Annotated in this window: 46 protein-coding genes (2 of these 46 cut by a window edge); 23 read left to right on the plus strand and 23 right to left on the minus strand. The window is 69.9% G+C overall.

The annotated features are described in order from the left end of the window. Positions 1-536: the 5' portion of a DUF305 domain-containing protein gene (locus ACIBH4_RS29225; protein WP_362501967.1), read on the minus strand. It extends 121 nt beyond the left edge of the window; only the first 536 of its 657 coding nucleotides appear in the window; it begins with the start codon at positions 534-536; its stop codon lies off the left edge, out of view. A gap of 122 nt (positions 537-658) precedes the next feature. On the opposite strand from ACIBH4_RS29225, the gene ACIBH4_RS29230 reads away from it, so the two are divergent. Further along, entirely contained in the window at positions 659-1,414 is a 756-nt protein-coding gene (locus tag ACIBH4_RS29230) for a DUF3105 domain-containing protein (protein ID WP_362501968.1), read from the plus strand. A gap of 65 nt (positions 1,415-1,479) precedes the next feature. Here the strand turns inward: ACIBH4_RS29230 and ald are convergent, their stop codons facing one another. Further along, on the minus strand, positions 1,480-2,598 hold the full coding sequence (gene ald / locus ACIBH4_RS29235; protein ID WP_362501970.1) for an alanine dehydrogenase: 1,119 nt from the start codon (positions 2,596-2,598) through the stop codon (positions 1,480-1,482). 468 nt (positions 2,599-3,066) lie between these two features. On the opposite strand from ald, the gene ACIBH4_RS29240 reads away from it, so the two are divergent. Together ACIBH4_RS29240 and ACIBH4_RS29245 are read left to right on the plus strand one after the other, a co-directional pair. Further along, complete coding sequence (locus tag ACIBH4_RS29240; protein ID WP_362765210.1) at positions 3,067-3,414, plus strand: hypothetical protein; 348 nt, start codon at positions 3,067-3,069, stop codon at positions 3,412-3,414. Between the two features lie 230 nt (positions 3,415-3,644). Next, complete coding sequence (locus ACIBH4_RS29245) at positions 3,645-4,706, plus strand: excalibur calcium-binding domain-containing protein (protein ID WP_362765207.1); 1,062 nt, start codon at positions 3,645-3,647, stop codon at positions 4,704-4,706. Positions 4,707-4,756: 50 nt separating this feature from the next. Here ACIBH4_RS29245 and ACIBH4_RS29250 read toward each other — a convergent pair whose 3' ends face one another. The 3 genes from ACIBH4_RS29250 to ACIBH4_RS29260 all read right to left on the minus strand — a co-directional run bounded on the left by ACIBH4_RS29250 (position 4,757) and on the right by ACIBH4_RS29260 (position 11,545). Further along, positions 4,757-6,979 (minus strand): molybdopterin cofactor-binding domain-containing protein, encoded by a 2,223-nt coding sequence (locus ACIBH4_RS29250; RefSeq protein WP_362765204.1) that lies wholly within the window; start codon positions 6,977-6,979, stop codon positions 4,757-4,759. A 204-nt stretch (positions 6,980-7,183) separates the two neighbouring features. After that, positions 7,184-10,096 (minus strand): BTAD domain-containing putative transcriptional regulator, encoded by a 2,913-nt coding sequence (locus ACIBH4_RS29255; RefSeq protein WP_362765201.1) that lies wholly within the window; start codon positions 10,094-10,096, stop codon positions 7,184-7,186. 1,110 nt (positions 10,097-11,206) lie between these two features. Then, on the minus strand, positions 11,207-11,545 hold the full coding sequence (locus ACIBH4_RS29260) for a helix-turn-helix transcriptional regulator (RefSeq protein WP_362765198.1): 339 nt from the start codon (positions 11,543-11,545) through the stop codon (positions 11,207-11,209). A gap of 1,451 nt (positions 11,546-12,996) precedes the next feature. Between ACIBH4_RS29260 and ACIBH4_RS29265 the strand changes: the two genes are divergently transcribed. From ACIBH4_RS29265 to ACIBH4_RS29280, 4 genes are all read left to right on the plus strand, one after another. Beyond that, a complete protein-coding gene (locus ACIBH4_RS29265; protein ID WP_362501980.1) occupies positions 12,997-14,289 on the plus strand; it encodes a helix-turn-helix transcriptional regulator in 1,293 nt (430 codons plus the stop codon). 87 nt (positions 14,290-14,376) lie between these two features. Further along, a complete protein-coding gene (locus tag ACIBH4_RS29270; protein WP_362501982.1) occupies positions 14,377-14,973 on the plus strand; it encodes a copper resistance CopC family protein in 597 nt (198 codons plus the stop codon). After that, positions 14,970-17,012, plus strand: coding sequence for a cytochrome c oxidase assembly protein (locus ACIBH4_RS29275; RefSeq protein ID WP_362501984.1), 2,043 nt, complete (start codon positions 14,970-14,972; stop codon positions 17,010-17,012). The genes ACIBH4_RS29270 and ACIBH4_RS29275 overlap by 4 nt, the downstream gene beginning before the upstream one ends. 178 nt (positions 17,013-17,190) lie before the next feature. Then, positions 17,191-17,604: an ATP-binding protein gene (locus tag ACIBH4_RS29280; RefSeq protein WP_362501986.1), complete on the plus strand. Its 414-nt coding sequence runs from the start codon at positions 17,191-17,193 to the stop codon at positions 17,602-17,604. Between the two features lie 125 nt (positions 17,605-17,729). Here ACIBH4_RS29280 and map read toward each other — a convergent pair whose 3' ends face one another. Beyond that, positions 17,730-18,578 (minus strand): type I methionyl aminopeptidase, encoded by an 849-nt coding sequence (gene map, locus ACIBH4_RS29285; RefSeq protein WP_362501988.1) that lies wholly within the window; start codon positions 18,576-18,578, stop codon positions 17,730-17,732. Positions 18,579-18,622: 44 nt separating this feature from the next. On the opposite strand from map, the gene ACIBH4_RS29290 reads away from it, so the two are divergent. Then, a complete protein-coding gene (locus ACIBH4_RS29290) occupies positions 18,623-18,805 on the plus strand; it encodes a hypothetical protein (RefSeq protein ID WP_362765195.1) in 183 nt (60 codons plus the stop codon). Between the two features lie 62 nt (positions 18,806-18,867). Here the strand turns inward: ACIBH4_RS29290 and ACIBH4_RS29295 are convergent, their stop codons facing one another. Beyond that, positions 18,868-19,446, minus strand: a complete 579-nt coding sequence (locus tag ACIBH4_RS29295; RefSeq protein ID WP_362501992.1) for a hypothetical protein — start codon at positions 19,444-19,446, stop codon at positions 18,868-18,870. A 167-nt stretch (positions 19,447-19,613) separates the two neighbouring features. Between ACIBH4_RS29295 and ACIBH4_RS29300 the strand changes: the two genes are divergently transcribed. From ACIBH4_RS29300 to ACIBH4_RS29315, 4 genes are all read left to right on the plus strand, one after another. Continuing rightward, positions 19,614-20,798 carry a transposase gene (locus ACIBH4_RS29300; protein ID WP_362765192.1) on the plus strand — a complete coding sequence of 395 codons (1,185 nt, stop codon included), beginning with the start codon at positions 19,614-19,616 and terminating at the stop codon, positions 20,796-20,798. Between the two features lie 159 nt (positions 20,799-20,957). Beyond that, positions 20,958-21,635 carry an NADPH-dependent F420 reductase gene (npdG, locus tag ACIBH4_RS29305; protein WP_362501996.1) on the plus strand — a complete coding sequence of 226 codons (678 nt, stop codon included), beginning with the start codon at positions 20,958-20,960 and terminating at the stop codon, positions 21,633-21,635. Between the two features lie 179 nt (positions 21,636-21,814). Next, entirely contained in the window at positions 21,815-22,987 is a 1,173-nt protein-coding gene (locus ACIBH4_RS29310) for an aminotransferase class I/II-fold pyridoxal phosphate-dependent enzyme (protein ID WP_362765188.1), read from the plus strand. 81 nt (positions 22,988-23,068) lie between these two features. Continuing rightward, the gene (locus tag ACIBH4_RS29315; protein WP_362765185.1) at positions 23,069-23,980 is read left to right on the plus strand and encodes a threonine/serine dehydratase; all 912 of its coding nucleotides are present in this window, start codon (positions 23,069-23,071) and stop codon (positions 23,978-23,980) included. Positions 23,981-24,108: 128 nt separating this feature from the next. Here the strand turns inward: ACIBH4_RS29315 and panB are convergent, their stop codons facing one another. Further along, positions 24,109-24,954 carry a 3-methyl-2-oxobutanoate hydroxymethyltransferase gene (gene panB, locus ACIBH4_RS29320; RefSeq protein WP_362765182.1) on the minus strand — a complete coding sequence of 282 codons (846 nt, stop codon included), beginning with the start codon at positions 24,952-24,954 and terminating at the stop codon, positions 24,109-24,111. Positions 24,955-25,283: 329 nt separating this feature from the next. Here panB and ACIBH4_RS29325 point away from each other — a divergent pair, with 329 nt between their 5' ends. The 3 genes from ACIBH4_RS29325 (at position 25,284) to ACIBH4_RS29335 (ending at position 28,793) form a co-directional block, all read left to right on the plus strand. Continuing rightward, the gene (locus tag ACIBH4_RS29325; protein WP_362765179.1) at positions 25,284-26,486 is read left to right on the plus strand and encodes an MFS transporter; all 1,203 of its coding nucleotides are present in this window, start codon (positions 25,284-25,286) and stop codon (positions 26,484-26,486) included. 110 nt (positions 26,487-26,596) lie between these two features. Continuing rightward, positions 26,597-28,159: an MFS transporter gene (locus tag ACIBH4_RS29330; RefSeq protein WP_362502006.1), complete on the plus strand. Its 1,563-nt coding sequence runs from the start codon at positions 26,597-26,599 to the stop codon at positions 28,157-28,159. 7 nt (positions 28,160-28,166) lie between these two features. After that, the gene (locus ACIBH4_RS29335) at positions 28,167-28,793 is read left to right on the plus strand and encodes a TetR/AcrR family transcriptional regulator (protein WP_362502008.1); all 627 of its coding nucleotides are present in this window, start codon (positions 28,167-28,169) and stop codon (positions 28,791-28,793) included. 80 nt (positions 28,794-28,873) lie between these two features. On the opposite strand, the gene ACIBH4_RS29340 is transcribed toward ACIBH4_RS29335, so the two are convergent. The 9 genes from ACIBH4_RS29340 to ACIBH4_RS29380 form a co-directional block, all read right to left on the minus strand. After that, positions 28,874-30,658 (minus strand): NAD+ synthase, encoded by a 1,785-nt coding sequence (locus ACIBH4_RS29340; RefSeq protein WP_362765177.1) that lies wholly within the window; start codon positions 30,656-30,658, stop codon positions 28,874-28,876. Positions 30,659-31,090: 432 nt separating this feature from the next. Continuing rightward, entirely contained in the window at positions 31,091-31,489 is a 399-nt protein-coding gene (locus tag ACIBH4_RS29345) for a hypothetical protein (RefSeq protein WP_362502012.1), read from the minus strand. A 289-nt stretch (positions 31,490-31,778) separates the two neighbouring features. Continuing rightward, a complete protein-coding gene (locus ACIBH4_RS29350) occupies positions 31,779-32,834 on the minus strand; it encodes a hypothetical protein (protein WP_362765174.1) in 1,056 nt (351 codons plus the stop codon). A gap of 60 nt (positions 32,835-32,894) precedes the next feature. Continuing rightward, positions 32,895-35,018 (minus strand): histidine kinase, encoded by a 2,124-nt coding sequence (locus tag ACIBH4_RS29355; protein ID WP_362502016.1) that lies wholly within the window; start codon positions 35,016-35,018, stop codon positions 32,895-32,897. Positions 35,019-35,020: 2 nt separating this feature from the next. After that, positions 35,021-36,487, minus strand: a complete 1,467-nt coding sequence (locus ACIBH4_RS29360; protein ID WP_362502018.1) for a BTAD domain-containing putative transcriptional regulator — start codon at positions 36,485-36,487, stop codon at positions 35,021-35,023. Between the two features lie 85 nt (positions 36,488-36,572). Next, a complete protein-coding gene (locus tag ACIBH4_RS29365; RefSeq protein ID WP_362765171.1) occupies positions 36,573-38,504 on the minus strand; it encodes an ATP-binding protein in 1,932 nt (643 codons plus the stop codon). Positions 38,505-38,770: 266 nt separating this feature from the next. After that, complete coding sequence (locus tag ACIBH4_RS29370; protein ID WP_362502022.1) at positions 38,771-39,718, minus strand: terpene synthase family protein; 948 nt, start codon at positions 39,716-39,718, stop codon at positions 38,771-38,773. 149 nt (positions 39,719-39,867) lie between these two features. After that, positions 39,868-40,413: an EF-hand domain-containing protein gene (locus ACIBH4_RS29375; protein ID WP_362502024.1), complete on the minus strand. Its 546-nt coding sequence runs from the start codon at positions 40,411-40,413 to the stop codon at positions 39,868-39,870. 35 nt (positions 40,414-40,448) lie between these two features. After that, a complete protein-coding gene (locus tag ACIBH4_RS29380) occupies positions 40,449-41,330 on the minus strand; it encodes a terpene synthase family protein (protein ID WP_362765169.1) in 882 nt (293 codons plus the stop codon). Positions 41,331-41,526: 196 nt separating this feature from the next. Between ACIBH4_RS29380 and glnA (ACIBH4_RS29385) the strand changes: the two genes are divergently transcribed. Next, a complete protein-coding gene (gene glnA, locus ACIBH4_RS29385; RefSeq protein WP_362502028.1) occupies positions 41,527-42,888 on the plus strand; it encodes a type I glutamate--ammonia ligase in 1,362 nt (453 codons plus the stop codon). Positions 42,889-43,150: 262 nt separating this feature from the next. Beyond that, positions 43,151-43,885, plus strand: a complete 735-nt coding sequence (locus tag ACIBH4_RS29390) for a hotdog fold domain-containing protein (protein ID WP_362502030.1) — start codon at positions 43,151-43,153, stop codon at positions 43,883-43,885. Positions 43,886-43,889: 4 nt separating this feature from the next. Here ACIBH4_RS29390 and ACIBH4_RS29395 read toward each other — a convergent pair whose 3' ends face one another. After that, entirely contained in the window at positions 43,890-44,753 is an 864-nt protein-coding gene (locus tag ACIBH4_RS29395; RefSeq protein ID WP_362502032.1) for an alpha/beta hydrolase, read from the minus strand. A gap of 214 nt (positions 44,754-44,967) precedes the next feature. Here ACIBH4_RS29395 and ACIBH4_RS29400 point away from each other — a divergent pair, with 214 nt between their 5' ends. From ACIBH4_RS29400 to ACIBH4_RS29410, 3 genes are all read left to right on the plus strand, one after another. After that, entirely contained in the window at positions 44,968-45,678 is a 711-nt protein-coding gene (locus tag ACIBH4_RS29400) for a type 1 glutamine amidotransferase (protein WP_362502034.1), read from the plus strand. Between the two features lie 259 nt (positions 45,679-45,937). Then, positions 45,938-48,919 carry a bifunctional [glutamine synthetase] adenylyltransferase/[glutamine synthetase]-adenylyl-L-tyrosine phosphorylase gene (locus ACIBH4_RS29405; RefSeq protein ID WP_362502255.1) on the plus strand — a complete coding sequence of 994 codons (2,982 nt, stop codon included), beginning with the start codon at positions 45,938-45,940 and terminating at the stop codon, positions 48,917-48,919. Between the two features lie 328 nt (positions 48,920-49,247). Next, a complete protein-coding gene (locus tag ACIBH4_RS29410) occupies positions 49,248-50,453 on the plus strand; it encodes a hypothetical protein (RefSeq protein WP_362502036.1) in 1,206 nt (401 codons plus the stop codon). Between the two features lie 24 nt (positions 50,454-50,477). Here ACIBH4_RS29410 and ACIBH4_RS29415 read toward each other — a convergent pair whose 3' ends face one another. The 3 genes from ACIBH4_RS29415 to ACIBH4_RS29425 form a co-directional block, all read right to left on the minus strand. After that, complete coding sequence (locus ACIBH4_RS29415; protein ID WP_362502038.1) at positions 50,478-51,314, minus strand: LLM class flavin-dependent oxidoreductase; 837 nt, start codon at positions 51,312-51,314, stop codon at positions 50,478-50,480. A 143-nt stretch (positions 51,315-51,457) separates the two neighbouring features. Beyond that, positions 51,458-51,991, minus strand: a complete 534-nt coding sequence (locus ACIBH4_RS29420) for an NlpC/P60 family protein (RefSeq protein ID WP_362765166.1) — start codon at positions 51,989-51,991, stop codon at positions 51,458-51,460. Between the two features lie 335 nt (positions 51,992-52,326). After that, on the minus strand, positions 52,327-52,530 hold the full coding sequence (locus ACIBH4_RS29425) for a hypothetical protein (protein WP_362502042.1): 204 nt from the start codon (positions 52,528-52,530) through the stop codon (positions 52,327-52,329). 428 nt (positions 52,531-52,958) lie between these two features. On the opposite strand from ACIBH4_RS29425, the gene ACIBH4_RS29430 reads away from it, so the two are divergent. Further along, entirely contained in the window at positions 52,959-53,444 is a 486-nt protein-coding gene (locus tag ACIBH4_RS29430) for a hypothetical protein (protein ID WP_362502044.1), read from the plus strand. A 360-nt stretch (positions 53,445-53,804) separates the two neighbouring features. On the opposite strand, the gene glnA (ACIBH4_RS29435) is transcribed toward ACIBH4_RS29430, so the two are convergent. Together glnA (ACIBH4_RS29435) and ACIBH4_RS29440 are read right to left on the minus strand one after the other, a co-directional pair. Continuing rightward, complete coding sequence (gene glnA, locus ACIBH4_RS29435; RefSeq protein WP_350947432.1) at positions 53,805-55,229, minus strand: type I glutamate--ammonia ligase; 1,425 nt, start codon at positions 55,227-55,229, stop codon at positions 53,805-53,807. A gap of 170 nt (positions 55,230-55,399) precedes the next feature. Further along, complete coding sequence (locus tag ACIBH4_RS29440) at positions 55,400-56,416, minus strand: hypothetical protein (protein ID WP_362765164.1); 1,017 nt, start codon at positions 56,414-56,416, stop codon at positions 55,400-55,402. Between the two features lie 128 nt (positions 56,417-56,544). Between ACIBH4_RS29440 and ACIBH4_RS29445 the strand changes: the two genes are divergently transcribed. Next, positions 56,545-57,006 (plus strand): RDD family protein, encoded by a 462-nt coding sequence (locus ACIBH4_RS29445; RefSeq protein WP_350947434.1) that lies wholly within the window; start codon positions 56,545-56,547, stop codon positions 57,004-57,006. A gap of 165 nt (positions 57,007-57,171) precedes the next feature. Continuing rightward, on the plus strand, positions 57,172-57,671 hold the 5' portion of the coding sequence (locus ACIBH4_RS29450; RefSeq protein ID WP_362765161.1) for an RNA polymerase subunit sigma-70. Its footprint extends 547 nt past the window's final position; 500 of the gene's 1,047 nt are visible here — the first part of the coding sequence; its start codon is at positions 57,172-57,174; the stop codon falls past the right edge of the window.

The raw sequence follows: 57,671 nt of genomic DNA on the forward strand, positions 1-57,671 counted from the left end.
GACAGTTTCAGCAGACCCTCGCCCATCTGCACGCCGCCCTCGTGATGACGGATCATGAGTTGGAGGAAGAGGACCTCCTGCTCCTTGCCTGTGGCCTCGCGGAGCTTTTTGAGCTCGTCCTCACTTGCCATACCGGGCATCGCGGCGGGCGCGTCCGGTGTTACAGCGTGGCCGCCACCGTGCCCGGCCATCCACGCCATGGAGGGACGATCACCCGACTGGGTGAGGCCCCACTGCTGCAGCCAGCCCGTGAAGATGCCGCGCTGGGCCGTCTGCGTGACGATGATGTCGTAGGCCAGGCGCCGCAACGCGTCGTCCTGGCTGCCGTCCCTGGCGATGAAGGACATCTCGACGGCCTGGGCGTGGTGAACGGCCATGTCGCGGGCGAAACCCGCCTCCGCCGAGGCGTCCGTCGGAGTGGCCGTCCTGCCCATCGCGAGCAGCAACACGACCGCCGTGACCAGGCAGCCGAGCAGCACGCCGACCACCACGCCACCACGCCTGGACGTCGCGCCCTCTTTACCTGGGGTTTCCATTACCTGCCCAGCGTACCCACTGTCGGGAATCGTCGCTGTATCACGCGTTGTCATCCCCTTATTCTCCACATACGCCGGTAGGGCATAGGGTGACCCGAAGTTGTTTGCCGGCTGGAGGGTTGATGACCAAGGAAAAGGCGCAGGCGAGGCGCGAGCACCTCAACCGCATGCGCGATGAGCAGAGGCGCAAGGAGCGCAGGGCCGCGCTTCTCATGTGGGGTGCCGGAGGTGCCGTCGTCGTCCTGCTGGTCGCGGTCGTCGCCTACTACCTGGTCAACGAGCGGGCCGCGACCTCACTGGACAACGTCGCCACCGCGAAGTACGCCGGTAGCCAGCACACCCAGACCAAGGTGACGTACAAGGAGAACCCGCCGATGGGCGGTGAGCACAACCCGGCCTGGCAGAACTGTGGCATCTACGAGCAGCCGATCAACAACGAGAACGCCGTCCACTCCATGGAGCACGGCGCCGTGTGGATCACCTACCAGCCGGACCTCCCCAAGGCCGAGGTGGACAAGCTGAGGGAACTGGCCTCCAAGGACTACATGCTCCTGAGCCCGTACCCCGGCCTGCCCTCCAAGGTCGTGGCCAGCTCCTGGAACAACCAGCTCAAGCTGGACAGCGCGACCGACGGGCGTCTGCCCAGGTTCATCACCAAGTACAAGAACGGCCCGGACACCCCCGAGCTCGGAGCGTCCTGCAGCGGAGGCGTGGGCACCACCACCGCCGAGGCGCCCATCCCGGAGACCGCGCCCAGCCAGCCGCCGGGCGCCCCCGACGGGTCCGCGGCTCCCAGTGACGCCCCGGCCACGGACGCTCCCGCGACCGATGCCCCCGCCACCGACGCCCCGGTTCCCAGCCCCACCCCGGCGCCCTGATCCGGCCGGTCTCGACGCCGGTGACGCCGTCCTGACGAGGCGCACCGGCCCCACCGGGCCCGCGACTAGGTCCGCAGCACCTGTTCCAGGGGCACCGCCTCCAGCCCGTGAGCCTCGGCCACGGGCCGGTTGGTCAGGTGCCCCTCGTGCGTGTTCAGGCCCGCGGCCAGCGCCGGATCTCTCCGAAGGGCCTCCCGCCAGCCCAGCTGGGCGATCGCGAGGGCGTAGGGGACGGTCACGTTGGTCAGCGCGTACGTCGAGGTGTGCGGCACCGCGCCCGGCATGTTGGCCACGCAGTAGAACACCGACCCGTGCACCCGGTAGGTCGGGTCGGTGTGGGTGGTGGGCCGGGAGTCCTCGAAGCAGCCGCCCTGGTCGATGGAGATGTCCACCAGGACCGACCCCGGCCTCATCCGCGAGACCAGCGCGTTGTCGACCAGCTTGGGAGCCCTGGCCCCGGGGATCAGCACCGCGCCGATGACCAGGTCCGCGTTCAGCACCGCCCGTTCGATCTCGTACGTGGAGGAGGCGATGGTCCTGCAGTGGCCCCTGTAGATCATGTCCGCCTGGCGGAGCCTGTTGATGTCGCGGTCGAGCAGCAGCACCTCCGCCTGCATGCCGAGCGCGATGACCGCGGCGTTCATGCCGGAGACTCCGGCGCCGATCACGACCACGCTGGCCGGGTGCACTCCCGACACCCCGCCCATCAGCACGCCGCGCCCGCCCTCGGGGCGCATCAGGTGGTACGCCCCCACCTGAGGGGCGAGCCGCCCGGCCACCTCCGACATGGGGGCGAGCAGCGGCAGGGAGCCGTTCGCGTTCTGCACGGTCTCGTAGGCGATGCCGGTGACCCCGGTCTCCAGCATGGCCCGGGTGCACGCCTGCGAGGCGGCCAGATGCAGGTAGGTGAAGAGCACCTGGCCCTTGCGCATCCGGTGGTACTCCTCGGAGATCGGCTCCTTGACCTTCAGTACCAGCTCGCCCGCGGCCCACACCTCGTCGGCCGAGTCCAGGATGGTCGCGCCGACGCTCTGGAAGTCGGCGTCGGGAATGGAGGACCCTGCCCCGGCGTCCTTCTCGACGAAGACCTCGTGACCGTTCCGGATGAACTCGTGGGCCCCGGCGGGGGTGAGCGCCACGCGATATTCGTGGTTCTTGACCTCGCGGGGAACGGAGATCTTCACGGCTCCTCCAGGGTGGGCGCGTGTCCTCTACATTCACTGTGCGTTCCCCGAAAGAGCGTCATCACGCACAAGGCGGCAGGAATGGGGTCGGGGTTGATGACATTCCGTCAGCAATCGCCGACGTTCGGTCTCCCGGAGGGTGTCGTGACGTGCGGGGTTACCGGCTCCCCGCACCGGTCGGTAGGCTCGCCGCGAGCAGATGCGAGGAATACGGGGATATGACGATGGGGATGCACGCGGGGCAGGGTGAGCCGCCCGTACCGCAAGGGCCTCCAGGAGGGTCTGACGACCCCCCTGACGCACCGTGGTCCTCGCCCGGCTCCTATGACGCCTTCACCCCGCCGGGGCGTTCTGGTGCCTCGTCCGGACGTCACGCCCGCGGCCCCGGCAAACCGGTCAACGGCCCCGCCGACGCCGCCGACGCCTCGGACGGCTCCGACGGCCACACCGCCTTCGGCGTCCCAGGGCGTGGCGATCGGGGGCTCGGCGGTCCGGGCCCTGTTCCCGGTTCTGATCACGGCCCCGGCGGTTCCGGCTTCGACGCCTTCGGTGGTTACGGCCGCGTCGGTCCTGACGGCGATGCCTTTGGCGGTCCCGGCCGGGGTGGCTCCGACGTCGACGCTCTCGGTGATCCCCGCCGAAGTGGTCCCGATGGCGACGTCTTCGGTGGTTCTGGCGGCTCTGGCTTCGATGCTTTCGGTGGTTCTGGCAGGGGTGGCTCCGACGGCGATGCTTTCGGTGGTTCTGGCGGCTCTGATTTCGATGCTTTTAGTGCTAAACGTTCAAGTTTTGCTGCTTTTGGCGCCGACGGTGTGAGGCCCGGTGACCCCGGCTTCGGCGACCCGGGTCCCGGCGGTGCGAGGTTCGGCGATCAAGGGCCGAGCGGCCCGGGCTTCGAGAAGACGATTCCCATGGGGCAGGGCTCCGGCGATCCGGGGGACCCGACCGTGAAAGAGCCGGGCGGCCCGGTTCCCGGGGGGCCGGGCGGCCCCGGTTCCGACCTTCCGCCTCCCGCCGGAGGAAAGGAACCCCCCACTCGGGGCCCCGTGAGGCCCGGACCCGGCGGGCCGATCCCGGGCGCGCCGGGGACCGGCGAGAAGCGGGCCGGAGAGCCGCCGGAGGGAGCGCCCAGGGCGAGCCGCGCCACGACCGCGATCCTGGTGACCACCCTCGTCGTCGTCGTGCTGATCACCGGCGTGCTCGGCACCGTCGCGGTGCTCATGACCCGCAACCCCGACATGCCGCTCGGTGGCACACCACCCAGGCGGCTGGCGAACCCCATTCACTTCGCCCCGGTGACCGAGCTGAGGCCCGGAGCCTGCACGGTCGCCGAGACCTATCCCGACGACCTCGGGCAGAACTGCTACTCGCTCGGCGCCGGGATCACCGTGAACGCCGTGCGGAAGATCGAGACCATCCAGGAGAAGAGCGGCGCCTACTCGGTCAGGATCGCGTTCGCGCCCGCCTTCCGCGAGCAGATCAACGACCTGACCGCGGAGGCGGTGAACGCGGACGACCCGGTCAGGCAGCAGATCGCGATCGTCGTGGGACAGAAGGTGGTGGCGGCCCCCAGGGTCGCCCAGACGATCACCGACGACAGCCTGAGCATCGCGGGCTCCTTCACCAAGGAGCAGGCGGACGCGATGGTCCTCAAGCTGCTCGGCTCGGGCGACGTCGTCCCGCAGCCGTCGGACGGCCCGCAGCCGAGCGGATCGGTCTTCACCCCGCCCGCCGACCCGGGCGCGACCCCTCCGGCGAACCAGCCCCTGACCCCGCAGGGAAACCAGAACCAGCCCGTGACCCCCACCGGCAACCAGCCCGTGACCCCGCCGGCGAACGCCAACGGAGACCCGGCCGCCACGAACCCCTCGGGGACCTCGGGAACGGGGACCTCGGGGACCGGGACCGACCAGAACCGCCCGGCGAACACCACGGGGGGCACCTCGGGGAACACGTCCGGAGAGGGCACCGACCGTAAGTTCGCCACCTGCAAGGCGGCGAGGGAGAACGGGTACGGCCCCTACACCCGGGGTGTCCACGAGGAGTACCAGTGGTACATCGACGGGGACAAGGACGGCGTCGCCTGCGAGTTGGGCGACGCCGGCTGAGATCGGCCGGCGTCGGCTGACGTCGGCCGACGCGGCCCCCTCCTCGGCGGTCATCCCTCCAGGGCGATGTCGTGGGGGCGGATGGGCACCCGGGGCAGCCGCAGGCCGGTGGCGGCCCGTACGGCGGCGGCCACCGCGGGAGTGGACGAGAGCGTGGGCGGCTCGCCCGCGCCGCGCAGCCCGTAGGGAGCGTTCGGGTCGGGATTCTCCATGATCGACAGCCGCATGGGCGGCATGTCGAGGATGGTGGGGATCAGGTAGTCGGTGAACGAGGGGTTGAGCACCAGCCCGTCGCGGACCTGGATCTCCTCCATGAGCGCCAGTCCCAGCCCCTGGGCCGAGCCGCCGTGGATCTGCCCCTCCAGCGCGAGCGGGTTCATGATCTTGCCCACGTCCTGCACGGCGGCCAGCTCGACCACCTTGACCAGGCCGAGCTCCACGTCCACGTCCACCACGGCCCGGTGGACGCACAGGGCGAGCTGGGTGTGCGAGTCGCCCTGGCCGGTGAGCGGGTCCAGGGGGAAGGTGGGCCGGTGCCGGTACTCCCTCGTCTCCTCCACCGCGCCGGCCCGCTCCAGCGCCTCCACCAGGGACGTCCCGTCGCTCGTCAGCTTCGCGAGCCGTTCCCTCACCGCCTCGCAGGCCGCCCTGACCGCGCCTCCGGTGACGTAGGACTGGCGCGAGGCGGACGAGGACCCGGCGGAACCGACCGAGGTGTCCGCCCCCGCGACCGTCACCGCGTCGATCCCCAGCTCGGTCCTCGCGATCTGCTCCTGGACCATCAGCAGGCCCTGACCCACCTCGGCCGCCGCCGTGTGCACCAGGACGTGCGGCTCGCCACCGATCGACTCCACCCGCACCCTCGCGGTCGAGTAGTCGTCGAAGCCCTCGGAGAAGCAGATGTTCTTGATGCCCACGCCGTACCCGACACCGCGCCGCACCCCCTCGCCACGCGTGGTCTGCGAGACGCCGCCCGGCAGGCTCCGCAGATCCGGTGAGTCCGTGACCTCCGGCGCGGCGGGCAGCGGCATCGCGTCGAGCTCCCTGAGCATCTCGGCGAGCGGCGCGGGGGAGTCGATCACCTGTCCGGTGGCCAGCACCGACCCCTGGGAGACCGCGTTGCGCACCCTCACCTCGACCGGGGAGATCCCGCACGCCTCGGCGAGCCGGTCCATCTGCGACTCGTACGCGTAGCACGCCTGTACCGCGCCGAAGCCGCGCATCGCGCCGCAGGGCGGGTTGTTGGTGTAGACGCCGTAGGCGTCGATCCAGACGTTGTCCACCTCGTACGGCCCCACCCCCAGGGAGGCCGCGTTGCCGACCACCGCGGGAGAGGTGGAACAGTAGGCGCCGCCGTCCAGCAGGATCTCCGCCCGCACATACAGCAGCCTGCCGTCGCGGGTGGCGCCGTGCTCGTAGCGCATCCGGGCGGGGTGGCGGTGGACGTGGCCGTAGAAGGACTCCTCGCGGTTGTAGACGATCTTCACGGGGCGGCCGGTGCGCAGGGCCAGCATGCACGCGTGGACCTGCATGGACAGGTCCTCGCGCGCGCCGAACGCCCCGCCCACCCCGGCCAGGGAGAGCCGCACCTTCTCCTCGGGCAGCCCCAGGCACGGCGCGATCTGCTCCCGGTCGGAGTGCAGCCACTGCGTGGCGATGTACAGGTCCACCCCGCCGTCCTCGGCGGGTACGGCCAGGCCGGACTCGGGGCCAAGAAAGGCCTGGTCCTGCATGCCGACCTCGTACTCGCCGGTGACGACCACCGGGGCCTCGAAGGTGGAGCCGACCCGGACCGGCTGGTGGCGCAGCACGTTGCCGCTCTCGTGGACCGAGGGGCAGGAGGCGTCGAAGGCGGCCCGGCGCGGGTCGGTGACGGCCTCGCGGACCTCGTACTCCACCACGATGGCCTCGGCCGCCCGCCTGGCGCGCTCGGGGTGGTCGGCGGCGACCAGCGCGACCGGCTCGCCCTGGTAGCGGACCTGGTCGACGGCGAGCACCGGCTGGTCCCTGTGCTCCAGGCCGTAGAACTTCGCGCCGGGGACGTCCTCGTGGGTGAGCACCGCGTACACACCGGGCATGGCGAGCGCGGGGCCGATGTCGATCGAGCGGATCCACGCCGACGGATGCGGGCTGCGCAGGGTGACCCCCCAGATCATGTCCGCCAGGTACAGGTCGGAGGAGTAGGCGAACTCGCCCGTCACCTTCAGCGTCCCGTCGGGACGCAGGACACTCTCGCCGACGCCGCGATGCCGCCGCGTTTCGATGCCACTCATCTCAGCAGTACATCAGCCGGGTACGGGAGAGGACATGGCAGGCACGACGGAACGCCGAGGGTGACCGTTGGCGACTCTTGCGGTTGCGCCCGGCACCCGGGCGCCGACCGGCCACGGCTCCTGCCGTCGAGCGGCCCACGAAGCTCCCGGAACCACCCACGGGCGCACCCGTTGCCGTGTCACCGCCCTGGCCGGGACAGACGCCTAGCCCAGGGGCGTGATCGGCTCTTCCCGGGCCAGGACAGCCTCCTCCGTCAATGCCTGCTCCTCCACCTCCGCGTTCCCCCTCTCCCTGGCCGTCGCGAGGGAGCGCGCGAGGTAGGCCGAGGCCTGTTCCGTGTCGCCGAGGAGCCGGTGGGAGCGGGCCAGACCGAGCAGCAGGTACGGTTCGGCGACGCTCAGCCGCTCGGCGCGCGCGCAGCCGAGAGCGGCCTCGAAGGAGGCCTTGGCCGACACGGCGTCCCCCCTGCTGAGATGGGTCTCGCCGATCCTGTTGTGCACGGACGCCTCCTGGTACCGGTTGCCGTCCTTGCGGCACATGGTCAGGGCTTCGCCCAGCACCTCCAGCGCCTGCTCGAACCGGCGCAGGCCGTGGTATCCCGCTCCGAGCATGGTGAGCGCGTAGTGCTCGCCCGACCTGTGCTCGATCGCGTTCGCGATCTCCCGTTGTTTCCGGGCACAGTCGATGGTCTCCTCGTAGCGCTCCAGTTCGAGGTAGTTCATGGCGAGATTGCCCAGTGCTCTCTGCTCCCCGTGCGCGTCGGAGAGCCGGCGATACAGGATCAGCTGATGCCGGAGGTGGTGCACGGCCTCCGCCGGGCGGTTGGCCATGTTCAGCGCGAGACCCGCGAAGCCGTGCGCGTACGACTCGATGCTGTGATCGTCCAGCCGCCGGCCGATCGCGAGAGGCTGCGAGCTGATCGCGAGGAGCTGGCCGTGCAGACCGGTGTGGTGGAGGTGCCAGAACAGTGCGAAGACCAGGGCCACCCCGAGCCGGGCGGTTCGCTCCCGGGAGGCGGACATCGCCTGGGAGGCGGCGGACAGAAGGTTGGCCTGCTCCTGGTGCAGCCAGTCGCGGGCCTCCTCGCACGAGGTCAGTGGGAGGGGTGCGGCGCTGAGGTCGACGTCCGTCTGCGCCGGGCGCGGGTAGCGGCCCACCTTTATGGCCAGGCGGGTGGTTCCGACGTACGAGCTCAACGCCCGGTCCAGCATGGCGTCGCGGTCGGCTTCCGGCTCCTCGCTCGCGGCCTGCTCCTTGGCGAACAGCCGCACCAGGTCGTGCAGCCGGTATCTTCCCGGCTCGTCCATCTCCGCGAGGTGCGCGTCGACGAGCCGTTCCATGGCGTGCTCCGCCATCTCCACCGAGACATCCAGCAGGGCGCCGACGATGTGCGCCGTCACGTCGGCCGTCTGCAGCACGCCGAGGGCGCGCAGCGCGCGGGCGGCCGTCCGGTCGAGGATCTGGTCGCTGCCGGCGAGCGTGTCGTAGCTGACGGCCAGGCTGGTCCGTACCGCGATATCGCCCGCCGCCAGTTCCCTTAGCCGGCTGTGCTCGTCGTTCAGCCGGTCCACCAGGTCGGCCACCTTCCAGCGTGGCCGGTTCGCCAGCCGGGCTCCGGCGATGCCGACGGCCAGCGGCAGGTCCGCGCACAGATCGATCAGGTGTCTTGTGGCCTGGACCTCCTGGGCGACCCGTTCGGCTCCGATCAGTTTCGCGAGCATCGCCGAGGACTCGGTCCGTCGCATCCCGGAGATCGGCACGCGGGCGCAGTCGTCGAGCAGGGTGAAGCTTTCCCGACTGGTCGTCAGGATCGCGTTGCCCCTCGAGACCGACAGCAGCGGGCGGATCTGGGCCAGGCCGGCGGCATCGTCGAGCACGATGAGCATCTGGCGGCCGTCGAGTTCGCCGCGCCAGCGTGCCGCGGCCTCCTCGACGTCGGCGGGGACGGTGTGCGGGGGCATGCCGAGGTCACGCAGGAACCTGGTGATCACCTCGATCGGTTCGAGTCGTTTCATGCCCGGGGTGGCCCCGCGCAGGTTCACGTACAGCTGCCCGTCGGGAAAGCGGTCGCGGACCAGGTGCGCGGCCCGGATGGCCAGGGTCGACTTACCGGATCCCGGCGCTCCGGTGATCGCGACGACATGGTGCGGCGGGGAGCCGTCCCAGGGGGAGAGCAGTGCTCTCAACCGCACGAGCTCCTCCGCACGCCCGACGAAATCCATGGGATCACGTGGCAACTGCCGGACCGTCGTCCTCTCCGCCGTCGCACGGTTCCCGGAGGGCCGGGTGTGCGTCGGCTTCGGGGTGAGGGAGGCCACCGGCAAGGGCAGGTCGGACAGAGGGGCGGCGCGCAGGATCAGCTCGTGGCACCTGCGGAGACTCTCGTGCGGCTCGATGCCCAGCTCCTCCGAGAGCAGGCGCCGGGTCTCCCGGTAGATCTTCAACGCCTCCGCCTGCCGGCCGCAGTGGTAGAGCGCGGTCATGTGCAGCTCTCGGAGCCGCTCTCGCAACGGGTGCTCCGCGGTCAGGGTGACAAGCCGGGTGGCGGCGTCCTGCGGGTGTCCGAGCAGGAGCAGCAGCTCCGCGTGCAGTTCCAGCGCGACCAGGTGCAGTTCTCCCAGTCTGTGCCGCTCGAACTCGGCGAACGGGCCGGGGATTCCGCTCAGACACGGCCCCCGCCACAGTTTCAGCGCGTCCCTCAGGAACCGCAGGGCCGTCTCGGGGGAGCCTTCGGCGTATGATCTCTGGGCCTGATCGAGGTGTTCTTTGAACACTTCGGCGTCCACCTGCCCGGGTTCGAGCCGCAGAGCGTATCCGCCCGAGGTGGAGGCGAGCAGCCTCGAAGGTCTTCGTGAATCGCGGTCCGGCTCCAGTGTTCGCCGCAGTTTGGACACGTATGTGTAAACGCTCTGCTCCGCGGTCTTCGGCGGATCCGCCCCCCACACGCCGTCGATCAACTCGTCTTTCGTAACCGCCCGTCCGGTATTGGCGGCCAAAACGCAGAGAATCGCCTGCTGCCGGGGCTCTCCCAACTCAAGTTCGTCGGAGAGTCTACGGACGACCACCGAGCCCAGCATGCCGATGTAGAAATCCCCCGGCCGGAGGCCGTCATCCATCCTCACGATTTCGTCGGTCCTGCCCATTCAGATCCCCACATGCGGTCAAGCATGGCGTAGCGAATTCGCGGAAGCCAAGTCCGGCCGATGGGTTCGCGTCGAAGCGGAGGTCGCGTCATCCTCCGCTCGGATGCCGTAAGAACGCGGACGGCATGACTTCGATCACTTCCCGCGCACGTCCGATCACATTTTGTATTCGAGATGGGACGTTTGGGGACCAGTCATGAATTAAGTCGGGCGATGGTCTCTGCATGTCCCCGGGAGTGTCCGCGAGAGCGATGCCGGGCATTCCGAAAAGACTGGGGACCGGATGCTTTTCGCCACACTCTCAGGTTTGTCGAAATTTCCCGAACGGGCCTGCCGGGAGGTTGGCCCGACCACCGGGGAACAGGTGATGAAATACGGATAATTCGAACGGAAGAAGTTGAAGAGCCAGAAGTGGTCAACCCGCTTCGGCGTTGTGCGAAATTTTCAAAGGTCATCCCGCTGGGTTGTGCCCGGCTGGGCACCACAGGCGTCCCGCGAAGATCGTGGCCGACGTGTACAGGCTTTCGGGCGAGGACTTTCCCCGGTTGAACATACGTATCAGGCGGGGTGGGCGAGCTCGTCCGCTCGACGTCACGGCCGGGCGGGTCCGGCCGTTCAGATGATCACCACCCACCCCGGCGCGTCGGTGAGGAAGATCGCGAAAGAGGCGGGTATCTCTGTGGGAGCCGCGCACGACGTGCGCGAGCGGATGTCCAGGGGCTTGACCCCGGCGCCTGGCGGAAAGGAACGGGATCCCGGCCGTCGATACGCGGCGTGCTGCCATGGCTGTTTCCCGGACGGAACCCGATCGCCACCACAGGCCCGCCGAGTCGACGTGGTCGTGGCCAGAACGCCGGCCGAAACCGTTCAGGCCACTCTGGGAGAGTCCTGAGAACGCGTGATCACCGAGGCCGGAGGGATTCTCCAGGACCCCCGCGGTAGTCGGCGAGACATGCCGGACCGGATTCGACGCGAACCTGACCGCCGCGCTCGTCTTCACCGACGATGAGAGGCCGCGCTCCGGAAGCCATGACGGGCGCCTTCCGGACACATGCCCGTTACCGGAAGACCAGGAAGCAGAACCTAGACGATTCCCGCTTTGGCGATGCGGATCCCCGCCTGGAGTCTGCTGTGCGCCCCGATCCGCCCCATCACGTTGGCCATATGGCGGCGCACGGTGCGGGAGGTCAGCCCGAGCCGGCGGCCGATCACCTCGTCCGTCATGCCCTCCGCGGCCATTCGCAAGACGGTCTTCTCCTGCTCCGTGAGTGAGAACGGCGCCTTCCACCCCCGCGGACGCTGTTCGGCGCGTGACCAGACATGCTCGAACAGGTCTCCCAGCAACGAGAGCAGCACGGGGGCGCGCACCACGGCCATCTGGGACGCGTGGCCCGTCAAGGCGATATCGTCGTCGATCACCATGAATCTCTCAGAGATCAGCGGGTCGACCCTCAGCTCCACGGACGCGGGGAAACCGGCTGTTTCGTATGGCGAATCGACCACGATCCTTGTCCGCACTCCCGGCGGGATGCTAGGTGAATCGAAAATCTGGAGAAACGTAGTGTTTTTTCCTGGTTCAGGAAGAAACGCATCTATTGACCGTTTCGCGGATGAGCATAGGGTTTCGGCGTCCTGTCGGACCCGGGATCGCTCTCCCCCGGAGGGCGGGACCGGTAAGGAGTGGGTCATGTGCCCCTCGCGTTTGTCGTCCGGGCCGGCGGTGGCAGGGGTGCTCGGCAAGGCCTTCTCGGGCCGGGCCCGAAGAGGCGAACTCCCGCCACCGGACTTCGCCGGATTCTCCTGGGATTCTCGCCGTTTCACTGTCGCAGGTGATTCTAGAGATCACCTAGAGACGCTCGCGGGCACGTGCCGTGTGCGCCGGGGCGAGAGGCCGGACTCAAGAGAGGTCGAGGTGGGGGCGAGCCGCCCGCGCTCGCTGCTTTCCCCGAGGCTTTCCCGTGGGCGGATCATGCTCGTTTACTTTCCTACGGGTCGTGCGTATTCCTGGTTTTCCGTGAGCCGAAACGGCTCGGGGCTTTCTTTGCATCCGCCGCGAAATGGCCGTCCGTCTTCCCGGGCTTCGGCTGACCGCTTTAGGACATTGACTTGATGGTGGATTGTTTCAATATATTTTCAGGGTGACGACTGATTCCAAACGTGAAGGTGCCGAGGGGGCGCCCGGCGACAGGGGTTCGTGAGCCGACCGGCCTGCGGACCGGTCGGCGACGAAGAGCGAGCGGAACGGATGACGCCTACGAGAGGTCGAGTGGCCGTCGTCGGCACCCTCGACCCGGGTCATACGGTCACGAGCCGTGACCTGCGACGAAGCGGCACGTGGGCAAAGCAGATCACACACGTGTGCTCTTCCGGCCGGGATCCTCCGCGAAGAACAACGATCTTCACGGAAGGGGTTCGGATCCCGACTCGGCCGCGATCGGTGGCGCCAACCATCCGGGGGCGCGGACGCCCCGGTGTTCAATGATTTCCGTCTTGCTGAAGCGCGCATAAGGGAAACCTGCGCGCTCACATCGGCACGAGCGCGCCGGTTCCGCCGGGTGGAGCGGCTCGCTGGCTGAAAGCTCTCCACGGAGGGCGGAGCTCGTTTCGCTTCTCGTCTCCTTCGGCCGGGTTGAGTCGTCGCTCAGCCCGGGTAGTCCCAGCCCAGGTAGGCCTGGGCGTTGACCGTCTGCAAAGAATACTTGCCGGTGTCCTTCGGGGGGGCAGACGAATCAGCACTCGCGGTCGTAACATTGCCAGTGACGGCAAAAGTAGCCGTAAACAGCATGGCGAGGGCAGACAAGGCAAGACGTCGGCGCACGGGGAGACTCCTGTCGTAGGTTCTGCTGCTCAGACAATATCTTTCAAGGGGTAACGTGACCGGTCAAGACTTGGTGGGGCAGCGCATCAAAACCGCCCGTCGGCAACGGGGTCTTTCTCAGGCGCAGCTCGCTCATCCAGAGCTGTCGGACAGTTACGTCTCTCTCATCGAGAGTGGCAAGCGTACTCCGACCCCTGCTGTACTGGAGCTTCTCGCGGAAAAACTCGACTGCTCCCTGACCTATCTGATCAACGGCGTCACCGCCGAGCAGATGCAGGAGATCGAGCTCGCGCTGAGCTACGCGCAGATGGCCCTGGACAACGGCGAGGTCGTCGAAGCCCGTAGTCGCTACGCCGAGCTTCTCGCCGACAGTGGCCTGGCCGGCCTGCCCCAGCTACGGCAGGACGTCGAATACGGCCTCGCCCTCGCGACCGAGGCCTGCGGCGACCTGGAGCAGGCGATCGTCCTCTTCGGGGGGCTGCACGAGAGCGACACGACGGTCATGAGCCCCGAGCGTCACATCGCGATCGCCGTCGCCCTTTCGCGCTGCTATCGCGAGATCGGAGACCTCACCCGCGCGATGGAGGTTCCCGAGCGGATCCTCACCGGTGCGGTCAGGCCCGTCTGGACCGACGGTCTCATGAGGCTGGGCAGCCAGCTCTTCGCCGCGTACGTGGAGCGGGGTGACCTGCTGCGGGCCCGCCAGTTCGCCGCCGAGCTGGTCGCCGCCGCCGAGATCCTCGGCACCCCGATGTCGCTCACCCTGGCGCACTGGGGCGCTGCGATCGCCGCCGTCGAGACCGGTCACACCGACGAGGCGGTCACGCACGCCGAGCGCGCCCTGGCCATCCAGTCCGAGTACGGCGATCCGTGGAGGCTGTCGCGGCTGCGCAACGACTACGCCCAGGTCATGCTGATCGCCCGGCCCATGGAGGCCGAGAGCTGGCGTGACGTGTTACTCAAGGTGGAGAAGGAGCTCGCGGAGAGCTCCGCCAGCTCGATCACCAAGATGCGCTGCGCGATGAACCTCGTCCGGGTGGAGTTGCTGCTCGCCCGCCCCGACCGGGCCGAGAAGCACATGCGCTTCGTCTGTGACCTGCTCGACGGCATGCCCAAGGCCCTGCAGGCGGAGGCGCGCCTGCTGCACGGCGAGACCCTGGCGGCGCTGGGCATGCAGGCCGAGGCGTCGCGGGAGCTGTCCGCCGGGGCCGAGTTCCTGGAGCAGGCGCCGGAGACCCGCTTCACCGCCCATGCCTGGCTGACCGCGGCCCGCGTCCTGGAGCGGATCGACGAGCCCGACCGGAGCGTCGACGCCTACAAGCGGGCGATGGCCTGCGTCGGCCTGTAGATCGAGACGGTGAGGGCGACCCGCGCGGTCGCGGATCGGACAGGGGGGTCGAGACCGCACGGTCTCGTCGGTAGCCTTGTGGTTGCCATGAAGAATTCCCCTGTCGCGGTCGCCCTCGCGCTTCTCGCCGCCCTCGTTCTCGGCACGGCCTTCGCCTCGCCCGCCCTCGCCCATGACCGGCTCAAGAGCAGTAATCCGGCCAAGGGTGCGAAGGTCGAGAGCCTGGAGGAGGTGAAGCTGACGTTCAGTGCCTCGGTGCGCTTCCCGAACGTCGTCGTGCGCTCCGGCGACGCGACGTACCAGGACGGCAAGCCCGTCGCCGACGGCCCCGTGGTGACCCAGAAGGTCAAGGGAGATCTACCTCCCGGCGCGTACGTCATCGCCTACCGCGTCGTGTCCTCCGACGGCCACCCGATCGAGGGGGAGATCCCCTTCACCCTGCTCGGCTCCGCAGAGCCGTCGCCGTCCCTGTCGCCGTCGCCGTCCTCGGCCAGCCCTGAACCCGCGGAGAGCACGGTCGCCGAGAGCACACCGGTCGCCACGCTCAGCCCGGCCGCCGCAGGGCGGTCGGAGGAGTCCGGCTCCTCGGGAGGCGTCCCCGGCTGGATGTGGATCGTCGTCGGAGGCCTGGCCGGCATCGGCATCGGCCTGTTCCTCAGCATGCGCGGCAGGAAGAAGACATGAGCAAAACCGCGCGGGCCGCGCAGGCGGCACAGGTCGAGGCACCGGCGAACGGCCGGGTCGTGAAGCTCGCCCTGGCGGGCGCGGCGGCGGCCGTCGCCGCCCTGGTGATCGCCATGATCGCGGGAGGTGCCGCGAGCCCGCGCATCATTCCCGGCCTGCCCGACCAGGGTTCCTTCACCCGCTGGGGCCTGCCGCTGGCGAAGCTGGCGATGGACGCGGCGGGCGTGCTCACCGTCGGCACGCTCCTGGCCGCCGCGTTCCTGCTTCCCAACGACAAGGGCCTGCTGGGCAAACCCGCCCTCGGCTATGTCAAGGCCGCCTCCTGGATCGCCCTCGTCTGGGCCGGAGCCGCCGCGGCCACGATGGTGTTCAGCCTCTCGGAGGCGCTCGGGCTGCCGGTGGTCGACGTGCTCGGCGGTGACGAGCTCACCAGCTTCGCCAGCCAGGTCTCCCAGGGCATCGCGCTCACCCTGGTCGTGCTGTTCTCGGTCGCGATCGCGCTCTTCGCCCGTGGGGCGATCACCGCCGGCGCGGCCGGCGGCCTGCTGGTCCTCGCCCTGGCCACCATGCTCCCGCCCGCCCTGACCGGCCACTCCGCCTCCTCGCCCAACCACGATCTGGCCACCACCGGCGTCGCCGTCCACCTGGTCGTCCTCGCCCTCTGGGTGGGCGGCCTCGGCGTGCTCTGCGCGCACGCGCTGCGCCGTCAGCCGCATCTGGAGATCGCCGCCGCCCGCTTCTCGTCCCTCGCGCTGTGGTGCTTCGTCGGGGTGGGACTGTCCGGCCTGTTCAGCGTCGTGGCCAGGCTCAGCGCGATCTCCGAGCTGTTCACCTCCGCCTACGGCCTGCTGCTGCTCGCCAAGACGGCCGCGTTCGCGCTGCTCGGCGCCGTCGGCTGGTGGCACCGCACCCGGACCCTTCCGTTGCTCGCGGCGGGCGGATCCGGCACGTTCCTCCGCTTCGCCGGAGGCGAGATCGTCGTCATGTTCGCGGCCGTCGGCCTCGCCGTCGCGCTGTCCCGCACCGCGCCGCCCCCGGCGATCCTGCCCGTCGACAGGGCCTTCGAGGTGCTCGGCTACACCATGCCGCCGGAGATCTCGCTCGCCAACCTGGCCTCGCTGTGGTGGTTCGACCTGTTCTCCGGCACGATCGTCGCTCTGCTCGCCGGTCTCTACCTCGCCGGTGTCGTACGGCTCACCCGGCGCGGTGACGCCTGGTCCAAGGGGCGTACGGCCGCCTGGTTCACCGGTGTGCTGATTCTGCTGATCGCCACCCAGAGCGGTGTCGCCCGCTACGCCAAGGTGCTGTTCAGCGCGCACATGGCCGAGCACATGACGCTCTCGATGCTGGTGCCGATCTTCCTCGTGCTCGGTGCGCCCGTCACCCTCGCCCTGCGCGCGCTCAAGCCCGCCGCCCGCAGGGGCGACCGGGGGCCGAGGGAGTGGCTGACGACGATTCTGCACAGCAGGTTCGTCCGCTTCATCGCCCATCCGGCGATCGCCACCGCGATCTTCATCGTCTCCACCTACGCGCTGTACTTCACACCGCTGTTCGCCGCCGCGATGGAGGAGCACCTCGGTCACATCGTGATGACGGTGCACTTCCTGCTCAGCGGGACCCTGTTCTTCTGGGTGATCATCGGTGTCGATCCGGCCCCCTACCGGCTGCCGCACGTGGCCCGGCTCATCCTGCTTTTCGTGACCATGCCGTTCCACGCGTTCTTCGGCATCGCGCTGATGAGCATGAGCACCGTGCTCGCCTCCGACTGGTACGACCAGCTCGGCCGGACCTGGGGCGCGTCCTCGATCGAGGACCAGCAGACCGGCGGCGCCATCGCCTGGGCGTTCGGTGAGATCCCGACCCTCATCGTGCTCATCGCGCTCGCCTACCAGTGGTGGCGCCACGACGATCGCGGGGCCCGTCGCGCCGACCGCCGTGCCGACGCCGTCGCGGCCCGAGACGGTGGCAGTGGCGATGCCCAGCTCGACGCGTACAATGACTACCTGGCCAAACTCAACAGGCGAGACGGCGCGGAGTAGCCGGACAGCTACGGCCTTCTATCTTCGAGCCCCCTTAAGGACACCTCCCGGTAGCCTGTGTTTTCAGGGGGCTCGTGCTCACCGCAGCGGGTGCGGCGCTTCGTCATCGCGCGCCACGCCCATCCACGTATCCGGTCGGGGGCCCGGGGGCTGCAATGTGCATCAGGAAGGTTGAGCAGTGTCCGAGGAAGTGCGCGTACGCGAGGGCCGAAGCCGAAGCCTCGCCCAAGCGCTCGAAGAGCAACTCACCGAGTGGGCCGAGCGCACCGGGATCGCCGTCGAGATCTGGGCACTGCCCGCCCAGGGCGTTCCGCTTGGGGTCGCGAGAGCCGCGCTGGCCGTGCTTGAGGAGGCGCTGGCCAATGCCGAGCGACACAGCCGGGCCCGTGTCGTCTCCGTCGCCGTCACCTTCGGGCGCGGCGGCCTGCGCATGACGGTGAGTGACAACGGTGTTGGCTTCTTCGGAGAGGCCGCAGGCCGGGGCATCACCGCGATGCGCACCCGTTTCGAGCAGTTCGGCGGCACGCTCGGTGTCAACGGCGTTCCCGGCGAGGGGACCACCGTCACCGGAGTGGTGCCCCGCCAGGACTGACCGGGACACCGAGCGGACGGATCCCCGACGGAGGCGCCGGCCCCAGGGGCGTCGCTCCAGACCTGAGGCCCCTCGGACTTCAGGGACCCTCAAGCCGGAGACGCGGCCATGGAGCGGGCCGAGACTCAGGGGAGTGTCAGGATCTCATGGCCGGTCTCGGTCACCAGGATGGTGTGCTCGAACTGGGCGGTCCGCATGCGGTCCTTGGTGACGGCGGTCCAGCCGTCGGGCCAGATCTCGTAGTCGATGGTGCCGAGCGTGAGCATGGGCTCGATCGTGAACGTCATGCCCGGCTCCAGCGTGACCGCGAGTGACGGGTCGTCGTAGTGGGGGACGATCAGGCCCGAGTGGAACGTGGTGCCGATGCCGTGCCCGGTGAAGTCGCGGACCACGCCGTAGCCGAACCGCTTGGCGTAGGCCTCGATCACGCGACCGGCCACGTTGAGCTGACGGCCGGGGGCGATGGCCTTGATGGCCCGGTTGGTGGCCTCGCGGGTGCGCTCGACGAGCAGGCGTGACTCCTCGTCCACGTCGCCGACTCCGAAGGTGGCGTCGGTGTCGCCGTGCACGCCGCCGATGAAGGCGGTGATGTCGATGTTGACGATGTCGCCGTCGCGCAGCACGGTGTCGTCGGGGATGCCGTGGCAGATCACCTCGTTGATCGAGGTGCACAGCGATTTGGGATATCCCCGGTAGCCGAGGGTGCTGGGATAGGCGCCGTGGTCGCAGAGGAACTCGTGGCCGATCCGGTCGAGCTCGTCGGTGGTGACGCCGGGCGCCACGTGCCTGCCGACCTCTTCGAGCGCCTGGGCCGCCAGCTTGCCCGCGACCCGCATCCGCTCGATGATCTCGGGGGTCTTGACGTCGGACTCGCCGGTCTTCGGGGTTTTCTTCCCGACGTACTCCGGCCGCTGGATGTGAGAGGGCACCTTGCGGATAGGGGAGATCCGCCCGGGCTGGAGCAGTGTCGTCATGGTCCCCCAGTCTAGTTGTGCTTCTCACTGGGCAGTATTGCCGCATGAGTGATCAATGGTGGTTCTGCTTGAGGCACATGGCCGTCGAACCCGACGAGGGATGCCCGAACAAGGACAGGATGGGGCCGTACCCGACACGCGAGGCCGCCGGCGCCGCGCTGAAGACCGCTGCCGACAGGAACGAGGAGTGGAAGGAGAACGACCGCGCCTGGGACGGGGACGACTGAGGCCCGTCGGCCGGTGCGGGCCGTGGTCGTCCCGTGGCCGTCGCGGTGCGCCGAGCCGCGGACTAGTCGGCGACCTGAGGACCGCTGATCCGCTCCAGCAGCCTCGCCAGGCGGTCGCGCAGGCCGGGACGGCGCCCGACCTCGCCCGCCGCCATGCTCACCAGGTGCTGGGCTCCGTCGAAGGAGAACGGCGCCCGCTCGGGAACCGTCAGCGCGTCGTGGGCCAGACCCGCCAGATCCGGGTCACCGCCGTCCAGGGCGAGGATCGTCGTGCCGGTCCTGCGGGCGTCGCTCACCCGTTCCAGCAGCGCCTCGGGGGCGCGTTCCTCGGTCACCACGAACAGCGTCTCGCCCCGCCCCGCCTGCTCGATCCGCTCCAGCCCGACCCGCAGGTGCGCGGGCGCTTCGGGGGCGGGCGCCCAGCGGACCAGCGTCGGAGCGAGCTGGGGCAGCCCGGAGAACCTCGCCTCGTCACTCAGGTGCGCGGTCAGGTGCCAGGGTTCCTCCTGGGGTGTGCCGACCACCAGCAGCCCGCCGGGGGAGCGCGTCGCGCGAAGGGCGAGGCCCAGCTCGCGGGTCCGCTCGACCCAGCCGGTCGAGGCGAGGATTTCGCGCAGCAGTGTCACCGACCCGGCGTCCATCAGTTCCTCCCGAGGGGACCGTCGTCTTCAGGCGACGGGGGAATCGGGAGCGGGAGGACCGCTAAGACCCGAGCGTGGAGTGGCCTGACGGGTTCACGCATTCCGCGTCGCCTCTTTCCGGCATTCGATACGGTGGGAACAAAGGTTCGAGCGAGGGGGGTGGTGTGGTGCGTAGATCGTTGAAGTTCCTGTTGCGCCCCACCGCCCGCCAGGGCGCCGCGTTGACCGCCTGCCTGGATGATCACCGTGCCTTGTACAACGCCGCGCTGGAGCACCGCCGCACCGCCTACGCCAGGGCGAAGGTGAGCGTCCGCTACGGTGACCAATCCGCCGACCTGAAGCACATCCGCGCCGACGACGCGGGCGGTCAGGGCCGGTGGTCGTTCTCCTCTCAGCAGGCCACCCTGCGCCGCCTGGACAAGGCATTTGCGGCGTTCTTCGCCCGCGTCAAAGCAGGCCGCACGCCGGGCTTTCCCCGCTTCAAGGGCAACGGACGCCTCAACACCGTCGAATGGCCGAAAGACGGCGACGGTTGCCGGTGGGACTCCCAGCCCGAACACCCCACCGCGACATATCTGCGCCTGCAGGGCGTCGGCCACGTCCGCGTCCACCGGCACCGGCCGGTGCGTGGCACCGTCAAGACGATCGGCGTCAAGCGGGAGGGCTCGCGCTGGTACGTGATCTTGTCGTGTGACGATGTGCCCGCCGAGCCGCTGCCCGCCACCGGCATTGCTGTCGGGATCGATCTGGGGGTGGCGTCGCTGGTCACCACCAGCGAGGGTGAGCACCTGGCCAACCCGCGCCACCTGGCCGCCTGCGCCGACCGCCTCGCCGCCGCCCAGCGCGACCTCGCCCGTAAAAAACGCGGCTCCACGCGGCGCCGCAAAGCGGTGGCGCGGGTCGCGGCCCTGCATGCCAAGGTCCGCCGTCAGCGCTTGGACGGCGCGCACAAGGCGGCCCTCGCGCTGGTCGGCGGCTACGACGTGATCGTGCACGAGGACCTGCGGATCGCGAACCTGACCCGCTCGGCCTCCGGCACGCTGGCGGCGCCCGGCGTCAACGTGGCGGCCAAGTCCGGTCTCAATCGCAGCATTCTGGACGCGGGCTGGGGGGTGTTCCTGACGATCCTGTCGCACAAGGCTGAAAGCGCCGGTCGAGAGCTGATCGCGGTGAACCCCGCCAACACCTCCCGCACCTGTGCCCGATGCGGGCACTGCGCGAAGGAGAACCGCCCCACCCAGGCCGAGTTTCACTGTCAGCGGTGCGCACACGTCGCGCACGCCGACGTGAACGCGGCGACCAACATCCTCAGGGCAGGGCTTGCCCTTCGCGATGTCGCGCAAGCGGCTTAACGAGAAGCCGCTCCCTTCAGGGAGCGGAGGAGTCACCGCACCATCGTGCCTCACAGACCCCGCACCGATCCTGGAAACGCGCCCCTGAGAGGATCGGGGCAGGCGATATGGTCGCTGGAGTCCGGTCCTGAGTGGCCGGGAGACGATGAGGAGCGCTGAGTGAGCACTGATATTCCGGACGTGAGCGGGATCTCGATCGGGATCCTGGGCGGGACCGGTGACCAGGGCAAGGGCCTGGCCCGACGGTTCGCCCTCGCCGGGCACACCGTGCTGATCGGCTCGCGGAGCGCGGAACGGGCTCAGGCGGCGGCGGAGAGCATCGGCGGATCGGTGCGTGGCTCGGTGCGTGGCGCGGACAACCCGGCCGTGGCGGCGGAGGCCGACGTGGTGATCGTGGCCACTCCCTGGGACGGGCACCGCTCCACGCTGGAGTCCCTCCGCTCCGAGCTGGCAGGGAAGATCGTCATCGACTGCGTCAACCCGCTCGGCTTCGACAAGCAGGGGGCGTACATGCTCCCGGTCGAGGAGGGCAGCGCCGCCCAGCAGGCCGCGGCGGTCCTGCCCGACAGCCGTGTGGTCGCCGCCTTCCACCACGTCTCGGCGGTCCTGCTGCTGGATCCCGAGGTCGAGGAGATCACCCTGGACGTGCTCGTGGTGGGTGACGACCGCGAGGCCACCGAGACCGTCCAGGCGCTGGCGGGCCGGATTCCCGGAGTGCGCGGCGTGTACGCGGGCCGTCTGCGCAACGCCCACCAGGTCGAGGCGCTGACCGCGAACCTCATCTCGATCAACCGCCGCTACAAGGCTCACGCGGGTCTGCGCATCACCGACGTCTGACGGAGCGGCCCCGCCCATGATCGCGGGGCTGGGGGCGGTACGGGATTCATGGCTTCGTCCGGCGGTCGCTTGGCGGGATCCGACCCTCAAACCGGGCCAATCTTGCCTGATTGGATCTGACAAGTAGCTCGTTGGCCGGACATTCTTGACGCATGACTGATTCTCGTCCGGAGGGGCGCATGACTGATTTTCGTCCGGAGACCCGTACCGTCCACCTGCCCCAGCCGCCTCTGAACGGCAGCCGTCCCATCGCGGTGCCGCTCTACCAGACCTCCGGGTTCGTCTTCGACGATCCGGCCGTTTTCGCCGACGGGATGGGCCGCCCGGACGGAGCCTTCGTCTACGGGCGACTGTCGAACCCGACGGTCCGCTCCCTTGAGGAGGCCGTCGCCGGACTGGAGGGCGGCGTCGGCGCCGTGGCCACCGGCTCCGGGATGGGCGCGATCAACTCCGTACTGCTCGGGCTGCTGAAGCCCGGCGACCACCTGATCGCGCAGAAGCCGCTCTACGGCGGCACCGCCGGGATGATCAACGACCTGGTGGGGCGGTTCCAGATCGAGGTCTCCTACGTGCCCGAGGACGACCCGGCGGCGCTGCGCGCGGCCGTGAGGCCCGAGACGAGGCTCGTCTATCTGGAGACCATCGCCAACCCGGTGACCCAGGTCGCCGACCTGCCGGGCATGTGCGCCGCGGCCCGCGAGGCCGGACTGATCTCCGTGGTCGACAACACCTTCGCCTCCCCGATCCTGTGCAGGCCGATAGAGCACGGCGCCGACATCGTGGTGCACTCCACGACGAAGTACCTGAGCGGCCACACCGACGTGCTCGGCGGGATCGCCGTCTTCGCCTCCGACGAGCTGTACCGCAAGGTGTGGGCCTTCAACGTCAAGCTGGGCGCCAGCGCGGACCCGTTCGCCGCCTGGCTCACCCTGCGCGGCATCCAGACACTGCCGCTGCGGATGGAGCGCCACTGCTCCAACGCCCGCGAGCTGGCCAACCGCCTGAACGCCCACCCCGCCGTCTCCGTCGTGCACTGGCCGGGACTGCCCTCCCACCCCTCCTACGAGCTGGCGGCCAAGCTCCTGCCGGACTTCGGGGGAGTCTTCTCCTTCGACCTGGCCGGCGGGCGGGAGGCGGGGGAGCGGTTCATGAGTTCGGTGAAGCTGGCCCTGCTCGCCCCGTCCCTCGGCGGCGTCGAGACGCTCATCCTGCATCCCGCGACGACCTCCCACCTCTCCCTCACGGCAGAGGAACTCGCCAGACACGGGATCGGAGAGGGTACCGTGCGGGTGGCGGTCGGCATCGAGCACGTCGAGGACCTGTGGGCCGACTTCGAGCAGGCTCTTGCCTGAAACCGCGGGAAACCCGATCATCGGTGACTCCCGCACCGCGGCACGGGGCCGCTTCCTGATCGTTTCCGGGAGGGAGCACGCATGAGGGTGTCGATCGAGGATGTGGAACGGGCCGCCGAGCGCATCGCGGGACATGTCCTGCGCACGCCGGTGGTCGAGGTGTCACCGGGGTTGTTCCTGAAGCTGGAGGGGTTGCAGCATTCGGGGTCGTTCAAGACGCGGGGAGGCTTCAACCGCGCTCTGGCCTGCGGAGAGATCCCCGAGGCCGGGCTGATCGCGGCGAGCGGGGGCAACCACGGCCTGGCGGTGGCGTACGTGGCACGCAGCCTCGGCGTCCGGGCGGAGGTGTTCGTGCCGACGGTCTCCAGTCCGGTGAAGGTCGCCGGGCTGCGCGCGCTCGGCGCGCGGGTGACCCAGATCGGCGATGTCTACGCCGAGGCGTACGAGGCGTCGGTCAAGCGCGCGGCCGAGACAGGTGCCCTGGACATCCACGCCTACGACCAGGCCGAGGTGGTCGCGGGACAGGGCACGGTGGGCCTGGAGGTCCTGGAGCAGATCGGGGGAGTCGACACGGTGATCGTCGCGGTCGGAGGCGGCGGGCTCGTCGCCGGTGTCACCGTCGCACTCGGTGGCCGCGCCCGCGTGATCACCGTCGAGCCCGAGCTCATCCCGACCCTGCACCGGGCGCTGGAGGCGGGCGGGCCGGTCGGCGTCGAGGTCTCCGGGGTGGGGGCCGACGCCCTGGGCGCGAGCCGGGCGGGCGAGATCGCCTACGAGATCACGAGCGCGGCGGGGGTGCGGAGCCTCCTCGTCTCCGACGAGGCCATCGTCGAGGCGCGGCGCGAGCTGTGGCGGAGCCACCGGATCGCCGCCGAGCACGCGGGAGCCGCGGCGTACGCGGCCCTGCTGTCCGGCGTCCACACCCCGGCCCCCGGCGAGCGGGTGGCCGTCATCGTGTGCGGCGCCAACACCGATCCCGCCACACTCGTCTGATCCCTCGCACGCGGCCGCGTGGACCACGCGGGGGAGCCGCCTCGGGATGGCCGAGGCGGCTCGGTAACCCCGGTGACCCCGGTGACCCCGGTGACACGGTCACCGGGCCGCGCGGTGTCCGGGGACCGTCAGCGGTAGCTGTGCTCGGCGGTGGGGAAGGCGCCGGTCGACACCTCGTCGGCGAAGCTGCGCACCGCCCTGTCCATCTCGTGGGCGAGGTCGAAGTACTTCTTGACGAACTTGGCGGGGCTCGGGGTCAGGCCCATCAGGTCCTGCCAGACGAGGACCTGCGCGTCGGTGCCGGGCCCGGCACCGATGCCGATCGTGGGGATCGACAGGGACGCGGTGACCCGCTCGGCCAGGTCCGTGGGCACGCATTCCAGGACCACGGAGAACGCGCCGGCGTACTCCAGGTCCTTGGCGTCGGCCATCAGCTCGTCGCCCGACTGGCCGCGGCCCTGTACGCGGTAACCGCCGAGGGTGTTCACCGACTGGGGGGTCAGACCCAGGTGGGCCATCACCGGGATGCCGGCCGAGACCAGGGCCTCGACCTGAGGGAGCACCCGCCGCCCGCCCTCAAGCTTGACGGCGTGGGCTCCCGCCTCCTTCATGAAGCGGGCGGCCGTCTCCAGGGCCTGCTGGGGGGAGGACTGGTAGGAGCCGAACGGCAGGTCGGCCACGACCATCGCCCGGGAGGAGCCGCGGACCACGGCCGCCGTCAGGGGCATGAGGTCGTCCACCGAGACGGGCAGCGTCGAGTCGTACCCGTACACGACCATGGCGGCCGAGTCGCCGACGAGCAGGACGGGGATGCCGGCCTCGTCGAAGACCCTGGCGGTCATGGCGTCGTACGCGGTGACCATCGGCCATCGCTCGCCGCGCTCCTTGGCGGCGGCGACGTCGCGCACGGTGATCCTTCGTCCAGCCTGGCCGCCGTAGAGGGAGGTCGGCCGGTTGGGGACGGAAGAGGACATGGGACCCTCCAATGAAGTCTCGAGGCGCCCCTGTGGCGTCCCCGGACGGTTCCGATGATTGCACGCGTACGACAGGTGCAACAGCCCCGATCGGCCTGGTAATCCGGAGAGATATGGGTGGAGTACAACACGTTCGTACGGTTGATCCTGTGACATATTGTTATTTGCCGTGACGGATTGTGTTTTTTTGGGGTTGTCGGGGTGATGTGCGGCGTACATGAGGGAGACCGGGGTGATACGCCGCGCCCTTCGAGGGTGTGGGCGCGGTAATCCGGTGGCGGAAGTGTCGGGGGTGTGCGGCACAATGCTCGCGGAGGTAAGTAATCACAATGGCTTTCGAACCTTACCGTCGCCTGCTGGCGATTCCGGGCGTGCGGTCGTTGCTGTTGGTCGGGATGGTCGCCCGCATCCCCTCGACCGCGATCGCCATCACGCTGACGATGCACGTCGTCGATCCCAGTGGGCTCGGCCTCGGGTTCGCCGCGGCGGGTCTGGTGACGATGGCGAGCACGGTGGGGATGGCGGTCGGCTCTCCGCTGGCCGGAAGGTTCGTCGACAGTCATGGTCTGCGCCCGGTGCTGGTGGTGACCACACTCGCCCAGCTCGCCTTCTGGTCCACCGCGTGGGCGATGCCGTTCCCCCTGCTGCTCGCGGCCTCGGTGCCCGCGGGCCTGCTCAGCCTCCCGGTGTTCAGCGTGATCAGGCAGTGTCTCGCGGCGCTGGTCCCGGTCGACCAGCGCAGGATGGGTTTCTCCCTCGACTCCATGATCGTTGAAGTCTCCTACATGACAGGTCCGGCTCTGGCGGTCGCGGGGGTGACCCTCCTCGGCAGCATGCCCACCATGGGCATCGTCGCGGCGGGTCTGGTCGTCTCGGGGGCGACGCTGATCGTGCTGAACCCGCCCGTCCGCTCGGACGAGGAGCTCCGGAAGCCGCAGGGGAGGATCCCTCGGCGCCGGTGGCTCACCCCGGGCATGCTCGGGCTGCTCGGCACGGTCGCCGCGGCGACCTTCGTGCTCGCCGCCACCGAGCTCTCCCTGGTCGCGACGATGCAGCGGGGCGGCGACACCGCGTGGATCGGGCTGGCGATCGGCCTGTGGTGCGCCTACTCGCTGATAGGCGGCTTCGTGTACGGCATGCTGCCCCGAGGGGTGTCGCCACTGGTCCTGATCGGTGCCATGGGCGCCCTCACCATCCCCGTCGGGCTGGTCGGCGGCGACTGGCACTGGCTGGTCCTCGCCCTGCTGCCCGCCGGGGTGCTGTGCGCCCCCGCGCTCTCCTCCACGATCGAGGCCGTGAGCCGCTGGGTGCCCGTCGGGGCCCGGGGTGAGGCGATGGGCCTGCACGGCACGGCGCTGCTGCTCGGCGGGGGCGCCGCGGCGCCCATCGCGGGCGTGATCATCGACGGTTCCGGTCCCGGCTGGGCCTTCGCCGCCGCCGGGCTGGTCGGTGTGGTGATGGTGCTGGTCGCGCTGCCGTTCTGGCGGCGCACCGCGGCCGTGGTCGAGAAGCCCGTCCCGATGGCCGCCTGACCTTGGTCAGGACATTTCACGATAAATACGAAACGATACGGTTGCGTATCGTAAAAGCCAGCGCTACGGTGGTGTTTCGAAACTCAAGCGTATCGAATACGGGGCCTTTCGTGGAACAACAGCTCGGCCACCCGCGGCGGTGGCAGATCCTTGGGGTGCTGGTCTTCAGCCTCCTCGCGGTCGTGATCGACAACACCATCCTCAACGTCGCACTGAAGACGATCGCGGACCCCGTGGCAGGTCTGGGTGCCACCCAGAGTCAGCTGGAATGGGCGATCAACTCCTACACGCTCGTGTTCGCGGGCCTGCTGTTCACCTTCGGGGTGATCGGCGACCGCACCGGACGCAAGCGCATGCTCATGGTCGGCATGGTCCTCTTCGGGCTCGCCTCGCTGGCCAGCGCCTACGCTCAGGACCCCATGCAGCTGATCGTCGCCCGCGCGTTCATGGGCATCGGCGGAGCCGCGATCATGCCGGCCACGCTGGCGATCATCTCCAACGTCTTTCCCCCACGGGAGCGCGGCAAGGCGATCGGGATCTGGGCCGGCGGGGTGGGCCTGGCCGTGGCGATCGGCCCGATCACCGGTGGTCTGCTCATCGAGCACTTCTGGTGGGGCTCGGTCTTCCTGATCAACCTGCCGATCGTGCTGGTCAGCATGGTGCTCATCAGCCTGGTGGTGCCCGAGTCGCGTGACCCCAAGCCCTCCAGGCTCGACCCGATCGGCGTGGTCCTCTCCATCGTCGGCCTCGTCGCCGTCACCTACGGCATCATCCGGGGCGGGGAACTGGCCACGATCGCCAGCGCCGAGGTGCTCGTCCCGACGATCCTCGGCATCCTCGTGCTCGCCGCCTTCGTCTGGTACGAGCGCCGCATCGACCACCCGGCCTTCGACGTCGGCTACTTCCGCGACCCGCGCTTCGCCACCGCGGTCGGCATGATCGGCATCGTGTTCTTCGCGATGATGGGCGCGATGTTCTTCCTGGTCTTCTACCTGCAGATCGTGCTGGGCTTCAGCGCATTGCAGGCGGGCGCCCTGATGATCCCCTTCGCCGCCGCGCAGCTCATCTTCGCCCCGCTGAGCCAGCAGATGGCCGCCCGCTTCGGCGGCAAGCTGAGCGCCACCGTCAGCATGGTCGTCGTGGCCGGCGCGCTCGCCTCGTACGCGCTGATGGACCAGCACACCCCGATCGTCCTGCTGGAGATCGTGTTCTTCGTCCAGGGTGCGGCGATGGCGAACATCATGCCTCCGGCGACCACCGCGATCATGGAGGCGCTCCCCAGGGAGAAGGCCGGCGTCGGCTCGGCCATGAGCAACACCGTCCGCCAGGTGGCCGGTGCGCTCGGTGTCGCGCTCCTCGGCTCGCTGCTCTCGGCCACCTACCGCGACCAGATCGCCCCGGCCCTGACCGGTCTGCCCGATCAGCTCAAGCACATCGCGGGCGAGTCCCTGACCGGCACGCTCGGCGTGGCCCAGGGCCTCGGCGCCCAGGGCGCGGCGCTCATCGAACCGGCCAAGCTCGCCTTCATCGAGGGCATGCACGTCACCGCCCTCGTCTCCGCGGTCATCGCGCTGCTCGGAGCCCTGGTGGTGTTCAGGTGGCTGCCCGGCAAGTCCTCCGGGGCCGCCGTTCCCGACGCGATCAGCCCTGAGAAGGAACCGGCGGTAGTGTAGAGACGCCATGACGACCACCGACGAGTTTCAGGCAGCCGGAGCTCAGACGCCCCGCCCCGCGGGCCGTCCCCGCAGCGCCAGGGCAGAGAAGGCCATCATCGACGCGACCCTCGACCTGGTCGGGGAGAGCGTCGGCCTCTCCGAGCTGTCGATCGAGGCGATCGCCGCCCGCGCGGGGGTCGGCAAGACCACGATCTACCGGCGATGGTCGAACAAGGAAGATCTGCTCGTCGACGCGCTGTCGACCCTCAAGACGCCGCTGCCTCCGCTCGCGGGCGTCTCGGTCCGAGACGATCTCATCGTCTACGCGCGGGTGATGCTGCGCGACGCGTGCGACGCGCGCAACCGCTGCGTGATGAACATCGCGATGAACGAGGCCGAACGGCACCCCCGCCTGGTGGAGCGCATCCACCGGGCGACCATCGAGCCGCGCAGGGCGGCGATCGCCGCCCTGCTGCGACGCGGCGTCGCCACCGGCGAACTGCGGGCCGACCTCGACGTCCCCATCGCGATGGCGAACCTGGTCGGCACCGTCATGTGGTACGTCCGCACCGAGGGGGGCGGCGAGGCCGCAGGTTCCTCCGACCTGGCCGAACGGATCGTCGACCACCTCCTGGCGGGCCTCGGCCCCTGAGGGTTCCCGTACGGGCCGCGCACGGGTACGGGCCGCGCACGGTTTTCCCGCGGTGTTCCCACAGGGCCCTTGCCCGGGTGTCAGACGGTGGGCTCGCGCCAGCGGTTGGTGATGGGGAGGCGGCGGTCGCGGCCGAAGTTCTTGGGGGTGATCTTCGGACCCGGGGGATACTGGCGGCGCTTGTACTCGGCCAGGTCGACCAGGCGGATCACCCTGGCGACCAGGGCCGGGTCGTGTCCGGCGGCGACGAGCTCGGCGGAGCCCATGTCCTTTTCGACGTAGTCGTCCAGCAGCCGGTCCAGGATCCCGTACTCCGGCAGGGAGTCGGTGTCGCGCTGGTCGGGGCGGAGCTCCGCGCTGGGCTCCTTCTCGATCGAGCTCTCCGGAATCGGCGGCACCGTGAAGGGGTGCAGGAACTCGCCCGACCGGCCCGCCTGGGCGTTGCGCCAGCGCGACAGCTCCCAGACGAAGGTCTTGAGCACGTCCTTGATGGGGGCGAAGCCGCCCGCGGAGTCGCCGTAGAGGGTGGAGTAACCGGTGGCGAGCTCGCTCTTGTTGCCGGTGGTGAGGACGAGGTGGCCGTGCTCGTTGGACAGGCCCATCAGGATCATGCCGCGCACCCGGGCCTGAAGGTTCTCCGAGGCCAGGCCGGTGAGCTCGATCTCCTTCTCGAAGCCGCTCACGATCTCGGCGATCGGCACGGTCGTGGCGTTGATCCCCTGCCGGTCGACCAGCTCCTGGGCGTCGCTCACCGAGTGGTCGGAGGAGTAGCGGGAGGGCATCAGCACCACGTGCACCCGGTCGGGGCCGACGGCGTCGGAGGCGATCGTGGCGGTGAGCGCCGAGTCGATGCCGCCGGACAGACCGAGGATCACCGACTGGAAGCCGTTCTTGGCGACGTAGTCGCGGACCGCGAGGACGAGCGCGGAGTAGACCTCGGCGGTGTCGTCGAGCTGCTCGGCGATCGTGGGGGGCTGCGGCTGGTACGGCTCGACGGGGCGGGCCGACAGCTCAAGCCGATCCACCGTGATCACGGTGCCGTCCTCGGCGTCCGTCTGGAAGGTGCCGAGTCCTCCGTACCTGGCGTCGGGCAGCTCCAGGTCCGTGACCAGCAGTTCCTCGGAGAATCGCGCCGCGCGCGCGACCAGTTCGCCGGAGGCGGAGACGACCAGTGAGTCTCCGTCGAAGACCAGCTCGTCCTGGCCGCCGACCTGGTTGACGTAGGCGAGGGCGCATCCGGCCTCGCGGGCGCGCCTGGCCACCAGCTCCAGGCGTACGTCGTCCTTCTCCTTCTCGTACGGGGAGGCGTTCGGCACCACCAGCAGCCCGGCTCCGGCCTCGGCCACCACCGCGACGGGACCGCCCTCCTGCCAGAGGTCCTCGCAGACCGCGATCGCCACGTCGACACCGTGCAGCCGGAAGATCGGCAGCCGGTCGCCGCGGACGAAGTAGCGGAACTCGTCGAAGACGCCGTAGTTCGGCAGGTGGTGCTTGGCGGTCTTGACGACCACCCGGCCCCGGTGCAGCAGCGCGGCCGCGTCGAGCGGGGCGCCCTTGGGCTGGCCGACGCGCGGGGCGAGCCTCGCGCGGTCCACGTAGCCGACCACCACGGGGATCTCGCCGAGTCCCGCCTTCGCCAGTCGTCGCGCGGCCTCCTCGATCGCGGCGATCGACGCCTCCACGAACGAGGTGCGCAACACGAGGTCCTCGACGGGATATCCGGTCAGGAACATCTCGGTGAAGACGACCAGGTGCGCGCCTCGGTCTGCGGCGCGGCGGGTCCACTCGACGAGCTTGTCCGTGTTGGCGGCCAGGTCGCCGACAGCGGGATTGGTCTGGGCCAGGGCGATACGGAGTTGAGCCACGTGGCCATCCTATGAGGGCGTACCAGGAAGGTGCCCTTTGGGTGATCCCTCCTCGGTGACCGGTGAATGAGCGCGGACCTCCGCCGTGGGACCGTCCCGCGTTCCTCCGGCGCCGGCCTCGCCGACGCCCGGTGGGCTTTCGGCGAGGTCGTTCGCGACTCCGTGACCTCCACGGACGTTCGACGAACATTCGGACCCGCCGGGCGAGGCCTTCCACCGGGTTTCGCGACCGGCCGTTCCTGTCTTTCCAGGGATCGCCAGGATCGCCCGGATCGCGCCGGGACCAATGGGATCACCGGGATGAGGAAGGTCAGCAAGGTCGCGGGATCACCCGGACCGTCACGCCCGTGCTCGCCTCGCTTCGCCTTGAGCGCGGCGGTGCCTGCCGATCACGGTCGAGAGCCGTGACGCCGTCCGTCGGTGACGGCGTTCTCAGTTCGTCGACCAGCAGAAGCGGGCGTATCCGGCGTCGTAGCCGTCCAACCAGCCCCTGTCGTAGTCGCTGGGCGGCCCGCCGTAGCTCCGCGACCTGGTCCTGCGACAGTCCTGTGCGGCGGCCCGGTAACCGTTCCTGTATCCCCGCCAGTAGTCGTTCGGGTCTTCCGCGGATTCCCCGGAATCCGCGGAATCCGCGGAATCCGTCAAGGCCGCCGAATCCGATGTTTCCGCTGATGTGATCGGGTCCGTCATGGTCTCGTTCTGCGCGGTGTTCACCGTCACGGCCTGCTCGGGGTCCGGCGCGGGCGAGGCATAGGAGAACGAGACAGGTCCGAGGGCGAGTGCCGCGAGAAGCGTTGGGCCGATCACCATCAGCTGCCGCTTGCCGTACATGGTTTTCCCCTTTTGTTCGGGCCGTGGGCGGAGTCCGCCCACGGCCATGATCTAGGGGGAAACATATAGGTAAGCCGTATCGGACCAAAGGACCCGAGCTCTCATTTCCTTATTTTCGGAGTAAGTTAAGAGGGGGCTGATTTTGCCTGGCTTTTATTTACTGTGGCAACTTTCCGGGGAATGTGATTTCTTAATGCATGTAGGCATTAATCGACTTGTGAGCCGAAAAGACGCGATGAGATCCGGGTGTCATTCGTGACGCCACGGGGAAGACGCCGCAGGGGACCTGTCAGCCGAGGAGCCAGAGCAGTCCGAGGTTCTTCGCCCATGCGGGCTCGGCCACCCGCTGGATCTCCTTGCCCGAGCGGGAGAGGACCACGATCGTGTTGGCGGCCGTGCCCTTGACGCGGACCGCCAGACGTCCGTCGCGCAGATAGCGCGCGCCCAGCAGCCGCCCCTTGACCGGGATGGCGACCTTCGCGCCGGTCCTGGTGTCGTAGATCGACGGGGTGAACGACAGGGGCCAGGAGCCGTCGCCACCCGGGGCGTTCGCGCCGATGGCGTTGACCACCACCCTGCGGCCGTCGGGTGACAGGCTCTCCACGTGGTTGGCGAGCCTGACACCCGGGGCGCGGCTGGAGATCCGCCGCCTGGTGTCCAGGAGGTGGACGCCGTCCGTGTCGCCCGCGTACCCGGCGAGGGTCCTGCCGTCGGCCGACCAGGTCAGATGGCAGGGGCCGGAGGTCTTCCCGGCGTTGAACCGGCCCCTGCCGTCGGGGCCGATCACGGCGACCGTCATCGCCTCGCCATTGCCCTTCACCGGGTAGGCGATCCGCTTGCCGTCGGCAGACCAGGCGGGGGTGAGACACGGGCCGCCGAAGGCGGCGTTCTTGGCGATCACCGTGCCCGTGCGGGGTCCGTTGGCCGATGTGACGCGCAACCTGTTCTTGTCGTCGATCCAGGCGATCCTCCGGCCGTCGGGCGCGACCGCGAACTGGCCGGCGAAGGCGCCGGCGCCGGCGGTCAGGCCGCCGCTGCTCCGGCCTCCCCGGTACGTCAGCACCTCGACTCCGCTTCCCCCGTGGCGGAAGTAGACGGCGCCCGAGACCGGGGCCGCGGTCGCGTTCGAGATCGCCCTGGGCGCGGTGCCTCCGGTGGACTCGGCCGCAGCGTCGATGTTCCCGGTGGATTGGGCCGTTCCCCCAGGGCCTCCAGCCGTTCCTCCGGTCTCACCAAAGGATCCGGCCGCCGCCCCGAAGCCCTCGGTGCCCTCGGCGAGGGCAGGAGTGGTGACGACGGCCGTCAGGGCGAGTGCGACGCCGGTGGCCAGGGCCCAGTGCTTCAAGGGGATCTCCTCGGGTGAATTCCTCAACGGCTGGTTAGAGCCCCGAGAAGGCGAAAAGGTTTACACGCGGCCCGCCGCGATCGGAGTCGAGGGGATCGGCAGCACGGCCTCCACGACCGTTCCGCCCTCGGGCGCCGACTCGATCACGCAGGTGCCGCCCAGCTCGGCGGCCCGCTCGCGCATGGACAGCAGTCCCACCCCCGAGCGAGGTCCCGAGGGCAACCCGCTCCCGTCGTCCTGGACACGGACCACGAGCGACTCCCCGCGCCGCAGCGAGATCACCGCCGAACTGGCCCCCGCGTGCTTGCGGATGTTGGTGAGTCCTTCCTGCGCGATGCGGTACGCGGCCACCTCGGCCGCCGCGGGCAGATCCGACAGGTCGCCCTCGATCTCCACCGCGACCCGTGGCCTGCCTTCCTGCGCGAGCGCACGCACGGCCCCCGCCAGGCCGAGCTCGTCGAGGGTGGGCGGGCGCAGGCCGTACACCAGTTCCCTGATCTCCTGGCTGACCGCGTCCATGCCGCTTCGCAGTTCGAGCAGGAGCCTGTCCGCCGAGGCGGGAGCGGTGCGCAGGCTGATCCTGGCCATGTTGATCGACATGGCCATCTCGGTCAGCGCGTGGCCGAGCCCGTCGTGCAGGTCCCTGCGCAGGCGGCGGCGCTCCTCCTCACGGGCGGTGAGGATGCGTTCCCGGGAACGCTGCAGGTCGGCGGTCATCCGTACGGCGTGCGCCACGTCGGCGACGTACGGGACCGCCACCGCGACCAGGCGGTCGTTGTGCGCGGCGGCGAACCTGCGAGGGCCCGGGGCGCCGAGCAGCAGTCGCCCGACCGGCTCGCCGTGCCAGACCAGCGGCACCTCGCGCGGCTCAGGGCCCAGCAGACCGACCTGGACCTGCCTGGAGCCGGGCCCGTAGACCTCGACGGCGACACCGGTGACGCTCAGCCCGTCCTTGATCACGGCTGCGACGGCGGCGAGCGCGTTGGCGGGCTCGGTCTCGCGGACCTCCCTGGCCAGCAGCGCGGCGAGCGCCCGCGGGTCGCCGTGCGTGCCGTACATGAGCCGGTCGACCAGGCGCCTGAGCCTGTGCCGGAGCGGATGGAAGACGACCCCGGCGAGCAGGGCCGCGATCAGGCCGCCGATCCGGTCGTATCCCGACAGCGCCAGCCCGGCGACCGCGCCGACCGCGTACATGGCGCTGACCGCGGCGATCAGCCCGGCGGCGACGAAGGCGCGGCTGACCACCGTGTCGATGCCGTAGAGCCGGTAGCGCAGCACCGAGAAGACGATGGCCCCCGGGATGAGCCCGGTCCAGATCGTCCCGGCCAGCCACCAGTCGGGGCCGGCGAGCAGGAAGGCGACGTAGACGGCGAACGCGAAGATCGGCCAGGCGATCTGGCGGCGCAACTCCGGGCCCGCCCGCCGGAAGCGCAGCACCATGGAGACCAGCGCGAGGACCGCGAGCGCCGAGACCAGGACGGCGACCAGCTCGCGCGCAGCAAGGTTGTACGGGGCGAGGAGGCCCAGCACGAGCGGGTTGGGAATGATCTCGGGCCAGGGGTAGAGCGCGGGGTCGGGGTCGGGGCGGGTGAGGTTCAGCAGCAGGTTCGCCGTGAACACGACCATGCCGGCCGCCACCAGCGGCCACCACCGCCGCGAGGGCAGCCGGCCGTCCGGGGAGTACAGCGGGAGCAGGATCGCGAGCAGGAACCCGCCGACAACCTTCCCCGTGACCATGCTCAGGCGGAGGTAGCCGGCGGACTCCATCTCGCCCGCCGCGGCGAAGGTGAACATCGCCGCCTCGGAGAACGCGTTGACGGCGCACATCAGGCCGCCCACGCACATCAGCCACGCCGTGACCGGGCGCGAGCGGTGTGCCAGCAGGAATGCGCCCACCACGGGGAACGTCAGCCCCGCCGCGAGGTCGGGAGTGGCGGGCACCTGCGGTCGCCAGCCGGGCGGCAGGTCGAGACGGAGCACGAGGCCGACGACGGTGAGCCCCACCGAGAGAAGCGCCGCCGAGACGGCGGCGAGCCGCGCCGGGGAGCGCAGCAGAGCGCGCACCGGCGAGACGGCGGGCCAGGCGGAGGCGTCCTCGGTCACGGTGACCGCGTCCACGACAGGCCTGGGCACACCGTCGGCGCCGTCGAGCGTCCGGCTCCGGTCGCGCGGCCGCGGACGCATCCCTATCTGCCCACGTCGCCGGGGTTGACCAGCCCGGACTCGTACGCCGTGACGACGAGTTGGGCACGGTCGAACAGCCCGAGGTGGTCGAGCAGCCTGAGCACCGACCGCGAGACCGACCCCTCGGGGACCGCGAGGGTCGCCGCGATCTGCCGGTTGGTCAGTCCTCGGGCGACCAGCTTCATCAGGTCGAGTTCCGCGTCGCCGAGCCCGGCGAGGCCGGGCGGTGCCGACGGGTCGGTGCGGCCGGCGAAGGCCGCGATCAGGCGGGTGGTGACGGCGGGGTCGATCAGCGCGTCACCGGCCTGCGCGGCCCGCATCGCGGTGATGAACTGCTCGGGAGCCGACGTCTTGAGGACGAATCCGCTCACCCCGGCCCGCAGCGCCGCGTAGAGGTTGTCGTCCGTGCCGAAGGTGGTCATCATGATGACCTTCGGCGGCGCCTCGTCGGTCAGGATCCTCCGCGCTGCGGTCAGCCCGTCCAGCCTGGGCATCTGGATGTCCATCAGCACCAGGTCGGGAGAGGTCTCCTTGACGACCGCGATCGCCTGCTCGCCGTTCTCGGCCTCCCCGACCAGCTCGAAGCCGGGCTCGCTGTCGAGCACCACGCGCAGGCCGGTGCGGACCAGCGCCTGGTCGTCCACCACGACGACCCGCAGCCCCGGCAGTGCCGGTCCCCGTTCCACGGCGGGCTTCGCGGTCCGCACGACCTCGGCGGGCGGGTCGAGGTGGACGGCCTGGGCCAGCATGTCGGACTCCAGGCGCTGCAGGGGGGCGCCCAGGTCGAGGCCGAGCTCGTCGCGGAGCAGCGCCCTGGCACGCCGCAGCGCTCCCAGCGCGTCCCCCTGCCTGCCGTTGCGGTACAGGGCCAGCGCGAGCAGCCGCCAGGCCTCCTCACGCAGCGGGTGCGCCGAGGCGTGTGCCTCCAGGTCGGCGACCAGGGCGCCGGAGTGTCCCAGGAGGAGTCCCGCGTCGGCGCGGCGCTCGACCGCGATCAGCCGCAGCTCCTCCAACCTGCCGGCCTCGCTCACGGCCCAGGGCAGGTCGGAGAACTCGGCCAGGGCCGGGCCGCGCCAGAGCGCGAGGGCGGTATCCAGGCGCTCCCACACCTCGGCGGGCTCGCCGCTCGTCTTGACCGCGCTCTCGAAACTCCAGGCGTCCACCTGGCCCGGCGAGGCGCGCAGCGCGTACCCCGGCGGGGCGGAGACCAGGACCTCGGCCTCCTCGCGGGGTGCGCGGCCGGGCTCCAGGGCACGCCGCAGCCGCGACACGTATCCCTGGATGGTCGACAGGGCCTGGGCGGGAGGCTCGCCGGGCCACAGCTCGTCGATGAGCATGGTCACGGGAACGGCACGGCCCCCGGCCACGAGGAGCCGGGCCAGCACCGCCATCTGGCGCTGGCCTCCGAGGTCGAGTGACGTCTCGCCGTGACGCGCTTGGAACGGTCCGAGAGCACGAAATGTCAGCATTGCAGGCGTAAGGGTAGGGCTACCTGGACCAACCTCATAGAGCAATACTCACCATCGTTCGCAGGCCGTAAGAAATCATCCGTGGTCAGATCTCCACATTCAAGTTCACCGGAAGTATCGCTTCGACCACGGTTCCCCCCTCGGGGGGCGTTGTGATCACGCATGTCCCGCCCAGTTCGGCGGCGCGCTCGCGCATCGAGGCCAGCCCGACCCCCGAACGGCGTCCGGAGGGCAGGCCGATCCCGTCGTCGCGCACCCGGACGCTCAGGTCGTCCTCGCCCCGCTCCAGCGACACCCGCACCGTCGCGGCCCCCGCGTGCCTGCGCGCGTTGGTCAGCGCCTCCTGCACGATGCGGTACGCGGCGACCTCGGTCGCGGCGGGCAGTCCCGGCAGCTCGCCCCTCACCTCGACGGTGACGCCGGGGCCCGCCATCTCCGCCACGGCCCCGGCCAGGCCGAGATCGTCCAGCGCGGGCGGGCGCAGGCCGTACACCAGGTGTCTGATGTCGCCGGTGACGCTGTCCATGCCGGAGCGCAGCTCGCCGAGCATGCGTTCGGCCGTCTCGGGGGAGGCGCGCAGGGAGAGCCTGGCCGCGTTGATGGACATCGCCATCCCACTGAGCGACTGGCCGAGACCGTCGTGCAGGTCGCGGCGGAGGCGGCGGCGCTCCTCCTCGCGGGTGGTGACGATGCGCTCCCGGGAGCGCCGCAGCGCGCCGACCAGCCGGACCGCGTGGGCCGCGTCGGCCACGTACGGCGTGAGCGCTGCGATGACCCGTTCGTTGTGCGCGGCGGGCAGGCGCCGGGCCCCCGGCGGGCCGATGAGCAGACGCCCGACGGGTTCGCCGTGCCAGACCAGCCGGATGTCGCGCGTCACCTCCTCCAGCGTCCCCACCGTCACCTCCTCGGGCCAGCCGCCCTGGAAGCGCACGCCGGCGCCGGTGACCGCCAGGCCGTCGCGCAGCACGTCCAGGGCCGCTGCCAGGCCGGCCTCGGGGTCGATGCGCTGGAGCCTGCGGCCGAGTCCGGCGGCCAGCGCCACCGGGTCGCCCCTGCCGCCGTACAGGAGGCGGTCGGCGCCACGCTGGAGCAGACGCCGCATCGGATGGAAGAACACCCCCGCGCAGAGCGCGGCGACCAGGCCGCCGATCCGGTCCACATCCGACAGGAACAGGCTGGAGGCGGTGCCCACCGCCACGTAGACCCCGCCGATCACGCCGACGAGGCCCGCGCCGACCAGCGTCCTGGTGATGAGCGTGTCGATCCCGTAGAGGCGGTGCCGCAGCACCGAGAAGGTGATCGCGACCGGGACGAGCGGGATCGTGAACGACGTGAGCCACCACACCGGATTGCCGATCACCCAGGGGACGATGACGGTGGCGAGCGCTATCAGCGTCCAGAGGATCTGCCGGCGCTCCTCGCGGCCGGCCCGCCGGAACCTCGCGGCGAGCGAGGCGAAGGCGAGGATCATGATCGCGTTGGTGAGCATGTCCAGCGAGAACCGCAGCGGGTGGGGGTCGGAACTCGTGTACCGCTGCCCGTCGAGAGACATGAGGTCCATGAGGAACACGTCGGCGCACAGGACGGCGACGGAGACCCACACCAGCGCCCGCCAGCGCGGCGACGGCGGTCTCCCGTCCGGATAGAGCAGCGGCAGCAGCACGACCAGGAAGAGGATGGCCAGCTTCCAGCTCACCCCGGCGACCGTCCGGACCGCCTCCTGAGGGAGCAGTCGGTGCCCCGCGTCAAGGAGCGCGAGGTTCACCGTGAGACTGTTCAGCGCGGAGCACAGTCCGCCCAGGCAGAGCAGCCAGCCGATGACGAGCCGGGGCCGCTGGAACACCAGCAGCGCGCCGAGGATGGGGAACGCGACGCCTGCCACGTCCTCGGGCGCGAACGGCAGCGGTGTGTAGGAGGGCTGCGGGAGCCGCGCCGTGACCCAGACGTTGACGCACACCATCGCCACGGACGCGGTGGCGGTGAGCACCGCCACCACCCTGCTCTGGACGGGCGTCACCGTCGGGACCACACGGTACAGCCCGCGCATGATGGTTTCGGCCCTTCATTTCGTGCTTAAAAGGACCTTAACCGGCGCAGACCGCAATTCAATCAACGAGTGCTCAAAGCCGTTGGGCGCCGTACGACGCCCGCGGGTCGTCGGCCCCCCGGCGGAAACCGGAGGTCCTCGCGCCGGGGGAAGGAGGGGCGGAGGCGCGAGGATGAGCCGGGACCGGGGGTGCGGGCTCGGCGGGCCCCCGGACGGATCCGCCCGGGGGCGGCCGGTCAGGGTACGTCGTACCGGCTGGACTCCAGCAGCCATTCCAACTGGGCCCTCGGCGCCGTGAGGAACGCGCACGCGACCTTGCTGACGTCCCTGGCCTGGCCGGTCGAGAACCCGAACCGGTCGAACAGCGTCGGCAGCCGGCGCGCGGAGGTCCGCAGGTCCTCGGCACGGGCGGCGATCCGGTCGTTCACCCAGGCGACGGCGTCGGCGTCGGAGAGCCCGAACGCGGTCACGGCGACCGTCACGTAGTTGTGCACGTCGCCGTTGGCCCGCTCCTTGTGGTGCGAGGCGACGTCGTTGCACCAGGCGGTGACGTCGTTGCAGGCGTCCACCAGCGTCCGCCAGGTCGTGCTCTCGCGCAGCCCCGCGGGCACCTCCACCCCCAGGCAGGGCTCCACCAGGTCGAACAGGTAGGGGCCCGCGGTGCCCCGCCGCAGCCGCGGGTACTCCACGGGGGAGGGGACACGGCCCGCGCACCGGTTCTCGGCCTCGGTACGGCATGCCTCGCCCTGGGCCGCCAGCCCGGCCAGGAACCGGTGCCGCCAGCGGATGCTCATCCGCTCGGTGGTGGCCTTCCAGAGGTCGCCGAAGGCCAGCTCGACGGGCGAGGAGGCGTGGACGGGGGAACGCGCGACGAGGTCGAGCCGCGCGAAGGTGTCCTTGACGATCTCGGTCGCGCGCCCGGCGGGTTTCTCGTCCCACTCGTCGTCGAAGTGGAACAGCCAGGTCAGCCATTTGGCGAACAGCAGCGCCGACTCCACGCCGAATCCACAGAAGGCGCGGCCGGCCATCCGCTCGAATCCGGCGCCAGGGGGAGGTTCGAGCTCCACCGCGCGGGCCCAGACGGCGAGCTCGGCGCCGATCAGGTCGATCGAGGGGTGCATCGGGCACGGCGCCGACATCACCGGCACGAGTTCGGTGAGGGGCAGCAGCAGGGCCGCGGCCACCCCGGAGGACCTCGGCGGCCCGGCGGGTCTTGGTGGTCCGGCCGGTGGGACGGGGGAGGGAGGCGGGGAAAGGTGCGTCGAGGATGGCAAGGGCTGTGGGTGGGGTCGGGGACGGGTCAGAGGATCGCCGAACGTTGGGATGAGGGCCACTAGAGCGGACCGAACAGCCAGTTGCCGACCACGTCGGGATCGGCGCTCGTGTAGAACTGCCGGGTCGCCTCGACCAGCTCGTCCACGGACACGACGCCGTCACCGTCGCCGTCGAGCCGCTCGAAGGTGGCCCGCACGTCCTCGCGCGGGGTGCCGAACGCGGCCATCATGATCCAGAACTCGTCCGGCCCCACGACCCCGTCGCCGTCGGTGTCGCACAGCCCTGCCAACGCCTCGGCCGCGGGCGCGAACACCGTGTCGAACCGGTCGCCCTCGACGAACGCCGAGGTCATGCCGGCGCGGAACTCCTCGGACGAGATCACGCCGTCGCCGTCGGTGTCGATCTCCGCGGCGAGGGTCCGCCAGATCTCCTCGAAGCCCTGGGCGAGCCTGCTGCCGGCGTGGGAGGTCGGCGCCTCGCCGAAGCCGACGAGGATCCGGGCGCCGAGTCCGAGAAGGTCCTCGCGCTCGATCGATCCGTCGCCGTCGACGTCCACGTGCCCGAAGGCACGGTCGAGCTTGTGATTGAGGAGCGTGGTGCTCATCGCTTACTCCAGCATTACTCATCGAAGAAGAACGGTTACGCCAAGTGACGATAGCGAGGTGTTTCCAGCAGCCACTCCAGGTAGGCCCTCGGGATGGTCAAGAAAGCGCATGCCACCCGCGTCACCTCACGGGCGGTGGTGAAGCCCAGGTCGTGCCGCTCCGTGAGCGCGGGGATCGCGCGGGCGGCCGTCCACAACTCCTCCACGCGGGTGGCGACCCCGTCGATCTTCCACTCTTCCGCCCCGGAATTGGAGCGTTCCAGAGAAATGGCGTTCACATGGCCGGGCCCGGCCACCGCCTCCTCGCACCGGGCGGCCACCTCGCCGCTCGCCTCGACGAGTGCCCGCCAGTGCGTGCTCCGCCACACCGGGTCGGGCACCTCCACCCCCAGGCAGGGCTCCACCAGGTCGAACAGGTAGCGACCGAAGGCGTCCACGGGCGACCCCGTACGATCCCCGGCCGAGGTTGTCCCGGGGGCGAGGAGCGCCTCGCGCTGGGCGGCCAGCCCGGCCGTGAACCGCTCGCGCCACGCGTCGCCCATCTCCGGCGCGCACGCCGTCCACAGGCCGGAGAAGCCCCGCTCCAGCGGGGCCCGGCCCGGCTCGCCGCCCGCGGCCACGGCGAGGACCGGGGTGAGGGCCTCGGGAGCCCGGCGCAGACACGACATCCAGGTCAGCCAGCGGGCGAGCCGCGTCACCGCGCCGGTTTCGCAACGGGCGAACGCCCGTCCGGCCAGCCGGGCGGCGGCGGGATCGGGGTCCAGGCCCGACGCGCGCGCCCAGTCGGACGTCGCGGCCTCGACCAGGTGTATCGACGGGTGGACGGGGCAGGGCATCGCCAGCGCCGCGAGGCGTTCGGCGAGCCTGGCCGGTGGCGGGACCGCGTGCGGTGATCGGTGGACCTCGGTACGCGTCATCGTCGTCTCCCCCCGGATCGGGTTCCCAGCGGCCCCGGTCGCACACTGTAAGAGGAGAGAGGGACGGGCGTGTGGAGGCACGACGGTCCCTGTGCCACATCTCACCGTTCTTCCTCGTAACGTGTGCGAAACACTGAGAGGGCAAACTGGGAGACCACTAGGCGTGTTGCGGCACGCCGGCAATGAAGGAGAAGCCTTGGACCGCCAGCAGGAGTTCGTTCTCCGCACCCTTGAGGAGCGCGACATCCGGTTCATCCGGCTGTGGTTCACCGATGTGCTCGGGTTCCTGAAGTCGGTGGCCATCGCCCCGGCCGAGCTTGAAGGGGCCTTCGCCGAGGGCATCGGCTTCGACGGCTCGGCCATCGAGGGCTTCGCCCGGGTCTACGAGTCGGACATGCTCGCCAAGCCCGACCCGTCGACCTTCCAGATCCTTCCGTGGCGCAGCGAGACGCCGGGCGCGGCCCGCATGTTCTGCGACATCCTCATGCCGGACGGCTCGCCCTCGCACGCCGACCCGCGCTGGGTGCTCAAGCGCACCCTGGCGAAGGCCTCCGACATGGGCTTCAGCTTCTACACCCACCCGGAGATCGAGTTCTTCCTGCTGAAGAGCCGGCCGGAGGGCGCCGAGCGCCCCGAGCCGATCGACGGCGGCGGCTACTTCGACCACACCCCGCACAGCTCCGGCCACGACTTCCGGCGCAACGCGATCATGATGCTGGAGTCGATGGGCATCTCCGTCGAGTACAGCCACCACGAGGGCGGCCCCGGCCAGCAGGAGATCGACCTGCGCTACGCCGACGCGCTCACCACCGCCGACAACATCATGACCTTCCGCCTGGTGATGAAGGAGGTCGCGCTGGAGCAGGGCATCTGGGCGAGCTTCATGCCCAAGCCCTTCACCGAGTACCCCGGCTCGGGCATGCACACCCACATGTCGCTCTTCGAGGGCGACCGCAACGCCTTCTACGAGCCCGGTGCCGACTACCAGCTCTCCAAGATCGGCCGCTCCTTCATCGGTGGCCTGCTCACGCACGCCGCCGAGATCACCGCGGTCTGCAACCAGTGGGTCAACTCCTACAAGCGGCTGTGGGGCGGCGCCGAGGCGATCGCCGGAGCGGGCGGTGAGGCCCCGAGCTACGTCTCCTGGGGTCACAACAACCGCTCCGCCCTCGTCCGGGTGCCGATGTACAAGCCGCACAAGGGCGGCTCGACCCGCATCGAGTTCCGCTCGCTCGACTCCGCCTGCAACCCCTACCTCGCCTTCGCCGTGATCCTCGCGGCCGGGCTGAAGGGCATCGAGGAGGGCTACGAGATGCCCCCGGGGGCCGAGGACGACGTGTGGGCGCTCACCTCGGCCGAGCGCAGGGCGCTGGGCATCCAGCCGCTGCCCCAGTCGCTCGACGAGGCGATCGCGGTCATGGAGCGCAGCGAGCTCGTCGCCGAGGCCCTCGGCGAGCACGTCTTCGACTACTTCCTGCGCAACAAGCGCGCGGAGTGGAACGAGTACCGCAGGCAGGTCACCGAGTTCGAGCTCGGCCGCTACCTGCCGGTCCTCTAGCCGCGGTCACGGTCTCACGGGCCCGGTGGGCCTCCGGGGCGCCCGCCGTGCCCGTGAGGCATGCGCCCTGGATGCCCGCCGTGGTCGTCATGGCGGGTGATCCGGGAGCGTCCGTCGAACGTCATACCGGTGTTACTCGCGGCTAACAAGCGCGTCATCGAACCCGAGTTGGCTGTATGTACAAGCAGTCCGATAAAATCGGTCAGTCCAATTAACTTGATTTATGAGGATTGACCGCCATAAAGGCGACAGGAGGTGCGGCATGACAACGACGTCCGAGCTGCAAACCGTGCTGACCGTTCCGGCGCGTTTCCGTGGTCCCGAGGGGTCCGCGAACGGAGGCTGGATCGCGGGCACGGTCTCGGAGGCGCTGCACGGCGCCCGGCACGACTCGGCCATCGAGGTCACGCTGCACGCACCCACGCCACTGGACACCGAGCTCTCCCTGCACCACCTCGCCAACACCGCGACCCTCACCCACGGCGACAGGCTCCTCGTCGAGGCCATCACGGTCGCCGAGGAGTTCGACGTCCCGGACTTCGTGCCCTTCACCGAGGCCGCGCGGGCGGAGGTCGGCTTCGCCGGTCTCGTCGAGCACGCCTTCCCCGGCTGCTTCGCGTGCGGCCTGCGCGCCCCCGGCGACGGCCTGCGGATCTTCCCGGGTCCCGTGCCCGGCACCGACCTGATCGCCGCCGGCTGGCGGGTCCCGATGACCATCACCGAGGCGGACGGCACCGTCCCCCACACGGTCGTCTGGGCCGCCCTCGACTGCCCCACCGGCTGGGCGCACTTCGGACCCGGCGAGTTCGCCCTGCTCGGCCGTCTGACCGTGCGGATCCACCGCCGGGTCTACCCCGGAGGCATCTACTCCGTCGTGGCCCGCGCCACCGGCCGCGAGGGCCGCAAGCTCTTCGGCGAGAGCGCCGTCTACGAGGCCGACGGCACCCTGGTCGCCGCGGCCAAGGCCACCTGGATCACTCCCGCCAAGACCGGCTGAGGGCTCAGCGGGAGAGGTGCTTGGCGACCAGCGAGGCGCAGCGGTCGTCGAAGAGGATCGTGTAGTGGTTGCAGTCGTCGATCACCTCGTCCTCCAGCGCGGGCAGCCTCCTGGTCCACGCGGCCGCCAGCTCGTCGGGCATGAAGCCGACCGGCTGGTTCAGCAGTCCGCGTGGGGCGCGCAGCAGGGACAGGGGCGAGGTGATCGCGCGCAGCGCGGCGTCGACCGTCTCATCCTCGGTGAGCATCCACCGGCCGTCCTCGCGGACCGGTTCCCGCCGCGCCCGCGAGCGCACCGCGCCCTCCGGCCCCGACGCGTCGTAGCGGACGTACTCCTCCGCCTCCTCGGTCCACGCGCCGGCGAAGGCGGGGTGGGCCTTGAAGAAGTCCACGTACGCGTCGGCGTCGGGGAAGGTCTGGTCCAGCCGGGCGATGGCCGGGCCGAGCGTGGCCTCCAGCACCGCGTCGGGGTCGGCGCCGGGGGGCAGCGGCCTCGGGAGTCCGCCGTCGACCAGTACCACCCTGGCGTAGTCGTGCCCCGCGGCGGCGAGGGCCGCGACGTAGGCGCCCATCGAGTGACCGGTGAGCACGATGTCGGACTCGGCGCCCACGGACCGGGTGACGAGGTTCACGTCCTCGGCGTGCCTGGCCAGGCCGTACGGGCCGGGGAGCCCGGCGCTGTGGCCGCGGCCCCGCAGGTCCATCGCGACCACAGACCACTCGGCGGGGAGCCTGCGGGCGACGCCGGCCCAGGCCATGAGCGAGGCGGTGATGCCGTGCACCGCCACGATCACGCGGGGCCCGGTGCCGAACCGGGCGACGCGCAACGTGCCGCCGGGGACCTCGACATCACTCAGGACGGGATTCATCGGTTCTCCTTGCGCGTGGAGCCTCGCCTTCGGTTCCGGCGGGGCTGATGCCAAGGTGGCGGGTACTCACGTCCGAGGTCAATGTCCCCGCCGAACATAGGGCTGGCGATACGAGTGCGGCATGCGGTCGGCATACGGTCGTCAGAGGGCGCGGCGATCTCGTAGGTCCCCCCGCTGTGACCGTCTCGTGCCTATATCAACCCATAATTACGGTATGAGGATCACCGTCATCGAGCACGAGGCCGACGCGGGGCTCGGGTTCCTCGCCGGATGGCTGTCCGAGGCCGGGGCCGTCTGCGAGGTAGTCCGGCCCTACCTGGGCGAGGCGGTGCCCGAGCGGATCACCGGAGGACTGATCGTCCTCGGCGGCGAGGCGGCGGCCTGGGAGGACGAGAGGTGTTCCTGGCTGCCCGCCACCCGCGACCTGATCCGCGTCTGCGTCGAGCAGGGCGTGCCGACCCTGGGGATCTGCCTGGGGGCACAGCTCATGGCGCTCGCCTGCGGTGGTGCCGTCGGGCGCGGGGAGCACGGACTTGAGGTCGGCGTGACCGAGGTCCTCCCTCTTCCCGCGGCCGGAGCGGATCGGCTGTTCACCGGTCTCGGCCCCTCGCTCGCCGTGCAGTACCACCGCGACGCGATCACGGAGCTTCCCCCGGGCGCGGTGCCGCTCGCCACCGGCGACCCGTACCCCAACCAGGCGTACCGGCTGGGGGAGAACGCCTGGGCGGTGCAGTTCCACCCCGAGGCCACCCCGGAGATCTTCATCGGCTGGACGGCCGGATCGGCCGACACCCTGACCGGCCTGGGCCACTCGGTCGAGGAGCTGAACACGCGGGTGAAGGAGGCGAGGAACGACCTGGTCGGCGCGTGGAGACCTCTCGCCGAACGTTTCGCCGCCGTCGTCATCGCCGTCCAAACCGCGTGACTGCGCGATTACGTTCCGAATCCGCTAACGACGCCGCACAGTTTCAGGATTAACCTGTGCGGCGACGCTCCGAACGCTGGGATGCGGACCAGGGTGGGGACCCGGAAGCAGATCGCACCGCCCCTCCCGGTTCGCCGGGGAAGCGAGGCCCATGCGAGTGTGGGAGCGTGCACCTTTGATCGCTCGGGGTAGGGATTGAGGAAGGGCACCCGTGCTTGTGATCGAGGACCATGGAGGGTCGGTGGAAACCGTGCCCCGGATGCAGACGACCGCCGGACGCCTGGCGAGACTCGGCTTCGCCGACGGTGCCAGGGCCGAGCGACTGCTCGACGAACTGGGACCGGAGGCCGTCGGCGACATCGACCTGCTGACCTCGCTGGTCGCCGCGGCCGATCCCGACCTGGCGCTCACCTCGCTGAACCGGCTGGCCGAGCAGGATCCCAGCGTTCTTGGAGCGCTCCGGGCCGACCCCGGGATGCGCGAGCGGCTGATCGGTGTCTTCGGCGTCAGCGCCGCGCTCGGCGACCACGTCGTGAGGCACCCTGACCACTGGCGCACGCTCGGCGGGGCGTCGGCCGTGGAGCGTCCGACCGAGGAGGAACTCCGCTCCGAGCTGCTGCTCGCGGTCGGTGCCGAGCCGGATGAGCCCGAGCCGGTCGCCGTCGACGCCTCCACCGCCACCCTGTCGGCGCTGCGCGCCGCCTACCGGGGCCGCCTGCTCCATCTCGCCGCGCGCGACGTCACCGGGGTCGTCTCACTCTCGGAGGTGACCGCCGAGCTGTCCGACCTGGCGGGGGCCGCGCTGGAGGCGGGACTCGCCATCGCCAGGTCCGAGCACCCGGAGGCGGGGGCGGTGAGACTGGCGGTCATCGGCATGGGCAAGTGCGGGGCACGCGAGCTCAACTACATCAGCGACGTCGACGTCATCTTCGTGGCCGAGCCGCGCGAGGGATCCGACAGCTCCCTCGACGAGCACGAGGCGATCAAACTCGCCACCCGGCTCGCCCAGGGCATGATGCGCGCCTGCTCGACCAGCACTCCGGAGGGCGCGCTGTGGGAGGTCGACGCGGCGCTGCGCCCGGAGGGCAAGGCCGGGCCGCTGGTCCGCACCCTCGCCAGCCACCTCGCCTACTACCGGCGCTGGGCGAAGACCTGGGAGTTCCAGGCGCTGCTGAAGGCGAGGCCGGTTGCGGGGGACGCCGAACTCGGCGAGCAGTACGTCGCCGCGATGAACGAGATGGTCTGGCAGGCCGCCACCCGTGACAAGTTCGTCGAGGACGTCCAGGCCATGCGCCGCCGTGTGGAGGCCCACGTCCGCAGCGGCGAGGCCGACCGCCAGCTGAAGCTCGGGCCGGGCGGGTTGCGCGACATCGAGTTCGCGGTGCAGCTGCTCCAGCTCGTCCACGGCCGCCTCGACCCGCTGCTGCGCCGCAGGGCCACGCTGCCCGCGCTCGGTGCCCTCTCCCGCGGCGGTTACGTGGGCAGGGACGACGCCAAGGCCCTCGCCGAGGCGTACACCTTCCTGCGCCAGGTCGAGCACCTGATCCAGCTGCACCGGCTCCGCCGCACGCACGTGGTGCCCGAGGGCAACGCCGACCTGCGCCGCCTCGGCCGGAGCCTGGGCATGACCGCCGACCCGGTGGGGGAGTTCACCACCAGGTGGCGGCGGCACGCCATGGAGGCGAGGCGCCTGCACGAGAAGCTGTTCTACCGGCCGCTGCTGCAGGCCGTGGCCCGGCTGCCCGAGTCGGAGGATCGGCTCTCCACGGCCGCGGCCAAGGCCCGCCTCGAAGCCCTCGGCTACGCGGACCCCGGCGGGGCACTGCGCCACATCAGCGCGCTGACCACGGGCGTCTCCCGCCGCGCCGCGATCCAGCGGACCCTGCTGCCGGTCATGCTCGGCTGGTTCGCCGACGCCCCCGACCCCGACGCCGGTCTGCTCGGCTTCCGCCAGGTCTCGGACAAGCTCGGCTCCACCCCCTGGTATCTGCGGCTGCTCCGCGACGAGACCGCCGTGGCGTCGCGCCTGGCCAAGATGCTCGGTACCAGTCGCTACGTGACGGGCCTGCTGATGAACGCTCCCGAGTCGGTCGCGATGCTCGGCTCGGACACGGAACTCGCCCCCAGACCCGTCGAGGCGGTGCTGTCCGAGGCGCGGACCGTGGTCGCCCGCCATCCCGGGGACGCCGAGGGCGCGGTGGCCGCGGTCAGGGCGCTGCGCCGCAGGGAACTGCTCCGTACGGCCGTCGCCGACCTCTCCGGCATCATCGGCATCGAGGAGGTCGGCCAGACGCTGTCCGGGCTCAACGACGTGACGATCCAGGCCGCGCTGGACGCCGCCATCGACAAGGTCGAGATGGAGCGCCGCACCCCGCTGGGTACGAGGTTCGCGGTGATCGCGATGGGCCGTCTGGGCGGGATCGAGTCCTCCTACGGCAGCGACGCCGACGTGATGTTCGTCCACTCGCCGCGCGAGGGCGTGTCCGAGCGCGAGGCCACCGAGACGGCGTTCGAGGTGGCCAACGAGCTGCGTCGCCTGCTCGCCCTGCCCGCCCCCGACCCGCCGCTGCTCATCGACCCTGGCCTGCGGCCCGAGGGCAAGGCCGGGCCGCTGGTCCGTACCCTCGCCTCCTACGCCGCCTACTACGAGCGGTGGTCGTCGCCGTGGGAGTCGCAGGCGCTGCTGCGCGCCCGTTTCTCCGCGGGGGACGCCGAACTCGGCGTCGGGCTGCTGCACCTGGCCGACCCGCTGCGCTACCCGGAGGAGGGCATCTCCGACGCGGCCGTGCTGGAGATCCGCAGGCTCAAGGCGAGGATGGAGGCCGAGCGCCTCCCGCGCGGCGCCGACCCCGCCCTGCACACCAAGCTCGGCCCCGGCGGGCTGTCCGACGTGGAGTGGGTGGCCCAGCTCATCCAGCTCCGCCACGCGGGGCAGCGGCCGTCGCTGCGCACCACCCGCACCCTGGAGGCGCTGAGCGCGGCGGTCACGGAGGGCCTGCTCGCGGAGGCCGACGAGGCCGTGCTCGCCGAGGCATGGAGGTTCGCCTCCCGTATCCGCGACGCCATCGTCGTGGTGAGGGGTCGCGCCTCCGACGCGATCCCGGTGGACGCCCGTGAGCGCACGCTCCTCGCCCGGGCGCTCGGCTACCCGCCCGACGGTACGGAGGACTTCGTGGACGACTACCGTCGCGTCACCCGTCGTGCCCGCCGGGTCGTGGAGCACGTCTTCTACGAGGACTGATCCACCCGGTTTTCCGGGTCCTTCCGGTCCGACTCCTGTCGGATTGGAAGGACCGGTCCCTCTGGGTGCGGGCCCTTTCCGAAGGCCGTTCTTTTCCGGCCTTCCCCGGCCTTTTCTGGTCTTTCCCGGCCTTCCCCGGCCTTTTCTGGTCTTTCCGGGAGGGCCGGTCTGGCCGGAGTTCCCGGGGGCCGGCGTGTTCGGTGCGGATCGAGGGCCGGTCCGCACCGGAGGGGAGACCCGCTCGTTCGCGTGTTCCCCGGTCACGAAAACCAACCTGTTTGGGTGATCGCGTTGCGCCGCCTGGGGCGGGCGTGTATCAACGGTCCGGGTGATCCATTTGATATCCGTTTACATTGATCTGGCCATCGGCCTGATCCTCGCCTTCCTGCTCCTGTCGCTCCTGGTGAGCGGGATCAACGAGGCATTCGTCCGGCTGCTCGGGATCCGCAGTAAGTTCCTGTGGGCCTACCTCAGGGACACCCTGGACGGCTCGGAGGACGGCAGGTCGTGGATCCCGTCGAAGATAGCCGACGTCTTCGCGAAGCTGCCCTTCTCCGGGGACGATCCGCGTCCGGTGCACAGCTCCGATCCCGCGCCCTCGGTGGTCGAGCCGATGCGGGTCGACCCCGTGGCCGTCCTCGCCTCGGAGAAGGCCAGGGAGAAGGTCTCGGAGGAGATCGCCGAGGGGATCGCCCCGGGGGAGGCGGGTACCGGATCCCCCGGACCCTCCGACTCTTCTGGTTCGTCCGGCTTTCCGACGGACGGGAGGTCGGAACCGTCGGTCGACATGACCGCGCGGCTGTACGAGCGGCTCCAGGAGATCGACCACCCCAAGGGCTCCCGCACCAGCATCGCCAACATCCCGCCCGCACGGTTCTCCGGCGCCGTGATGGAGTTGGTCGCGGCCGAGGAGGGAGGGATCGATGGCCTGCTCGCGAAGCTGGAGGCGATCAACAGCCCTCTCGCGGGTCACCTCAAGGGAGTCTGGGAGGGGGCGCAGCGGGATCTGCCGAGGTTCCGCAAGGGGGTCGAGGACTGGTTCAACGGGGAGATGCAGCGCCTGTCCACGCTCTACGCCCGCTACGTCAAGTGGGTGGTCTTCGTACTGGGAGTGGTCCTGACGCTGGCGTTCAGCATGGACGCGCTGGAGTACGGCAAGACCTTGCTGCGCGACAACGCCTACCGCGCGGGGGTGAGCGCCATCGCGGGCGGCGACGACGGGTACACGGCTCTCAAGGACAAGTGCGCAGGTGCCGAGGTCGGCCTCGCCGAGCCGTACCAGTGCGTGACCGAGTCCCTCAGCTCCCCGGCGCTGGTCAAGATCTTCGACCACGCGATCGTGAGCATCACGATCCCGCCCGACGGCTCCGCCGACCCGTCCTTCAACTGGAACGGCGAAGCCTGGTGGGAGCGGCTCATCACCCTCGGGCACTGGCCCGGCTATCTGCTCACCATGGTCGCGCTGCTGTTCGGCGCCTCGTTCTGGTGGGACGTCCTGCGCCGCCTCACCGGCGTACGGGGCAGTCGTTCCTAGTCCGGGTCGTGTCGCTGTCCGGCGCTAGCGGAGCTCGGCCAGCAGAAGATCGACCTGGGGGAGCGGGTCGGGTCCGAACGGACGGACCACGACGGTGCGGGCACCCGCCTCCCACAGTGACCTGACCTGGTCGGCCGCCTCCTCGGCGGAACCCACCGCCATCACCACCTCGTCGGGAGCGATCTTCAGGAACCCGGCGGATCCCTCGGCCAGGGTGGTGACCGTCGCGGCGTCGTCGCCGATGTAGAGGTTGACGAAGACCACCATCTCGTGATCATCTTCACCGGTCAGCTTCAGGGCCTCCTCGATCTCCCGGGGGCCGACGCCCTCGGGCAGGATCGTGCCCTGCGCCACCCGTCCCGACAGCTCCAGAGAGCGGGGCCGCAACACCCCGGCCAGCACCGGCGGTACGACGGCGGGAGGATGTATCAGGCGCACCCCGTCGAGCCGCACCGCCCTGCCCTCCAGGGTGACCGTCTCACCGCGCAGCAGCCCGCGTACCGCCGTGATCGTCTCCTCAAGCAGTGCCAGTGGTGAGGGGGCGAGGGCGCCCACCTGGCGCATCCAGTCCTGGACGCCGTGCCCGATGCCGGCCGCGAGCCGACCGGGGTGCAGGCGGGCCAGGTTGCCCAGTTCCATGGCGAGCAGGGCCGGGTTGCGCAGGGGCGCGGGGGTGATCCCGATGCCCACCCGCAGGCGCTCGGTGACGGCGAGCGCGGTGGCCGCGGACGAGATCGCCCCGGTCCAGCCGAGATCCTCCACCACCCAGACGTCGTCCACCTCGGCCGCGTCCAGATGGCGGCAGAAGGGGATGAGCGACTCGGGGGGAAGGTCGCGGTCGAACATGACACCCAGACGCATGTCTCTCCTACGGTCGATGTCTTTCTGGTATGGAAGGCTGGGGATCTCGCCGTGCGGTTCTCACGGCAGCCCCTCTGTAGGGCATTCTCCTGTTTCCATGACACTCAGCTGTTTTCAGGGCGGTCTGTTTTCGGGAGGGCGGCTCAGAGGGGTCCCGAGTAGCGGAAGTAGCCCGCGAGGTCGTCGAGGGCCGCGACACGATCGACCCGCACCTCGGTCCCTGTCCTCCGCGCATTGATCATCTTGCCCTGTCCGATGTAGACGCCGACATGATGGGTGCGGACCTTACGCTTACCGACCTTGCCGTAGAAGACGAGGTCACCCGGCTTGGCGACGGTGACGGGGACCCTCTTGAGCCGCTTCACGTGGTCGTCGGTGTTGCCGGGCCCCAGGACGTCGCGCCCGTAGGCGAGGTGGTAGATCCAGCGGGTGAGACCGGAGCAGTCCAGGCCGAGGGTCCGGGTGGCGGGGCAGGGCTTGATCGCCCCCGTGTAACCCCGGCAGGTGCCGAAGGAGGGGCCCGGCTCCTCGCCGTGACCGCCGCCCCAGGAGTACGGGATCGCGCCGCCCCACCAGCCGGGTTGGTGTGATCCGGCCTCGATCGCGTACGCGATGGTGGTGATCCGGTTGAGGGCGGCCGGCAGGGTCGGCGTCGAGGCGCTCAGCAGCAGAAGCATTCCCAGTAGTGCGGCCGCTGCGGCCTGCCGCCGGTGCCCGAGAAGATCGCGAAGTCGGTGAGGACCGGCGTCTGTCACGTCACCTCGCCTGATTTATCCACATAAGTCACGACCAGTCTGCCCAACAACCCGGCCTCGCGCGTCTCATGAGGGCTTCTGGAAGGCTCTTCGCCCGTTCGCCTTCCCGGACGATCCGCGGGCACCGACCGGGGGAGCGTCCGGCATGCCGCGACCCGCGTGCCGGGCACGCGGGTCGCGGTGAGGTGGGCGACGCCGTTCGCCGCCCCGGTGTTGGTCAGTATTGGTCTGTGCTGGTGGGCATTGGTCGGTGCCGGTCAGTTGCCGTCCCCGTCGTTGTCGACACCGCCGTCGTCGTCCACGCCGCCGTCGTCGTCCACACCGGGTCCGGTCGTGTTGACCACATCCGGGCTGTCATCCCTGTCGTTGTCACCGTCGCCCCCGCAACCGCCGACCAGGCCGACGAGCGCCGTCATCGCCGCCGCGGCGACGGCCGCCTTCCGTATGGACTGAGCAAGCATGCGCAACCTCCAGATAGTGATCTCCGGCCGGACTCGTTCACCGCCCGGCCCACTCCCTCTGTCCCATTTGTCGGCGATCTAACGGCGGCAGGGCACTCTCCTTGATCGCGTTGAAGTCGCCCGAGGGGAAGGGGAGCGCTGCGAGGAAGGCCCGGAAGACGATCACGCCGGTCCAGCCGTCTTCACTGCCTGAGTCGATCGCGTTCCGGTGGAATGAAAGTTTCACCCGGCACGCCGTTAATACGGCTCTACGGGACTAATCTCCGACCTGCTGGCATACCTGATCCATCTTCGAGAGAACTGTCATGGCACAAGTTAACGCCGAGCCGAATCAGTGTCTCCCAATCGCCTATCTGGACGCCTGTAGACCCCGGCAATAATCTCCGTGTTGTGCTCCGCCGACATCACGAAAAGAGGTGAGGTTGAAATTGACACGTTCCACAGTACGTCGTGCGGCAGGCTCCGTCGTCATCGCCATCGCGACACTCGCGGCAATCCTGGTGCCCGTCACTCCCGCGCACGCCACCTACGGTCCAGACCAGCCCGTGTCCGTCACGGTGACCTCGAACGCAGGCCCACCGCTCATGCTCGCCCAGCTGACCGGCACGGTGGCGTTCGACGACGGGAACACGAAGTTCAGGTACGCGCTCCAGCTGTGCTGGGGGAGCGGGGCCTACCCCAGCCCGAGCTTCTCCATCACCGTCAACGGCAGCACGCCCCTGTATCCGACCCTGACGGGCACGGCGACCGCTCCCCCCGGATGCCAGGCGTACCTGTCCCTCTACAACGGTGAACACACCCACTCCACCACCCTCAGGAATGTCACCATTAATGTGACGGGCGGCTGGTTCTATCCCGGCAACAGTTACAACAGCCGCACCAAGTCCGTGACCTACGACAATCCTTACAACTGAGTCGCCGGAATACCGATCGGCTTCCAGCGGAAGAGAGATCGTGGTCACTCGGATAGTCGCGCACTCTCGCCGACGTCCTTTGGCGAGAGTGCGTTTGAACCGATGGAGCCCAGGAGATGTGAACTCCTGACTTCCTGTCGGCAGAGGGCGGCCGGTCGCCACCTCGCCGAGCTTCTCGGCCACGAGGACCCCGGGTTCACGCTGCGGACCCGCACAATTTCATGCCGTCGGGACGGGTGCGTATGCGAAAGGCCGCCGAACGCACCCTCGGTGGAGGGGCGGTCGACGGCCTTTCGCGGAAAGCCCGAGTGTCCTGGCGGCTCAACCGCCAGTGTTCAACCAGGTCGGAAGCTCAGTGGCTCAGACGTCGTAGTAGAGCTCGAACTCGTGGGGGTGCGGGCGCAGGCGGATCGGGTCGATCTCGTTCTCGCGCTTGTAGGCGATCCAGGTCTCGATCAGGTCCGGCGTGAAGACGCCGCCCTCCAGGAGGTACTCGTGGTCGGCCTCCAGGGCCGCGAGCACGTCCGACAGGGTGCCCGGGACCTGCGGGATGTTGCGGGCCTCCTCCGGGGGAAGCTCGTAGAGGTCCTTGTCGACCGGCTCGACCGGCTCGATCTTGTTGCGGATGCCGTCGATGCCCGCCATGAGCTGGGCGGCGAAGGCGAAGTAGGGGTTGCAGGAGGGGTCGGGGACCCGGAACTCGATGCGCTTGGCCTTCGGGTTGGAGCCCGTGATCGGGATGCGGATGCACGCCGAGCGGTTGCGCTGGGAGTAAACCAGGTTGACCGGGGCCTCGTAGCCGGGCACCAGGCGGTGGTAGGAGTTGACCGTCGGGTTGGTGAACGCCAGCAGCGACGGGGCGTGCTTGAGCAGGCCGCCGATGTAGTAGCGGGCGGTGTCGGACAGGCCCGCGTAGCCGACCTCGTCGTAGAAGAGCGGCTCGCCGTCCTTCCAGAGCGACTGGTGGCAGTGCATGCCGGAGCCGTTGTCACCGAAGATCGGCTTGGGCATGAAGGTGACCGTGTGGCCGTGCTCCAGGGCCGTGCTCTTGACGATGTACTTGTACAGCATCATGGTGTCGGCGGCCTTGAGCAGCGTGTTGAAGCGGAAGTCGATCTCCGCCTGGCCGGCCGTGCCCACCTCGTGGTGCTGCATCTCGACGTCGATCCCGGCGTCGATGAGCTTGCGGACCATCTCCGAACGCAGGTCGGTGAAGTGGTCCATCGGCGGGACCGGGAAGTAGCCGCCCTTGAAGCGCGGCTTGTAACCGAGGTTGCCGCCGTCCTGGGCCTTGCCGCTGTTCCAGGCGCCCTCGATCGAGTCGATGTGGTAGTAGCTCGAGTGGGCGTTGGTCTCGAACCGGACGTCGTCGAAGATGTAGAACTCGGCCTCGGGGCCGAAGTAGATCGTGTCGGCGATGCCGGTGCCCTTGAGATACTCCTCCGCCTTGCGGGCGACGTTGCGCGGGTCGCGGCTGTAGGCCTCGCCCGTCAGCGGGTCGTGCACGAAGAAGTTGATGTTGAGCGTCTTGTGCTGCCTGAACGGGTCGAGCACGGCCGTGGACGGGTCGGGCAGCAGCAGCATGTCCGACTCGTGGATGGCCTGGAACCCGCGGATCGACGATCCGTCGAACATCAGGCCATCGGTGAAGACAGCGGCTCCGAAGTTCTCCGAGGGGAACGTGAAGTGGTGCGTCGTCCCCGGCAGGTCGGTGAACCTGACATCAACGAACTGCACCCCTTCGTCCTTAATGAACTTCAGGACGTCGTCGGCGGAGTTGAACACGCGAACCTCCCATGGGACGGGCTAACAGGACCGAAAGTATGCCTGTGCCGTTACCGCCCCGTGTCTCGTTTGTTTCACCCGTGTTAAGCGAAAGTCGCCTCCACGCTAGTTCTCGGATCTCGCGTGGACGGGTATGACGGAGGCTTCCTTTGCCCGGTTTTGCCGGATTTTCACGTGTCCGACTTCAGAGGGCTGCACTCCTCGTTCGTCTCCTCCTCCAGTGAGTAGGCGTCCACGGCCTTCGCGCCGGTCTTCAGCGTCAGGTCGGGGGGTGAGTCCGGATAGAACGGGTGTACGAAGACGTCGTCGACGTCGCACCGGGCCGGGGCCGTTCCTCCACCGTTCCAGTCGACGATCCAGAGGCGCAGCCGGCCGCTCTCCCGCCACACGTCCAGCGTGCCGAGGTTGTGCGCGACGAGCCTGGTGAGGGTCTCCGGCCGGCCGGGCCGCTGGATCGCGTACACGAACAGGTAGTTGACCTTGATCCGGACGCCGCTGAACCCGTTCTCCTTGAAGGTGGTGAGCCGGGTCCTGCCGCTGACCTTGAAGGTCTCGCTCACCAGTTCCGCGCTCTTCGGAGCCAGGCTGGTCACCCACCTTCGGCTCTCGTACCCTTTCTTCGACTTGTCAGGACGCTTGAGGCCCTTGACGAAGGGGGCGCGCTGCTCGGAGTCCAGCAGCCGGATCAGCGCGTTCGGCCTGCCGCCCAGCAGCACCTTGCGGTCCAGGTGCGAGGCGATCAGGAGTTTTCTCGCGTGCAGCAGGGCCGTCGACACCTCTTTGCGGCTCAGCCCGCCGAGCGCCCGAGCTTTCGGCATGACCAGCCCCTTGGTGCCGTCGGCGTAGTCCTGGGCGGGGGAGCCGTGGAAGGGGGAGACGTCCGCCGCTTTCACCTGCGCCTGCTCGGGACCCTGGGCCGTCGGGCCGGTGCCGGAGTCCGCGAACCCCGCGAAGACCGAGGCGCGGACGCCCTCGACGACGTCGGGCCGGTAGACGACGAACCCCCCGGCCGCCGCCACCAGGACGGCGACGGCGATCGCCGCCCTCCGCCGCCTGCGGGCCCGCCTGAGGCGGGGCTGCCGCGCCCACTCCTGTTCTGCGATCTTGGTCATCCGCTTGCGTTCCCGCGCGCTGATCTGGTCCGTGAGCGTCTTGAACCGCTGGTCGATGTCGTCGTTGTCAGGCACGGGGGGGCTCCGGGGGGGAAATGTGCTTGTTGAGATACCGACGCATATGATCCATGGCTTTCGCCTGGTCTCGCCAGTCGTTCCGGGCGAGTACGAGGGCGGTACCCGGGGCGGATACCGTTGGGACCATGAGCAGCAAGCAGCCGCGTTGGACCCAGACCTGGCTCGGTGGCGTCCGGTCGGCCGGAGTCGATCTCGGCTACCCGGGGGAGCGGCTCGGGATGCCCGAGGAGGGCAGCGGCGCGGTGGCCGGATTCGGCCGCAGGATCGGCGCCATCATGGTCGACTGGCTGATCTGCACCTGGGCCATCACCCAGGGTCTCCTGCGGATCGACGCCGCCGCGACGCCCTGGGTGCCGGTCCTGATCCTCGCCGTCGAATACCTCCTGCTGGTCGGCACCATGGGGATGACCTTCGGGATGCGCCTGTTCGGCATCCGGGTCGCCGCGCTCGGCGGCGGCGCCCCCGGGTTCGTCTCGGTGCTCGCGCGGACCTTCCTGCTCTGCCTCGCCGTGCCCGCCCTCGTCTGGGACCGCGACCAGCGCGGCCTGCACGACCGTGCGGCGAACACCGTGGTCGTACGTCTCTGAGCCGGCCCGCGCCCGGTTTCTTTCCCCCCTTCTCCGCTCTCCCGTTCCCGGTGCTCGTTCCTGGCCCCCGGTGCGGGCCGAGACCGCCGATTCCTTTTCCGCCCGGCGGTCGTCATACCGTGGGCGCCCGCGCAGGGCGGGACGCCGTACGGGAGGTATGAGGTCGTGAGCGGAGACGAGACAGGCCGGGAACGGTCGGAGGACGCCGAGGTCCTGGCCGCGGCGCTGGCGGGTGACGAGCCGGCGTTCGGCGCGCTCGTCGAGAGGTACCGGCGGGAACTACGGGTGCACTGCTATCGGATGCTCGGCTCGTTCGAGGAGTCCGAGGACATGGTGCAGGAGACGTTCCTGCGCGCCTGGCGCAGGCGGGAGAGCTTCCAGGGGCGCTCGACGTTCAGGGCCTGGCTGTATCGGATCGCGACCAACGCGTGCCTGGACTTCCTCGATCGTCACCCGCGTCGCCCGCGCCCTCGCGAGGCGCCGGTGCTCGCCACTCCGGGCGTGCCGTCGCCGTCCTCGACCGAGGTCTTCTGGCTGCGTCCCTACCCGGACCGCCTCCTGGAGCCCGCCGCGCCCGCCGACGCCGAGCCGGACGCCGCCGTGGTCGCCAAGGAGACGATCGAGCTGGCGTTCATGGCCGCCATCCAGCACCTGCCTCCCCGGCA

Source organism: Streptosporangium sp. NPDC050284 (genome assembly GCF_044459525.1).
Lineage (GTDB): Bacteria > Actinomycetota > Actinomycetes > Streptosporangiales > Streptosporangiaceae > Streptosporangium.

Excerpts from the sequence above, each read along its gene's own strand:
- ACIBH4_RS29230 (WP_362501968.1), top strand. The coding sequence starts at position 659 with ATGACCAAGGAAAAGGCGCAGGCGAGGCGCGAGCACCTCAACCGCATG.
- ACIBH4_RS29250 (WP_362765204.1), bottom strand. The coding sequence starts at position 6,979 with ATGAGTGGCATCGAAACGCGGCGGCATCGCGGCGTCGGCGAGAGTGTC.
- ACIBH4_RS29255 (WP_362765201.1), bottom strand. The coding sequence starts at position 10,096 with ATGGATGACGGCCTCCGGCCGGGGGATTTCTACATCGGCATGCTGGGC.
- ACIBH4_RS29260 (WP_362765198.1), bottom strand. The coding sequence starts at position 11,545 with ATGGTGATCGACGACGATATCGCCTTGACGGGCCACGCGTCCCAGATG.
- ACIBH4_RS29270 (WP_362501982.1), top strand. The coding sequence starts at position 14,377 with ATGAAGAATTCCCCTGTCGCGGTCGCCCTCGCGCTTCTCGCCGCCCTC.
- ACIBH4_RS29275 (WP_362501984.1), top strand. The coding sequence starts at position 14,970 with ATGAGCAAAACCGCGCGGGCCGCGCAGGCGGCACAGGTCGAGGCACCG.
- map (WP_362501988.1), bottom strand. The coding sequence starts at position 18,578 with ATGACGACACTGCTCCAGCCCGGGCGGATCTCCCCTATCCGCAAGGTG.
- ACIBH4_RS29290 (WP_362765195.1), top strand. The coding sequence starts at position 18,623 with ATGAGTGATCAATGGTGGTTCTGCTTGAGGCACATGGCCGTCGAACCC.
- ACIBH4_RS29295 (WP_362501992.1), bottom strand. The coding sequence starts at position 19,446 with ATGGACGCCGGGTCGGTGACACTGCTGCGCGAAATCCTCGCCTCGACC.
- ACIBH4_RS29310 (WP_362765188.1), top strand. The coding sequence starts at position 21,815 with ATGACTGATTTTCGTCCGGAGACCCGTACCGTCCACCTGCCCCAGCCG.
- ACIBH4_RS29315 (WP_362765185.1), top strand. The coding sequence starts at position 23,069 with ATGAGGGTGTCGATCGAGGATGTGGAACGGGCCGCCGAGCGCATCGCG.
- panB (WP_362765182.1), bottom strand. The coding sequence starts at position 24,954 with ATGTCCTCTTCCGTCCCCAACCGGCCGACCTCCCTCTACGGCGGCCAG.
- ACIBH4_RS29325 (WP_362765179.1), top strand. The coding sequence starts at position 25,284 with ATGGCTTTCGAACCTTACCGTCGCCTGCTGGCGATTCCGGGCGTGCGG.
- ACIBH4_RS29335 (WP_362502008.1), top strand. The coding sequence starts at position 28,167 with ATGACGACCACCGACGAGTTTCAGGCAGCCGGAGCTCAGACGCCCCGC.
- ACIBH4_RS29345 (WP_362502012.1), bottom strand. The coding sequence starts at position 31,489 with ATGTACGGCAAGCGGCAGCTGATGGTGATCGGCCCAACGCTTCTCGCG.
- ACIBH4_RS29355 (WP_362502016.1), bottom strand. The coding sequence starts at position 35,018 with ATGCGTCCGCGGCCGCGCGACCGGAGCCGGACGCTCGACGGCGCCGAC.
- ACIBH4_RS29360 (WP_362502018.1), bottom strand. The coding sequence starts at position 36,487 with ATGCTGACATTTCGTGCTCTCGGACCGTTCCAAGCGCGTCACGGCGAG.
- ACIBH4_RS29375 (WP_362502024.1), bottom strand. The coding sequence starts at position 40,413 with ATGAGCACCACGCTCCTCAATCACAAGCTCGACCGTGCCTTCGGGCAC.
- ACIBH4_RS29380 (WP_362765169.1), bottom strand. The coding sequence starts at position 41,330 with ATGACGCGTACCGAGGTCCACCGATCACCGCACGCGGTCCCGCCACCG.
- ACIBH4_RS29390 (WP_362502030.1), top strand. The coding sequence starts at position 43,151 with ATGACAACGACGTCCGAGCTGCAAACCGTGCTGACCGTTCCGGCGCGT.
- ACIBH4_RS29395 (WP_362502032.1), bottom strand. The coding sequence starts at position 44,753 with ATGAATCCCGTCCTGAGTGATGTCGAGGTCCCCGGCGGCACGTTGCGC.
- ACIBH4_RS29400 (WP_362502034.1), top strand. The coding sequence starts at position 44,968 with ATGAGGATCACCGTCATCGAGCACGAGGCCGACGCGGGGCTCGGGTTC.
- ACIBH4_RS29405 (WP_362502255.1), top strand. The coding sequence starts at position 45,938 with ATGCAGACGACCGCCGGACGCCTGGCGAGACTCGGCTTCGCCGACGGT.
- ACIBH4_RS29415 (WP_362502038.1), bottom strand. The coding sequence starts at position 51,314 with ATGCGTCTGGGTGTCATGTTCGACCGCGACCTTCCCCCCGAGTCGCTC.
- ACIBH4_RS29420 (WP_362765166.1), bottom strand. The coding sequence starts at position 51,991 with ATGCTTCTGCTGCTGAGCGCCTCGACGCCGACCCTGCCGGCCGCCCTC.
- ACIBH4_RS29425 (WP_362502042.1), bottom strand. The coding sequence starts at position 52,530 with ATGCTTGCTCAGTCCATACGGAAGGCGGCCGTCGCCGCGGCGGCGATG.
- ACIBH4_RS29445 (WP_350947434.1), top strand. The coding sequence starts at position 56,545 with ATGAGCAGCAAGCAGCCGCGTTGGACCCAGACCTGGCTCGGTGGCGTC.